Annotated in this window: 42 protein-coding genes and 2 tRNA genes; 29 read left to right on the forward strand and 15 right to left on the reverse strand. The window is 35.1% G+C overall.

Translation table 11 applies throughout. The features are described from left to right. The 8 genes from HMPREF2846_RS14355 to HMPREF2846_RS04340 all read left to right on the forward strand — a co-directional run. Window positions 1-1584, forward strand: a 1584-nt coding sequence (locus HMPREF2846_RS14355) for an NEAT domain-containing protein (protein ID WP_070625847.1), incomplete at its 5' end; no start/stop codon positions are given. Between the two features lie 77 nt (window positions 1585-1661). Then, entirely contained in the window at window positions 1662-2327 is a 666-nt protein-coding gene (gene isdC, locus HMPREF2846_RS04310) for a heme uptake protein IsdC (protein WP_070625848.1), read from the forward strand. A gap of 1 nt (window position 2328) precedes the next feature. Continuing rightward, a complete protein-coding gene (locus HMPREF2846_RS04315; protein WP_070625850.1) occupies window positions 2329-3786 on the forward strand; it encodes an NEAT domain-containing protein in 1458 nt (485 codons plus the stop codon). Next, window positions 3770-4651, forward strand: coding sequence for a heme ABC transporter substrate-binding protein IsdE (isdE, locus tag HMPREF2846_RS04320; protein WP_070625852.1), 882 nt, complete (start codon window positions 3770-3772; stop codon window positions 4649-4651). The genes HMPREF2846_RS04315 and isdE overlap by 17 nt, the downstream gene beginning before the upstream one ends. Before the next feature lie 8 nt (window positions 4652-4659). Further along, window positions 4660-5634 carry a FecCD family ABC transporter permease gene (locus HMPREF2846_RS04325; RefSeq protein WP_070625854.1) on the forward strand — a complete coding sequence of 325 codons (975 nt, stop codon included), beginning with the start codon at window positions 4660-4662 and terminating at the stop codon, window positions 5632-5634. Beyond that, window positions 5615-6385 carry an ABC transporter ATP-binding protein gene (locus HMPREF2846_RS04330; protein WP_070625856.1) on the forward strand — a complete coding sequence of 257 codons (771 nt, stop codon included), beginning with the start codon at window positions 5615-5617 and terminating at the stop codon, window positions 6383-6385. Before HMPREF2846_RS04325 ends, HMPREF2846_RS04330 begins: the two co-directional genes overlap by 20 nt. 2 nt (window positions 6386-6387) lie before the next feature. Continuing rightward, a complete protein-coding gene (gene srtB, locus HMPREF2846_RS04335) occupies window positions 6388-7098 on the forward strand; it encodes a class B sortase (RefSeq protein WP_070625858.1) in 711 nt (236 codons plus the stop codon). A gap of 15 nt (window positions 7099-7113) precedes the next feature. Further along, the gene (locus tag HMPREF2846_RS04340; RefSeq protein ID WP_070625861.1) at window positions 7114-7449 is read left to right on the forward strand and encodes an antibiotic biosynthesis monooxygenase; all 336 of its coding nucleotides are present in this window, start codon (window positions 7114-7116) and stop codon (window positions 7447-7449) included. A gap of 117 nt (window positions 7450-7566) precedes the next feature. Here HMPREF2846_RS04340 and HMPREF2846_RS04345 read toward each other — a convergent pair whose 3' ends face one another. After that, on the reverse strand, window positions 7567-7785 hold the full coding sequence (locus HMPREF2846_RS04345; RefSeq protein ID WP_002480446.1) for an IDEAL domain-containing protein: 219 nt from the start codon (window positions 7783-7785) through the stop codon (window positions 7567-7569). A 210-nt stretch (window positions 7786-7995) separates the two neighbouring features. Between HMPREF2846_RS04345 and HMPREF2846_RS04350 the strand changes: the two genes are divergently transcribed. The 3 genes from HMPREF2846_RS04350 (at window position 7996) to HMPREF2846_RS04360 (ending at window position 8885) form a co-directional block, all read left to right on the forward strand. Further along, on the forward strand, window positions 7996-8568 hold the full coding sequence (locus tag HMPREF2846_RS04350; RefSeq protein ID WP_002480447.1) for a competence protein ComK: 573 nt from the start codon (window positions 7996-7998) through the stop codon (window positions 8566-8568). 150 nt (window positions 8569-8718) lie between these two features. Continuing rightward, a tRNA-Asn gene (locus HMPREF2846_RS04355) sits at window positions 8719-8793 on the forward strand. 3 nt (window positions 8794-8796) lie between these two features. Further along, window positions 8797-8885 (forward strand) — tRNA-Ser (locus HMPREF2846_RS04360). Window positions 8886-9012: 127 nt separating this feature from the next. Here the strand turns inward: HMPREF2846_RS04360 and HMPREF2846_RS04365 are convergent. Then, window positions 9013-9999, reverse strand: a complete 987-nt coding sequence (locus HMPREF2846_RS04365; RefSeq protein WP_070625863.1) for a lipoate--protein ligase — start codon at window positions 9997-9999, stop codon at window positions 9013-9015. Window positions 10000-10202: 203 nt separating this feature from the next. Between HMPREF2846_RS04365 and HMPREF2846_RS04370 the strand changes: the two genes are divergently transcribed. Continuing rightward, window positions 10203-10388 (forward strand): YkvS family protein, encoded by a 186-nt coding sequence (locus HMPREF2846_RS04370; protein ID WP_002480449.1) that lies wholly within the window; start codon window positions 10203-10205, stop codon window positions 10386-10388. 6 nt (window positions 10389-10394) lie between these two features. Beyond that, on the forward strand, window positions 10395-10997 hold the full coding sequence (locus tag HMPREF2846_RS04375) for a CPBP family glutamic-type intramembrane protease (RefSeq protein WP_002480450.1): 603 nt from the start codon (window positions 10395-10397) through the stop codon (window positions 10995-10997). Window positions 10998-11066: 69 nt separating this feature from the next. Here HMPREF2846_RS04375 and HMPREF2846_RS04380 read toward each other — a convergent pair whose 3' ends face one another. Both HMPREF2846_RS04380 and HMPREF2846_RS04385 read right to left on the reverse strand, forming a co-directional pair. Then, the gene (locus tag HMPREF2846_RS04380) at window positions 11067-11273 is read right to left on the reverse strand and encodes a hypothetical protein (protein WP_070625865.1); all 207 of its coding nucleotides are present in this window, start codon (window positions 11271-11273) and stop codon (window positions 11067-11069) included. A 20-nt stretch (window positions 11274-11293) separates the two neighbouring features. After that, entirely contained in the window at window positions 11294-11500 is a 207-nt protein-coding gene (locus HMPREF2846_RS04385; protein ID WP_002480452.1) for a TM2 domain-containing protein, read from the reverse strand. 162 nt (window positions 11501-11662) lie between these two features. On the opposite strand from HMPREF2846_RS04385, the gene HMPREF2846_RS04390 reads away from it, so the two are divergent. Further along, window positions 11663-12226, forward strand: coding sequence for a GNAT family N-acetyltransferase (locus HMPREF2846_RS04390; RefSeq protein WP_070625867.1), 564 nt, complete (start codon window positions 11663-11665; stop codon window positions 12224-12226). A 42-nt stretch (window positions 12227-12268) separates the two neighbouring features. Here HMPREF2846_RS04390 and HMPREF2846_RS04395 read toward each other — a convergent pair whose 3' ends face one another. Then, window positions 12269-13207 carry a 1,4-dihydroxy-2-naphthoate polyprenyltransferase gene (locus tag HMPREF2846_RS04395; protein WP_002480454.1) on the reverse strand — a complete coding sequence of 313 codons (939 nt, stop codon included), beginning with the start codon at window positions 13205-13207 and terminating at the stop codon, window positions 12269-12271. A 240-nt stretch (window positions 13208-13447) separates the two neighbouring features. Between HMPREF2846_RS04395 and HMPREF2846_RS04400 the strand changes: the two genes are divergently transcribed. The 5 genes from HMPREF2846_RS04400 (at window position 13448) to HMPREF2846_RS04420 (ending at window position 18857) form a co-directional block, all read left to right on the forward strand. Continuing rightward, window positions 13448-14800, forward strand: a complete 1353-nt coding sequence (locus tag HMPREF2846_RS04400) for an isochorismate synthase (RefSeq protein WP_023015843.1) — start codon at window positions 13448-13450, stop codon at window positions 14798-14800. After that, window positions 14793-16472 carry a 2-succinyl-5-enolpyruvyl-6-hydroxy-3-cyclohexene-1-carboxylic-acid synthase gene (menD, locus tag HMPREF2846_RS04405; protein ID WP_060803877.1) on the forward strand — a complete coding sequence of 560 codons (1680 nt, stop codon included), beginning with the start codon at window positions 14793-14795 and terminating at the stop codon, window positions 16470-16472. The genes HMPREF2846_RS04400 and menD overlap by 8 nt, the downstream gene beginning before the upstream one ends. Continuing rightward, window positions 16459-17271, forward strand: coding sequence for a 2-succinyl-6-hydroxy-2,4-cyclohexadiene-1-carboxylate synthase (menH, locus tag HMPREF2846_RS04410; RefSeq protein ID WP_070625868.1), 813 nt, complete (start codon window positions 16459-16461; stop codon window positions 17269-17271). Before menD ends, menH begins: the two co-directional genes overlap by 14 nt. Then, window positions 17264-18082, forward strand: a complete 819-nt coding sequence (menB, locus tag HMPREF2846_RS04415; RefSeq protein WP_002480458.1) for a 1,4-dihydroxy-2-naphthoyl-CoA synthase — start codon at window positions 17264-17266, stop codon at window positions 18080-18082. Before menH ends, menB begins: the two co-directional genes overlap by 8 nt. Before the next feature lie 328 nt (window positions 18083-18410). Further along, a complete protein-coding gene (locus HMPREF2846_RS04420; protein WP_002480459.1) occupies window positions 18411-18857 on the forward strand; it encodes a MarR family winged helix-turn-helix transcriptional regulator in 447 nt (148 codons plus the stop codon). 163 nt (window positions 18858-19020) lie between these two features. Here the strand turns inward: HMPREF2846_RS04420 and HMPREF2846_RS04425 are convergent, their stop codons facing one another. Beyond that, window positions 19021-20184 (reverse strand): aminotransferase class I/II-fold pyridoxal phosphate-dependent enzyme, encoded by a 1164-nt coding sequence (locus HMPREF2846_RS04425; protein ID WP_070625871.1) that lies wholly within the window; start codon window positions 20182-20184, stop codon window positions 19021-19023. Between the two features lie 156 nt (window positions 20185-20340). After that, entirely contained in the window at window positions 20341-21351 is a 1011-nt protein-coding gene (locus HMPREF2846_RS04430) for an acyltransferase family protein (RefSeq protein ID WP_070625873.1), read from the reverse strand. 149 nt (window positions 21352-21500) lie between these two features. On the opposite strand from HMPREF2846_RS04430, the gene HMPREF2846_RS04435 reads away from it, so the two are divergent. After that, the gene (locus tag HMPREF2846_RS04435) at window positions 21501-21920 is read left to right on the forward strand and encodes a MarR family transcriptional regulator (protein ID WP_070625875.1); all 420 of its coding nucleotides are present in this window, start codon (window positions 21501-21503) and stop codon (window positions 21918-21920) included. 109 nt (window positions 21921-22029) lie between these two features. Here the strand turns inward: HMPREF2846_RS04435 and HMPREF2846_RS04440 are convergent, their stop codons facing one another. The 5 genes from HMPREF2846_RS04440 to HMPREF2846_RS04460 all read right to left on the reverse strand — a co-directional run bounded on the left by HMPREF2846_RS04440 (window position 22030) and on the right by HMPREF2846_RS04460 (window position 29652). Beyond that, on the reverse strand, window positions 22030-25812 hold the full coding sequence (locus HMPREF2846_RS04440; RefSeq protein WP_070625877.1) for an N-acetylmuramoyl-L-alanine amidase: 3783 nt from the start codon (window positions 25810-25812) through the stop codon (window positions 22030-22032). Window positions 25813-26256: 444 nt separating this feature from the next. Beyond that, window positions 26257-26679: a GNAT family N-acetyltransferase gene (locus HMPREF2846_RS04445; RefSeq protein ID WP_070625879.1), complete on the reverse strand. Its 423-nt coding sequence runs from the start codon at window positions 26677-26679 to the stop codon at window positions 26257-26259. A gap of 95 nt (window positions 26680-26774) precedes the next feature. Next, window positions 26775-27245, reverse strand: coding sequence for a DUF2538 family protein (locus HMPREF2846_RS04450; protein WP_002480465.1), 471 nt, complete (start codon window positions 27243-27245; stop codon window positions 26775-26777). 18 nt (window positions 27246-27263) lie between these two features. Beyond that, window positions 27264-28526: an LCP family protein gene (locus HMPREF2846_RS04455; protein WP_023015849.1), complete on the reverse strand. Its 1263-nt coding sequence runs from the start codon at window positions 28524-28526 to the stop codon at window positions 27264-27266. 208 nt (window positions 28527-28734) lie between these two features. Further along, the gene (locus HMPREF2846_RS04460) at window positions 28735-29652 is read right to left on the reverse strand and encodes a DMT family transporter (protein ID WP_070625881.1); all 918 of its coding nucleotides are present in this window, start codon (window positions 29650-29652) and stop codon (window positions 28735-28737) included. A gap of 128 nt (window positions 29653-29780) precedes the next feature. On the opposite strand from HMPREF2846_RS04460, the gene HMPREF2846_RS04465 reads away from it, so the two are divergent. The 7 genes from HMPREF2846_RS04465 (at window position 29781) to HMPREF2846_RS04495 (ending at window position 36489) form a co-directional block, all read left to right on the forward strand. Continuing rightward, window positions 29781-30254 carry an RrF2 family transcriptional regulator gene (locus tag HMPREF2846_RS04465; RefSeq protein WP_057510946.1) on the forward strand — a complete coding sequence of 158 codons (474 nt, stop codon included), beginning with the start codon at window positions 29781-29783 and terminating at the stop codon, window positions 30252-30254. A gap of 128 nt (window positions 30255-30382) precedes the next feature. Then, window positions 30383-32035: a phospho-sugar mutase gene (locus HMPREF2846_RS04470; protein WP_070625883.1), complete on the forward strand. Its 1653-nt coding sequence runs from the start codon at window positions 30383-30385 to the stop codon at window positions 32033-32035. Window positions 32036-32086: 51 nt separating this feature from the next. Further along, window positions 32087-33238 (forward strand): serine hydrolase domain-containing protein, encoded by a 1152-nt coding sequence (locus HMPREF2846_RS04475; RefSeq protein WP_070625885.1) that lies wholly within the window; start codon window positions 32087-32089, stop codon window positions 33236-33238. A 130-nt stretch (window positions 33239-33368) separates the two neighbouring features. Continuing rightward, window positions 33369-34484, forward strand: coding sequence for a serine hydrolase domain-containing protein (locus HMPREF2846_RS04480; protein WP_141751861.1), 1116 nt, complete (start codon window positions 33369-33371; stop codon window positions 34482-34484). Window positions 34485-34673: 189 nt separating this feature from the next. Then, window positions 34674-35288 (forward strand): PepSY domain-containing protein, encoded by a 615-nt coding sequence (locus HMPREF2846_RS04485; protein WP_057510943.1) that lies wholly within the window; start codon window positions 34674-34676, stop codon window positions 35286-35288. A 325-nt stretch (window positions 35289-35613) separates the two neighbouring features. Beyond that, window positions 35614-35943 carry a PTS lactose/cellobiose transporter subunit IIA gene (locus HMPREF2846_RS04490; RefSeq protein WP_002480473.1) on the forward strand — a complete coding sequence of 110 codons (330 nt, stop codon included), beginning with the start codon at window positions 35614-35616 and terminating at the stop codon, window positions 35941-35943. A gap of 15 nt (window positions 35944-35958) precedes the next feature. Further along, the gene (locus HMPREF2846_RS04495; RefSeq protein WP_070625887.1) at window positions 35959-36489 is read left to right on the forward strand and encodes a PTS transporter subunit EIIC; all 531 of its coding nucleotides are present in this window, start codon (window positions 35959-35961) and stop codon (window positions 36487-36489) included. On the opposite strand, the gene HMPREF2846_RS04500 is transcribed toward HMPREF2846_RS04495, so the two are convergent. The 3 genes from HMPREF2846_RS04500 to HMPREF2846_RS04510 form a co-directional block, all read right to left on the reverse strand. After that, a complete protein-coding gene (locus tag HMPREF2846_RS04500; RefSeq protein WP_070625889.1) occupies window positions 36464-37840 on the reverse strand; it encodes a recombinase family protein in 1377 nt (458 codons plus the stop codon). The two genes, HMPREF2846_RS04495 and HMPREF2846_RS04500, sit on opposite strands and share 26 nt — an antisense overlap. Before the next feature lie 192 nt (window positions 37841-38032). Next, window positions 38033-38749, reverse strand: coding sequence for a type II toxin-antitoxin system PemK/MazF family toxin (locus HMPREF2846_RS04505; protein WP_070625891.1), 717 nt, complete (start codon window positions 38747-38749; stop codon window positions 38033-38035). 79 nt (window positions 38750-38828) lie between these two features. Beyond that, on the reverse strand, window positions 38829-39545 hold the full coding sequence (locus HMPREF2846_RS04510; RefSeq protein ID WP_070625893.1) for an XRE family transcriptional regulator: 717 nt from the start codon (window positions 39543-39545) through the stop codon (window positions 38829-38831). A gap of 134 nt (window positions 39546-39679) precedes the next feature. Here HMPREF2846_RS04510 and HMPREF2846_RS04515 point away from each other — a divergent pair, with 134 nt between their 5' ends. Beyond that, on the forward strand, window positions 39680-39949 hold the full coding sequence (locus tag HMPREF2846_RS04515; RefSeq protein ID WP_057510385.1) for a helix-turn-helix transcriptional regulator: 270 nt from the start codon (window positions 39680-39682) through the stop codon (window positions 39947-39949). Window positions 39950-39965: 16 nt separating this feature from the next. After that, on the forward strand, window positions 39966-40546 hold a 581-nt coding region (locus tag HMPREF2846_RS04520), incomplete at its 3' end, for a ParB N-terminal domain-containing protein (RefSeq protein ID WP_141751862.1).

Genomic DNA, 40546 nt, shown 5'->3' on the forward strand with positions numbered 1-40546 from the left:
TATAAGAAAAAGAAAGAAACAGAAGCATTCGATAATGCGATTACGTTAGAAGATAAGATTTATCAACTTAAGAAGTTGATGGCGAAAGATAAAGTGCCTTCAGAAAATGATAAAGAAATGCTTGCTGACTATGAAGAACAATTAAAAGAACAGTTAGAAGCAGCGAAAAAAGAATTTAAAAATGCGCCATTGTCAGATTTCACAATTACGAACCCAAAACAACATAACTTTGAAGTGTTGCATAGTAAGAAAAATGAGCCCTCACATATGGACTTTGAAGTAGTCAAACCTATGCAAGTCTTCCAACAAAACGGTAAACACTATGTGGCGATGACAATTAAGTCAGAAAGCATGTGGGATGACTTTATGGTAGATACTAAAGAAGGTTACGAGCGTGTGAAAACGATCGCACGTGATACGAAGAAGAATGAAAGAACAGTCGTCTTCCCATATCAAGTTGGTATTGATCACTATGATGCGATTGTGAAGGTCAGCTTACCTAAAATCAACTACGAAGGTGCTTACCATGTAAGAATTAAAGACCTTGACCAAAATAAACCGCCGACTGCACAATCAAATCAACAACAATCAGATGCAGCAGCACCGAAAGTGACGCCTAAGCCACAAGTAGAAAAGCCAGCTCCAAAACCACAAGTTGAACAACAATCTGACCACACTACACCTAAAGTAGAAACTCTGAATGCTGCGCCTGTTACAAAAGAAATCGGCTTTATGGTTAAAAAAGACGGTGAAGATCAAAAATCAGTCATGGATGATTATATGGACCACCCAGCAAAAGTGGTTAAGGAAAATGGTAAAACATTTGTACAGTTTACAATTAAAAATCCAGATTGGTGGCAATCATTTGAACTCTTTGATGGTGCACAACAGCTCAAACAACATGAGGTTTCAAAAACAGCAGATCAAAAAGTTATTAACTTTGAAGTGAAACCAGGTACAAAGCTGTTAACAAGTAAGGTGCATATTGTAGTCCCAGGCATCAATTACAACAATAAATATACGACACAAATTGCTTTTGACGAAGCAGTTGCTGATTTAAAAGCACCTGAGTCAAAACCACAAGTTAAACCTATGCCTAAGCCACAAGAAAAAGCTGAAGATCAAGCAACTGATAAAGTTGTAGATAAAACAGCTGAAAAAGTACAACCAAAAGTTATCACACCTGAAAAAGATACTAAGCAAGTCGATGAATCGACTGAAAAAGCATCGGATGAGTCTAATGTAAAACCAGAAATAAAAGTAGAACCGATGTCAGTTCAAAAAACAGAACCAAAAGTATCTGAAGTTGTGACAGAAGTACAAGATGCGGCAGCAACTCAACCATCTATGAAAGCTATAGCATCTAAATCTGTACAGCCGCTTGGTTCAGTTAAAGCTAAAGCAATGAAGTCTGAAACTGTAAAATCAGTTAAAGGAAACAAATCAACACCTGATAAGGCAAAAGCATTGCCGAAAACTGGTACAGAAGAATCAGCGACAACGTTTGGTATTTTATCTGTATTTTTAGGTGGTATCGCACTGTTTTGGAATAGACACGTGAAATCAAAGAAAAATAGTCTGTAATGTATTCCTGAGAATCAAGAAAATGAGGTTGTGGGTCTCTCACAACCTCTCATCATATAGAAAGAAGGATGATTCATATGACAACAACAATCAAGAAAGTTATCGCAATGAGTGCGGTATTAATTGTGTTAACTTGGGCCATTTTTTCCATTGTAGCTTCAGCTGCTGAAAAAGATCTGAATTACGATATTTTAAAACATAAAACACAAGACGTATCCATGGCAAATGATTATTTCAATAAACCCGCTAAGTTAATTGATAAAAACGGTAAACAATATGTACAATTCACAGTCAACCACAGCCATTGGATTGTTAACTTTACATTTAACGGTCAAAAAGAAAATATTGTGCATGAAGATAAAGCAAAAGATGAACGTACTTCAGAATTTTTAATCGATAAAACATCAGGCGAAATTCCAGGCACAATTAAAGTGTATATCGATGAAGAAGTAAACGGTAAACCTTTTAAATATGACCATAACTACAACATCACATATTTATTAAAAGGTGATAAGCAAGGTGACAGTGCCGCAGCTGCATCCCATGCGGATGATTCAAAAGGTGACACTTCAAAAGGAGAAAATGCCGAAGCAACAGGAAAAGCAACATCATCAGATGCGACACCGACAAATCCACAAACAGCTGCCGGTGAATCTAAATGGCTTTATATCACTTTAATTGGTGCTTCAGCTGTATTACTTCTATTTTTTGTCGTCAATAAACGTAAAAAAGGACAACATTAAAATGAATGTACCTCACAAATGTTTAGTTGCTGTACTATGTGGCAGCTTACTTTGTTCATTTACCGTTGACGAATCAAAAGCTGAAGTCAATCATCAAACATTATCACAACAAACAATTAAAGAGATACCTTTTAAAGTCTATAAAGAAAACAGTCAGGATGTGTCAATTATGAATGATTATATGGCACATCCAGCAACTGTCAAAACTAAAAACAACAAAGTTTATTTACAGTTTAAATTGCTGCATCCAGAGTGGTGGAAAGCTTTTGAATTATATGAAGGTGATAAACAATGTGATGTACGTACAGTCAGTGAAACAAAAGAAGCACGTATTGTAGAAGTTGAAGTCACATCAGAGACGCAAACATTTACTTCAAAAGTACATATTATCGTCCCTGATATTCATTACGATCATCACTATACAACCAAAATTAATTTAGAAGCACAATTGCCAAAAGATGTGACACCTAAAGTACAACCGACACCAAAGCCAAGTCCTGAATCGAAGCCAAAAACTGACGTTCAACCAAAACCAGATACACAACCAACAGAAACACACACACCCAAAAAAGTATTTCCTAAGAAATCCAATACCCACGTATCAGAAATACAGAATTTGAATTTCAAAGTATTAAAACATCAAACAAATGAACGATCAGTGATGGATCAATATATGGTACATCCAGCTAAAGTGACCTATCACAATCAGCAAGCTACTGTTCAAATGACATTAAAAAATGCTGCGTGGTGGAAGTCTTTCGAAATCTTTAATGGTGAAACGCGTATTCCAGTAAAAGTGGTAAGTGAAGATTCACAACAAGATCAACGTGTCATTGAATTTAACATGCCAAAAGATCAGAAAATATTGACCTCAAAAGTACATATTATTGTTCCGCATTTAAATTATGATCATCACTATACAACTGAAATGGTGTTTAATGAAACAGCTCAAGAGACAGACACACCAAGCCAACAAGAAGAAAAAGGTGGCACATCTATCAAACAAGATGAGGATACAGAAATATCAACAAATGAAACGACAGAAACGGTTGAAACTAAAGAAAATACTGTAGTAGAAACTCCGTCAGAACATGCATCTGAGACACATAATCATAAACAAACACCAACCAATTCAGCATTTAATCAGGCACAATCGATGAATGACACACCATTTATTACGTCATCAAGACCTCCACAACCAAGTGCTGTTAAAACAACACAAACTGCAAAAACAATGGAAGAACCGCCATTGCCTGAAATATTTCCTAAATTCAATCGGCATGCGGATGATGGTGAACCTATTAAATTTACAAAGACACATTCAGATGTTGGAAAGTATTTAAAGAGAATGAATCAAATTTATTTAGGTGCGGTGATTATTTTGGCGAGTGCTTTGTTAGTAGTCTCTACACTTTACGTTAGAAAGGGTGAAGGTAAAGGTCATGAGAAAAAACATTAAACGATGGTGTGTGGTACTTTTAGGTTTAATTGTTCTACTGACTGGTTGCCAAGCACAAGAAGATAAAAATAACCAAACATCTTCTGAAAAATACCGCATTGTACCGACAACAGTAGCTTTGACACAAACGTTAGATGCTTTGAATTTAGACATTGCAGGTAAACCGGACTCATATAAAACACTGCCTAAAAGATATGACAATGTACCGAAAGTCGGACAACCGATGACACCAGATATGGAGAAGGTACAAGCTGTTCACCCGACACATATTTTAGGCGTTTCTACTATTGAAGATGAGACAAAACCTAAGTTCAAAATGATTAAAGCTAAAGCTATCTTTTATGACTATGACAGTCTAAAAGGCATGAAAACTTCTATTTCACAGATGGGTAAAGAATTTAATCGTGAAACAGAAGCATCAAAGCTAAATCAAAAATTAACTCATGCAGAAGAACAAATCAGACAAAAAGCAGCGCAACAAAAGCACCCTAAAGTACTTATTTTAATGGGTGTGCCAGGCAGTTATTTAGTTGCTACGAATCGCTCTTATATCGGCAATTTAGTTGAAATTGCGGGCGGTGAAAATGTGATTAAAGAAGATTCGAAACAATATCTAGCTTCTAATACAGAGTATCTGTATGACGTTGATCCAGATATTATTCTGCGTTTGCCACATGGAATGCCTGAAGAAGTTAAAAAGATGTTTGATAAAGAATTCAAAGAAAATGATATTTGGAAACATTTTAAAGCAGTCAAGACAGGTCGTGTCTATGATTTAGAAGAACAACCTTTCGGCATTACAGCTAATATCGATGCAGACCAAGCCATGCAAGATTTATATGATATCTTCTACAACAAGAAATGAGGTGCAGTATGAAATATAAATTCAGTGTCGTCTTTATGTGTACCTTAATTCTCTTTGTTGTACTGGTCTTGTTTGCGTTGCTTAACGGTAAATTAGGCATAAGTTCAGCTCAGCTTTGGCATAAAATCGCAACAGGTCATGATAATCAAATCGATACGATTATAGATTTACGTTTACCACGTATCATTGTCGCGATTTGTGCAGGTGCTGCGTTATCCGTAGCAGGTGCTTATTTACAAGCAGTGCTGAAAAACCCGCTTGCTGATGCCAGTATTATCGGTGTCAGTTCAGGTGCCTTGGTGGCTAAAGCACTTGTGATGACTTTGATGCCGACTTTATTCTTTTATATGCCAATTATCAGCTTTATAGGCGGATTATTGCCATTTACTTTATTGTTTTATTTACAACACCGTTATCAGCTGAATCCGATGCGCATGCTGCTTGTCGGTGTGTCGATGTATGCGATGTTGAATGGTATGTTGGAATATTTAACCGCTAACCCAGCTGTGCGATTATCTGCTGGTTTATCTTTAAAAGTATGGAAAGACGCAGCACAAATTTCAGTGACAACGTGTATAGGACTTATCTTAGCTATAACTGTTATCTTTCAAGCGAATATGTTGGGATTTGATGATCGACAAGCACACAACTTAGGCTTTCCTATTCAACGTTACCGTATGTGGATAGGGTTAATTGCGGTCTTTTTAGCGAGCAGTGCAGTAGCTGTAGCTGGTGCTATGGCCTTTGTTGGTTTGATTGTACCGCATATTGCACGTCGATTAGTCGGCAGTGACTATAAGAAAGTTGTGATTTGTTGTGTGTTATTCGGTGCGATAGCCGTGCTATTAGCGGATACACTTGGCAGGTTGATGTCCCGTCAATTTGAAGTGCCAGCGCATATTATTACGGTCATTATCGGCGGACCTTATCTTATCTATTTAATTTGTAAAGGAGCGTACCGAAATGAATATCAACAACGTTGAGTTTAAATATGGTCAAAGACAACTCTTTAATGACTTGAATCTGACAATTAAACGTCATGCGGTAACTTCTATTATCGGACCGAATGGATCAGGTAAGAGTACCTTACTTCAAATGCTTGCAGGTTATCTTCAACCTCAGGCTGGTTGTGTGTACATAGAAGGCAATGATTTGAATACATTAGGTAAGAAACAACTTGCGCAAATGTTATCAGCAGTCCATCAAAACAATACAGCACCTGAAGATTTCACCGTTAAAACATTACTGCGCTATGGACGATATAGTCATCATCGTTGGTTGAAGAAGGATGTAAGAGGAGAAGCGGTCATTGAACGTGTACTTGAACAATTCAATTTAACTAAGTATGCAGATCGTCCGATTGGCGCTTTGTCCGGTGGCGAAAAACAACGTGTTTTTATCGCAATGGCCTTAGTCCAAGAACCACAATATTTATTATTAGATGAACCTACCACATTTTTAGATTTACATTATCAATATCAAGTCCTTGAGATGATTCGACAGTTAAACGACATGCATCGTTTAACTATCATCATGGTGCTTCATGACATAAATCAGGCTTTAACTTATAGTGATGAACTGATTTGTGTCGCAAATGGTGAAATTGCAGCACAAGGCAAGCCGCAAGCTATCGTGACACCAGAATTATTAAAAACAATTTACCAAATCGACGCAAAGATTATTCATGATAAAGATTGCGGCATATTAATTGGTAAATGTCACGGCGGGTGTTAATGATGAATAAACTAATACGTGTCATTCAATTTGGATTAGTGCTGGTTATTATTGCGGCTATCTATCTTATCTTCCAACATCGTTTAGATAATGAAGCGGAAGAAAAACAATACGAAGTTTTACAAACGGACTATAAAAAGAAAGGGATCCGCCCACAATTTGAAGCATTAGCAGAGGTCAATTCTGACATTCATGGGTGGATTCGTTTAGAAGGTACGAGTTTGAATTATCCCGTTTTACAATCCCGAGATAATGAAGATTACTTAGAACATAACTTTAAGAAACAAAAAACGAAAAAGGGCAGTATCTTTGTAGATTATCGTAATAACTTACAAGATTTATCTCAAAATACAGTGCTTTATGGTCATAGTGTTGGCGATAAAACTATGTTTGATGATTTACATCAATATTTGAATCAAACATTTTATGATGCACATCAAACGATAGAGTTTGATACAAAGTATCATCAGTATGCATTAAAAGTATTCAGCGCATATTCGACGGATGCCCATGATAACTATATTCGTACAAGTTTCAACAATGTACATGAATACGAACAGTTTTTAAAAGAAACGAAAAATAAATCGAAAATCAAAACAGATATTTCAGTTCATCCACAAGACAAGATAATGACGTTATCTACGTGTGAAGATGCTTTTTCGCGTTCTGATAAACGTGTTGTTGTGGTTGGAAAATTAATTGAACACAGATAAAGGAGTGTATGCGCTATGTTTATGGCAGAAAACAAATTGAAATTAGATAAAGGTTCAGCAGAAGGAATTGTAGAACGTTTTTACAAACGACAAGGTATTGAAACAATTGAAGGTTTTAAAGAAATGTTTGTCACAACGACAAATAATTTAAAAGAATATGATGAAGTGAAAATTTTAACAATTTGGGAAGCAGAAGCATGTTTCAAAAATTGGTTTAGCTCAGATGTCTTCAAAGATGCCCATAAAAATGTACGTCATCAATCTCAAGATCAAGCGAGTCCAATCCAAGATAATGAAGTACTGACTTATACAATTGGCTATTACTATTTAAATGATCAAGAGGGGAAATAGAACGAAGTTTATTTCTCATTATGCTTAAAAATAAGCAAACAAAAAAAGGTCTATTCATTCGGTATTTGAAATGAATAGACCTTTTAGTATGAACAGGAACAGGAATCCCACGACGAGTTAGCCAATTAAAACATCCTCCAATTGATTGTATTCTTCAATGTAACGATTGAATGCTGCTTCATCTTTTTCGATTAAAGCTTGGTCAATCAGTTCTGTAAGTTTTTCTTTACGTACATTGCGTAGAGCTTGATCAATTACGAGTTCTACCCCCAGGTCGTTTACATTCGCTACGAACGCCTTCAGTGTTCCATTTTTTACATTGATATTGTGATTCATTTTAATCACTGCCTTTCTTTTTTTAAGTTATTTACGAGTATACATTGCATTTAATCTAAAATCAATGAATATTCTGACTTTTTAAAAATTAAAAGTGTAATATTAACTCAAAAGTTTCTATTGACTTTTCTAGGTGCTAGTATACAATAATTACATGATTAGATGTCTAACGAATTCTAATCGTAATTAATTAAATAGGAGGACGTGCTTATGGACGAACATAGCATCTTCAAAAGCGATGATATGGCCATTATACCAGTCATTGCTCAAGAGTATGGAGCACTCCATACAAAATTGCTTACCTACAATAAAGATCCGAGGATTGTAGAAAGCTCCCCGCAAAAAACTTTAGACAACTCTTGTCGCTTTTATGGTTCAACCTTTCAATCTCTTCGAACTGATACTGCTCGGATTACCAACATCAACAGTAAACCACCCATTTTACTTTCACCAGTTATTTCAATCTTTCTATTCTCTACCCATTCTGAACGCTCTGAAGACAATATTTGGATTAACATTGAATTTGTACAAGATATCAAAGCGTTGAAGAACAATACCACTAAAATCACTTTTTCTGACGGACAATCTTTAATCACAACCGCAACAGTCCGTACTATCTGGCATCAATATAAAAATGCAGCTTATTATGAACACATCATTAGAAAGCGTGTTAAGAAAATTAAATGGAATACAGAGCGTCCTATTGACTACTCTAAACCTGCTTTAGACGTGTATGAAACACTTTGTACTTATTTAGTGATTAATAACACACCACGCAGCTAGCGTAATTTTAAACATTTTATGATATTATCTCAAACTGCGGGATGTTTATAGGGAATGAGTGTAAATGTTCCGCAACTTTTTCGTTATTTTCTCTTGAATTATTTTAAGGGATTGTTATAATAGTATTTGTGCTTGAAGAAATTACATTATTCCACAGTAGCTCAGTGGTAGAGCTATCGGCTGTTAACCGATCGGTCGTAGGTTCGAGTCCTACCTGTGGAGCCATATGGAAACGTACTCAAGTTGGCCGAAGAGGCGCCCCTGCTAAGGGTGTAGGTCGCGAGAGCGGCGCGAGGGTTCGAATCCCTCCGTTTCCGTTACTGTAAGAATCCCATTAAATCAATGTCTAAGACGTTGACTTAATGGGATTCTTCTTTTTGTCAAAGTTGAATGAGAAAAGGTGAGAAACTGAGTTCTCACCTTAATCATGTAAAGCTTATTTAATTATGACATTAATCGAATTAATTCTTCTCTTGGAATATCTCCGAAATAATGATACGTATCGAATTCAGATAAAGCCGCTTCAATACTCTCGAAATTATGCAAGCTGCCGACTAATGCATGTTCTAAATCTGACACATCGCCGACACCGAAGAAGTCACCGAAAATTTTCGCATGTTCAATACGTCCGCGCTTAACATCCAATTTAATTTGAACGAAACCTTTTTCGAATTTCTCTTCACGTTCAAAGTTATATTTAGGGTTTTTACCATAGTTCCAATTCCATGAACGATATTTTTCATTACTTAATGCTTCAATGTTCTTCCAATCATCTTCAGTTAACACGTATTCTTCAACTTCATGTTCACCAAAGATATGTTTTAGGATAATTTCTTTGAAAGTTTCAATGTCAATCGGCTCTTCTAAGAATTCAGAGATGTTTGCGACACGTTTACGTACTGATTTAATACCTTTAGATTGAATCTTCGCAGGGTTCACACGTAAAGCATTCGCAACTTCGTTTAAGTCACTATCTAACATTAAAGTACCATGGCTGAACATACGCTCTTTCACTTTAACCATTGCATTTCCTGAAATTTTAGCTGCACCGATTTGGATATCGTTACGTCCAGTCATTTCAGCATCTACGCCCATTGATTGTAAGGCTTGAACAATCGGTTCTGTGAACTTCTTAAAGTTATGGAAACTGTTGCCGTCGTCATCAGTGATAAAACTGAAGTTCAAGTTTCCGAAGTCATGATAAACTGCACCGCCGCCTGAAATTCGACGCACAACATCGATATTGTGTTCATCTACATAGTGTTGATCAACTTCTTCAATCGTATTTTGGTTTTTACCAATAATGATAGAAGGGCGGTTAATATAGAATAAAAAGTAATCGCTATCGTTAGGAAGGTGTTTTAACACATACTCTTCCATTGCTAAATTTAATGTGGGGTCTGTAATACCTTTGTTACTAACAAACTTCATACATTCTCTCTCCTTCTGTACTTACTTTGCTTGATACTTTATTTATGCCCTAATTTAGGATAAAATGCCAACTATACACTTTGCCAGAAAAAAGGCACCAGTCGGACTTCAATTACAATTATAACGTGTTTACAGGATATTTGTTTATTTGAAGAGAGAATTTTAGTACAATATAGAATAGTATAATTCAAGGAGGATCTGTAATGACTATTGCAGAAGTAGGAGATATTGTAGAATTTTATGACGGTTTAAGAGGCCGTGTCGAAAAAATTAATGATAACTCTGTTATTGTTGACTTAACTATTATGAAAAATTTTGAATCATTAGATTTACCTGAAAAAACGGTAATTAATCATAAACGCTATAAGATAGTTGATCAAGAAGGTTAAAATATAATGAAAACTAATACAAAAGCATTACTATGGTTTGTGATAAGCTTTGTAGTGTTCCACATCATCTTATTTATCATGTGGGGAGAACGACAAGAATATTGGTATCTGTATACAGGCATTATGTTGTTTGCGGGTATCAGTTATGTCTTTTATCAACGTGATTTAGAATCTAAACGATTGTTGACGTCTATCGGTATCGGTATTTTAACCGCAATCGCATTAATCATTGTACAGTTGATTATGTCTTTGATGTCACAAGATTTAACGTATACATCATTGATTAAAGATTTATCACGTTCTGGCGTTTACTTTAAATGGCAGATTTTAGTGACATTACTCTTTGTGATTCCTTGTCATGAACTTTATATGCGTACGGTACTGCAAAAACAATTGTTGAATCTTAAGTTACCGGCTTGGGCAGCGATTGTGATTACTGCACTCGCATCAAGTTCACTCTTTTTCTACTTCGATCAAATCTGGTTATGCATTTTTATTTTCATCGTACAAGCTATTCTATCAATCAGCTATTATTATACGCGTCGAATTATTACAACTTCTGTTGCACAAATTGTGGCAGTGGTGTTATTACTGATTTTTCATCCTTAATTCAAAAGGACAAAAAAGAACCTGTCAGCTTATCTAAAGCTTGGACAGGTTCTTTTTGCTATATCTTAATTAATACGTTGAACGTTCTAAAAGTTCGAAATAAGAAACCTTGGAAATATCTACTACATATTCTGATGGTTCTGTAACGTGTAATGCGCCTGCATTTGAATTCTCTTCAACGGCTTCTACTGAAATTTCATTGCCGTTGTCCATATAAAGGACAAGATATTTAGCAGGATTTTCATTTAAATACGTTAGAATCGTTGCTTTATTCATATAGTTTCAACTCCATTTAACTAAAATGTGATATTACCATGTTTGTCTGCTGGTCTGAATAGCATTGTATTGATTGCGCTGATAATCGCGATCACATGTGGAATGCCTGTCCAGAAGAACGCTAAGTGTAAAAGGCCTGAGCCGTTTTTACCTGCGTAGAATCTGTGCACTCCGAAGTTGCCGAGGAACAGTGCAAGTACAATATAAACAATTTTATTTACTTTCATGCTGATTGCTCCTTTCTCCATTTAAGTGATACCTTTATTATGAATGATGAAATACAAACTTTCCAATAATACAAATGTTAAAATAATAAGTGAACAAACAATATAAATGATTGTTAAACTATATAGTGAATGATAATAACTAAACACATAAAGGAGAAAACAATGATTAGACCTGCTAAAACAACTGATAAACGTGCTATTGCAGAATTAACATATATTATCTGGCAAGATATGGAGTTGCCGATTGTAAAACGATTTGATAAATCTCATGTCATTCAATGGCTGGAACAAAGTATTACAGAAATACCTTATCGTTGTTATTACGACAATGTACAAGTTTACGATGTTGAAGGGGAAGTCGCTGGCGTTATTATTACGTATCTTGGTAAAGATGAAATGGATTTAGAAGAAAATTGGTTGAAGTTAGATTTACCAAAAGAAGCGAAAGCAATAGGAACACCTTTACCTTTAAGAGAAGCAAAATCAGATGAGCTATATATCGAAACTGTGGCTGTTTTCCCAAAATATAGAGGAAGAGGAATTGCGACACAGTTAATGGAATCTGTCATCCATCACTCTAAAACATATAAGCTGAGCTTGAGCTGTGATTTAGTAAACACAGGTGCGTTCAGACTTTACGAACGTTTAGGGTTTCATAGTGAAGGTGTGATTGATTTATATGGCCATGATTATTATCACATGGTCATTGAACCTCAAGAAGGATAAAAAAAGAGACTGGAACGAAAAGTTCCAATCTCTTTATCAACATCAAATACCGCCTAATAACGCACTGATATAGATCCCTAATGCATACAGTAAACCAAATACTGTGTTTGTTTTACCTGTTGCTGCCATAGCTGGCATCATTTCAGCAGGTGTATCGTTCTTTTTGAAACGACGAATGGCTTTGATAGGGAACGGGAATGATAACAGTACGAGTAAGTAAAAGATTGAACCGCCAGGTACAAAGAAAACAGTATAAATGACCCACGCATAAGCGATGATGTACATGAGGGCCATGAAGCGGATAGAATTGGCTTTACCTAATAAAATCGGTAATGTTTTGCGTCCGCTTGCTTTGTCTTTGACACGGTCTCGTATGTTATTGGCCATATTAATTAAGCCAATTGTGATAATAATCGGTACACTGATCCATACAGCATAACCTTGTAAGTTATCTGTTTGAATAAAGAACGCGATTAAAATAATAATCAATCCCATAAAGACGCCGGAGAACAACTCTCCAAAAGGTGTCCAAGAAATTGGGAAGGGACCGCCTGTATACAGATAACCGACTGCCATACACAAGATTCCGATTGGGATTAACCAATAAGAAGATTGTGAAGCGATAAATAAACCGATTAGCGCAGCAATCACATAAAAGGCGATGGCTAAGTTCATCACGAGTTTCGGGCTCATGCCGTTACGTACAATCGCGCCGCCGATGCCCACTGATGTATGATCATCAAGACCTTTCTTGAAATCATAATACTCGTTGAACATATTTGTGGCTGCTTGAATTAAAAGACAAGCAAGTAACATCGCTAAAAATAAACTGAACTTAAGATGGTCTTCACTACCTAATAAGAATAACTTTGCTGTCGCTGTACCGACTAATACAGGTACAACAGCTGCAGTCAAAGTGTGAGGACGCATCAACAGCCAATATTTTCGAACAGTTGAAAATTCCTGATATTGTTTTGACATGGTTTCTCCTTCTTAACACTTAAAAATACCAAATTTCAGATTGCGGATTTTAAGACACAAAGATTCTATTATAAATTATCTGCATTCTGATTAATAAATTTATTTTAAGCAATAGAAAGAGAAAGGTCAAATCATGTAAAAATAGTAAATAATAAATGTGCAAATCAAAGTACAGATAAAGATAAAAAATGATACAATGAGATAATGTGATTAAGTAGAATGATGAAAGAAGTGAGATAGATGACTGTAAGTGTCAAGGATGATCAAATTCTCGACGCAATATATGAAAGCCGTGAAAAATGGGTTTCAGTGGAGGTTAAAATCGACCAGCCGACGAACCCAATCATGCTTTTCCAAATGACAGAAGATAAAGCAGATGACCGCTTCTACTTCAGGGAGAATACAGGAGAAACGGCCTTTTTCGGATATAACGCGCTTTTAAAATTTAAAAATGACTATGAAAATAAACAAACCATTTTCCGTGAATGGGAAAATTATAAAAATGATATCGCACTTATCCATCCAGATTCAAATAAACATCACTTAAAAGTGTGTGGAGGTTTCCAATTTTCAAGTCATAAATCAGATGACGAGTGGCGTCAATTCGGCTTGAACCATTTCGTGTTGCCGAAAGTATTAATTACGATGACAGCTTCAGAAACATTCGTCACTTATACAGTATTAAGAGAAGAGTTTAATATAGAAGACCTACATGAACTTGTACAACAAGTTGCAGAAACGAAAGTAGAACCGACACAACCTATTGGGGATGTAGTTCGCAGTGAAGATATCTATAAAGAAGAATGGTTAGAACTTGTACAAGAAGCCATAGATTCTATGAATGATGAAGAAAAAATCGTTTTAGCACGCAGACGTATGATTCGCTTTGATCGACCAATTGATATCGCATATGTGTTAGAAAATGCGATGCACAACGAATCCAACAGCTATATATTCGTAATGCAATCGGAAGGGTCTGTGTTCTTTTCACAAACGCCAGAACAACTGATGGAAGTCGAAAACCAAGTGTTATCGACGAAAGCAGTTGCAGGGACAATTAAACGTACATCTGATGAAACAGAAGATCAAAAACACGTAGATGCTTTCTTGAAAGATGAGAAAAACTTGCAAGAGCATCATTTTGTGGTGCAAAGTATTCTAGATGATATTGAGCCATACGTTACAGATGTAGATTATAATAAGCATCCTAAAATCCTAAAAAATGATCATTTGTATCATTTATACACAGAGATTTCAGGGGCGTTAGAAAATAATACCTATATTGGCTTACTAGACCGTCTGCATCCAACACCTGCGTTAGGCGGTTATCCTAAAGAAAAAGCCATGGACTTTATCGAACAAAAAGAGTTCGGAACAAGAGGTCTGTATGGTGCGCCAGTAGGGTATATTGATATGGAAGATAATTGTGAATTTATCGTCGCAATCCGTTCTATGCTGATTAAAAAGAAACAAGCAACTTTATTTGCAGGTTGCGGTATTATTAAGCAGTCTGATCCACAGAGTGAATTAGAAGAAACTACACTAAAATTTACTCCGATGATGAATGCTTTAGGAGTCGAAAATCATGGATAATCATCAAACTTTATTAACCAAACAAGTGTTTACGTTAGCTTCAGAAATCTATGCATACGGCATCAGAGAAGTTGTCATTAGTCCAGGGTCTCGTTCAACACCGCTTGCTTTAGCGTTTGAAGCACACCCAGGTATTAAGACATGGATTCATCCAGATGAGCGCAGTGCTTCATTCTTTGCGCTCGGATTGATTAAGGGCAGCAATCGACCTGTTGCTATTTTATGTACGTCAGGAACAGCAGCAACCAACTATACGTCAGCAGTGGCTGAAAGTGATATCAGCAACTTGCCGTTAGTGGTATTAACAAGCGATCGCCCACACGAATTACGTGGCATTGGTGCGCCGCAAACGTTGAACCAGGTCAACATGTTCCAAAACTTTGTACGTCATCAGTTTGATATGCCATTAGCTGATGACACTACAGGTTCAACTGAAGATGTTATTCGTTTCCAAATGCAGATTGCAAGTCAATATTTTGAAGGCCCCAAACGTGGACCTGTACATTTTAACTTGCCGTTTAGAGAACCGTTGACACCAGATTTCGAGATGACAGAGTGGTTAACGACTAACGAAAAAGTCATACCTAAATATCAAAAGACAGCTACGGTTGAAGCTATTAAGCCAATCTTGAAGAAAAAACGTGGTTTCGTTATTGTCGGCGATATGCAACATCAAGATGTGAGAGAGTTGTTACCATTTGCGACGGTCCATGACTTGCCGATTTTAGCAGGTCCGCTTTCAGGTCTGCGTCAATCAGGTCATCCGAATATTATTTCAACGTATGACTTACTATTTCGTGCAGGTTTAGATCCGAAAGATATTGATTTTGTGATTCGTGTCGGCAAACCAGTATTATCTAAGAAATTAAATCAATGGTTGAAAGCTACAGATGCTTATCAAATTGCGGTACAAAACAGTGCGCAGCCAGATGCTTTCCCTACACCGGCAGATATTACATTTGAAATGACACCGAACGACTTCTTCCGTGCACTTGGCGATATTCCGACAGCTTACCGTAAACGTTGGTTATCCCAATGGCAAGATATGGATAGTCGTGCAAAAATCGAAGTGAAAAATTATATCGATCATGCGACAGACGAAGCGGCGAATGTCGGTATCTTATTAGATAAACTTACTAAAGAAGATGCTTTATTTGTCAGCAATTCTATGCCAATTAGAGATGTGGATAATCTATTTGTAAATAGTGAAGCGGAAATCTATGCCAACCGCGGTGCTAATGGTATCGATGGTGTCGTTTCTACTGCAATCGGTATGGCAGTGCATAAGAAAGTGACATTGTTAATCGGTGATTTAGCTTTCTATCATGACATGAACGGTTTGTTGATGGCTAAATTGAATGATATTCATTTAAATATTGTGTTGTTGAATAATGATGGCGGCGGTATATTCTCTTATCTGCCACAAAAAGAATCAGCAGCGAAATACTTTGAACGTTTATTCGGTACACCGACGCATCTTGAGTTCAAACATGCGGCCATGTTGTATGATTTCAACTATGCCTTAATGGATTCTGTCGAAGACTTTAAATTCACGCCATTATCACAATTAGAATCATACATTTATGAAATTCGTACAGACCGTGAAGACAATCGTCAACAACACCAAATCCTATATCAGAAATTGAGTGATATTGCGAATGTTGAATTATAATTTTTATGACAGTCAAAAAACAGAAAATCATAACTTGCTTGTTTTGTTGCATGGATTTATCAGTGATGCGACATCATTTAGTTCACACATTGACAAACTGACTGAAGCAGCAGCTGTCGTAACGATAGAACTGCCTGGACATGGTCAAGATAACAGCGACAGAACTAAGCAATGGGATTTCGATTTTATTTGCGATGCGTTAGATAATGTACTCGTACAATTTAAAGCTTATGATATCTATTTACATGGCTACTCTATGGGTGGCCGTGCAGCATTGTATTATGCGTTGCATGGTCAATTAGACCTAGCAGGTTTGGTTTTAGAAAGTGCTTCACCAGGCATTGCAGATGAAACAGCGCAAAAAGAACGTCAGCAAGTTGATGAAGCAAGAGCTAAAGTATTAGAAATTGCGGACATTGAAGTGTTTGTGAATGATTGGGAGAAATTACCATTGTTTGCGAGCCAAGCAGAGATGATGACAAAAGAACAACGCCAGAAACATCGTGCAATGCGCTTAGCACAAGATCCAAAAGGTTTGGCGAAAGCACTGCGTGACTATGGCACAGGTCATATGCCGAATTTATGGCCAGAACTTGCGCAACTTCAGCTGCCAGTCTCTCTGATTGTCGGCGAGTATGACGAAAAGTTTGTGGAACTTGCGCATAAGATGCATCAGCAACTTCCAAACAGTGAAGTTCATGTTGTGGAAGGTGCTGGCCATACGGTTCACGTGGAAGAACCAACACAATTTGATATACTAATATTAGGTTTTTTAAATAAGGAGGAGCAAAATGACTAGACAATGGGAAACAATTAAAGAATATGAAGAGATAAAATATGAGTTTTTCGATGGTATTGCTAAAATTACAATCAACCGTCCAGAAGTGCGTAATGCATTCACACCAAAAACGGTTCAAGAGATGATTGACGCATTCTCACGTGCACGTGATGATCAACGTATTTCTGTAATCATCTTAACAGGTGAAGGCGACATGGCATTCTGTTCAGGCGGCGACCAAAAAGTTCGCGGTCACGGCGGATATGTAGGCGACGACCAAATTCCTCGTTTAAACGTATTAGATTTACAACGTTTAATCCGTGTTATTCCTAAACCAGTCATCGCAATGGTGCGTGGATATGCAATCGGCGGCGGCAACGTATTACAAGTCGTATGTGACTTAACAATCGCTGCAGACAATGCAAGATTCGGTCAAACTGGGCCTAAAGTCGGTTCATTCGACGCAGGTTACGGTTCAGGTTATTTAGCTCGTATCGTAGGTCACAAGAAAGCGCGTGAAATCTGGTACTTATGCCGTCAATACGACGCACAACAAGCTTTAGATATGGGCTTAGTCAACACAGTTGTACCATTAGACCAAATTGAAGATGAAACAGTACAATGGTGTCAAGAAATCATGCAACATTCACCAACTGCTTTACGTTTCTTAAAAGCAGCAATGAATGCTGATACTGACGGTTTAGCAGGTCTTCAACAAATGGCTGGGGATGCAACTTTACTTTATTACACAACTGATGAAGCGAAAGAAGGTCGTGACGCATTTAAAGAAAAACGTCAACCTGACTTTGATCAATTCCCTAAATTCCCATAATAGATTAATCATTTAGATGAGGTTCTTATTAAGTCTCTCGTGTTCATACCTTTGGGTGTGAAGCGGGAGGCTTTTTATGTCGTTTTTTTACTTATTAGGTAAATAAAAAATGCACGTCCAGCGATTAAAATTATAAAGTGCACGTTAGGATTAATATATTTTAAAAGCAGGCATAACTCTTTATTTTATGTGTATTATTATGTGTTTTATTTTGCGGAGTGAGTTAAACAAATTATATAAAGCAAGCACAAATTTACTTAATAAATAAAACTATTTAATTGACATTCATTATGATGTTGAATATATTTTAAGGTAGAGGTGAAATTATATGAGTAATAGCACAAAGAAGAATTTAGATCACGACTTATGTTTTCTTTTTTATATCACAACAAAAGAAGTGATCAACCGTTTTAACAAGTTTCTGAAACAATACAATATCAGCTTCCCCAATTATATGGTCTTATCTTATATTGAAGATGATGAAGAAGTGTTTGTGAAAACACTTTGCAATAAATTGTTTTTAGATTCAGGGACAATCAGTCCAATTGTAAAGCGCTTAGAAAAGAAGAACTTGGTCATTAGAAAAAGACTACCTGAAGATGAACGAAAAGTGATGTTAAGTTTAACTGAAGAGGGAAAAGAATTAAAAGCACAATTCAAAAACATTTCAACACAAGTAATTAATCAATTGAATTTAGATTCTGATGAAAAAGAAGATTACTATAACATGATGCGTGGTTTCGCACAAAAGAATCTAAGTCAACCAGAAGTTTAGTCAAGTCAACAAGAAATACTGAGAATAAAGAGGGAATGTTATGCTCATAAGAGAGGATAATTTTTTTAGGGATAATATTAAGATAACCCGCACATTAAAAAGAATAAAAAAGAAAGTGAGGTAGAACTAGCGAACTAGTCTATCTCACTTTCTTAATGATGATTTATTTTACATACTGATTTAAATAATTTTCAAGACGATCCATACCTTCTTTGATGGTATCTAAGTCATAAGCATATGAAATACGAATATGACCTTTACCTGCATCTGTAAAAGCAGAACCAGGTACCATCGCAATATGACCTTTTTCTAAGGCATCGACACAGAAATTAAAGTCATCTTCAATACCGAATGGTGCAAGGCTCGGGAAAATATAGAATGCACCTTCAGGTTCGGCATCAATTTTAAAGCCCATATCAAGTAAACGTTGTTTTAAATAAGCTAAACGTTCTTTGTATGCTTTATTCATCGCTTTTGGCGCATCGATGCCATCTGTTAACGCAGCGATACAAGCGATTTGAGCGGGTACATTGGCACAAATCGTATTATAGGCATGCATGAATGTCAATTTCTTTATTAAGTACTCAGGGCCTAGTAAAAAGCCAATACGGATACCTGTAGCTGAATGAGATTTACTTAAACCGCTGATTAATAATAATTGACCACGTAAACCTTCAAATTCCGCAAGGGATGTGTGTTTACCTTTAAAGGTATTTTCAGCATAAATTTCGTCACTTAACACAAAAATTTCGTGTTGTTGTAACTCTTCAGCAATCGCTTCAGCTTCTGTTCTATTTAAAATAACTCCTGTTGGATTGGTAGGGTAGTTTAAAAGAATCGCTTTTGTTTTATCGTTTACATGTGAACGAATTGCTTCAGGCGTAATTTTAAAGTCTGTTTGTGTAGTATCTACATAAACAGGATGACCGCCTAATGTTTCAATCAATGGAATATAGCCTGCATAAATAGGACCAGGAATAATGATTTCATCTCCAGGTTCTAAGATGCTCCGTAAAGCTGTATCAATAGCTTCACTTGCACCATTCGTCACAATAATTTCTTCTTCTGTGTAATCCACATTATAACGAAGGTTGAAGTATTGACGGATGGCACTTCTTGTTTCCATTAAGCCTTTATTATGAGAATAACTCGTTTCATCATTTTCAATCGCTTTAATATACGCGTCTTTAACCACATCAGGCATAGGGAAGTCAGGTTGACCGATTGTTAAGTTGATACAATCCGGTATATTTTTAATTCGGCTTGAAAATTGTCTGATGCTTGGCGCACGTAAAAATTTAGAATTTGTATTTAAAGATAATTTCACTCTGTTAACACCTCAATTGATTACTGCACTATGTAAGTAAATGCTATCTTATCATATTGTAACACTGAAAACCGTCAAAAAGTCTGAATTGCTTTAATTTTAAGTCGATAATTGTCAAAAGAAAAGTGAGGCAATGTTGATTTGCCTCACAATGCTTTATAATTTAGATTTAAATTTTGATGGTGACTTGAGGTTGATGACTGGATTGGTCCATTTTGCTACAAAGTTTGTGGATAACAGATAGACAATGAGTGCTGTTAAACCAATCAAGTATAGGTAAGTCCACAACGTAACTGGGTCCTGGAAAGGATAAAGTTTAAAGCCTCGAATCAATCCAATCGCAATACCGTGTAACAGATAAATGTACATAGTACGTTGGCCAATATACGTAAACCAATGTAATCCTGAAGGGATTAGGTTCAAGAATGAGAACATCGTGGCACAAATAATGATATAGAGCAATAGACGTTTCAATGGACTATAGACGTCAGGACCATCTAAAGAACTATATGGTGAGCTGCCGAGCAACCAATCAGAATTAATCGGATGAATCATATATACGATATAGAATCCAACTAAAATCAATAATGAAATTGGAATTAACTTCTTATTTCTCAGTAACATCGCTTGATGTTTATTCATTAAGAACCCTAGATAGAAAATAGGGAAGAACACAATCGTTCTTGAATAACTCATATAGCCGTCGATATCAGAAGAGAATCCTGCCAATAAAGACACTATTACAGCAATCGGTAATACGTAATAAGCTTTATAGTTCTTTACAATCACTAAGACAACATGAAAGATAAAGAGCGTAATTAAGAACCATAACGCAAAGACAGGATCAAATGGATCCAAGTGCAAGTGACTGCTTTTACCTGTCAGATAATAATAGATTGAGAAGAAACTAAAGAACACAAAATAAGGTACTAATAGTTTTTTCGCAACTTTTTCTAAATGATCCGGCTTACCGATATTTTTCGCAAAGTAACCACTTATAAATAGGAAAGAGGGCATATGGAAACTGTATATTAATAAATACAGTGCACCCATGTGCTTATGTCCTTGTACATAAGGGTTTAATAAATGTCCGAATACCACTAAATAAATTAAAAAGGCACGGGCATTATCAAAATAATAATCTCTATGGGATAGTGATTTATGCATATGTAAACTCCTTTTGAGATTTTAGATAATCTTAACGTATTATACATACCAACTTAAATGCAAGATAAACAACTTTTGCAAGTTAATGTTGTGTATTTTCCGCAAAAAACTTATAATATGTATATTAAAACTAGCGGGGTATAACATCTATGTTTAAACAACTTGAACAACAAATAACAATGACACACAATGATTTGATTATCGTAAATAAACGTTTTGGGCAACGCGCTAATTTAACAACTGAACAAATTGAACTTTTACGAATTTTGAATGAGCATCATAGTTTATCACAATATGATTTAACAATGAAAATCGGAAAGGAACAATCTATTGTTTCAAGATGGATTAAAAAACTCGTCAATTTAGGTTATGTGATCAGTATTCAATCGAACCATGATTTACGTTGTAAAGTATTAAGTGTCACGCCGAAATCCGAAGAATTAATCAATCAAATTAATGACGCTCGCCGAGAATGGTTACAAAAACACTGTGAAGAGTTATCCGCTGAAGATGTGGAAACACTATATAACTTACTAGCAAAATTAAATAAAAAAACCTTTTACATTTAAAAAGAATGCGGTATACAGAACTTGTATACCGTATTTTAATGAATAAGGACCTGCAGCATTTTATTATTACGCTGCAGGTCCTTTTCAAATATCAAAATGATAATTTGGATTAAACGCGATAAATATCTGTATCGAAGTATTTACCAGTTTCACCGATTTTATCATACATTTGTTTCATTCTTGTCGCATTGTGGCTTGCCCAGTTGATGTCAGTCGCATATTGATGCGTAGCTGGTTCGCTTGGATTCCAACGCATGCGGTAAAGTGTGTTTTGACCTCTATCTAAGTAGTCGCTTGTGATGAACTTAGCTCCACCGATAATCGCTTTTTCTACAGTATCCCAACCGTAGTGTGCTGCTGTTTTGAAGCCGCCACGTACTGCATCTGTGTCAATCGCACCGATACCGAACATATTGTAGTATTTTCTAGGTTCGTTTGTCACAACTTTGTTGGCGTTGTTGACATAACCGCCATTAGCTAAAGCAGATGTACCGTTACCAGTTTCAAGTAAGGCATGTGAGATTAAATAGATTTCGTTAATGTCATATGTTTTAGCTGCTTGTGTGAAAGCTGCACCTTGTCCTTCTAAAATCCCTTTACCTTCAAGTAATTTATTTACACTGCTTGCTGAAAGGGCTTGTGCTTTGTCTAAACGTAAGAATTGATATTTTTGTGTCGCATCTTCTGTGATAGTTCTAGGGTCCATCGCAGTTCTTACTTCATCTTCTGATGCATCATCCCATTGACCAGGCACGTGTTGAACTTTAGGTGACCAAGGTAAGTTCATTTGTTTTGCGACTGCTTGATCAAATGAGTAGTCAGAAACATTTGTACGTGTCAATGTATTACGAACATCTGCAGCTTTAACCCAAGCTGTTTGTCCGTTAGCTAAGACACCATGATACCAAGTCACACCATTAACTACTTGTCTTTCGAAAACTGTAATGATGTTACCGAATTGGTCTTTTAATGAACCTAATACTTGGCCATTTGGCGTTTTGTAGTAATAACCTTTATTGCTTGTCACGATATAGTCGTGGTTGTATTTCACAGCTGGTTGTTGTTTTTGTGCTGAAGTTGTCGCAGCTTTAGCTGTTGTTTTAGGTGTTAATGTTTTTTCAGCGACCCAACCAGTTTTACCATTTACAGTACCGTATACATAGGGTGTTTTGTTGACTAAAGTACGTTTAATTGCTTTGAATGTACCATTTTGTTTTGTTAATGGATCAATTAATTGTTTTGCTGTACCCCAAGGTGTTGTGTACAGACCATTTGATTTTGTATTAACGCTGTATTGTTGAGATGTAGGTGTTACAAGACCTTTATCCGCAACTCTTACATCTTTTGCGTTAACCCAACCAAGTGGCGTAGTTAAACCGATATTTTGTAATAGGTAGTATAATGTACCGTCTTGGTTACGTTCTCTAGTGATGTTGTAAGTGTAACCTAAGAATTTCGCAGCTTTCGCACCTTTTTTATCATAAACACTTGCACGTAAACCGTAGTTATCAGATACATATTGACCTAATTTGTTTACTGTAATTGTTTTGTTTAATGGTGCTTTAGTTGTTTGTGTTGCAGCTTTTGTTGTTGTAGCTGCTTTTGCAGTAGGTTGAACTTTTTGAGCAGTTGTTTTCGCAACAGATTTTACTGTATTAACACCTTTCTTCGCTGCAGGTTTAACCGCTGTTTTAGTAGTTTTAACTGCAGTAGTTGGTTTAGTTGCTGGTTTAACAACTTTTTTAGTTGTTGTAGCTGCAGGTTTAACTGCTGTTTTAGTCGTTGTTTTCGCAACAGGTTTAGCAGTAGGTTTAACTGCTGTTTTAGTTGTAGTTTTTGCGACAGGTTTTGTCGCTGGTTTCACAGCTTTTTTAGTCGTTGTTGTTTTAGAAGGTGTTGTAGTACTTACACCTTTTACTTGTGTTGTTGGTTTGTTGACTGTTGTTTTAGGTGCAGTGTAGTTAGATAATTTAGCGATATCTACCCAACCAGATTTACCGTTTACAGTACCGTATACAAATTGAGTAGGGCTGACTTCTGTTTGTTTAGAAGCTTTAAATGCTTGTGCACCTGTACCTGAAACAGTTGCGACAGCTTGTTTATCAGTACCCCAAGGTGTGCTGTATAATTTAGTGCCTGATTGAACACCATAAGTTTTAGTATTAGTTGTAACAGGATGGCCGACTTTGTATGTGATGTCGCCAGTTTGTACCCAACCATAATTTGTACCTTTATTATAATCACTGATTAAGTAGAATGATTTGTCACCTAATAACGCTTTTTTAGTTAAGCGGTATGTTTGGTTATTTAAGTTTGAGTTTTGAACACCAGCTTTATCATAAACTGTTTTATATAAACCGTTGTTAGTGTTGTTGAGACGACCTAGTGAATCTACTGGAATTAATTTTAATTGAGATGTATTTGTGCTAGGTTTTGTTGTCGGTTTAGTTGTTGGCTGAGTAGGTTGAGTCGGTTGTGTTGTTGTATTTGATGCAGTACCCCAAGGTGCGACAACGCCTTCTTTGATTAAATATTTTTCATTGATTAAATCATAAAGCGCATCATAGTTATAGCCGCGTGATTGTAAGTAACCATGTGGATCGACATGGTCTGTACCACCTAAGAAGTTTGAAACTGCACGGTGAGTCCATACTGTACCACGACCATCATATTCAGCACTATCTGGTTTTAAACCATAATATTGTAAGTTTGTTGCTGCATAGTCAGCGATATTGTTCATTTGACGCGCAAACGAATCTTTATCATGTGTATGCACAAGTTCCATGTGAATGTAACGTTCGTTGGCTACTGGACCAGCACCCCATGCAAGGTAGTCTGTGTTCGCTGTTTCAACGATACGATTACCATCTACGAAACCATGAACAAAGGCATTTTGCCAGTTGTTTTTCATATAAGCAACTTCGTTATTCAATGTTGAATTTTCATTCGCTGTATCATGGATTACGATACCTTCAGGTTTACCATAACGATAATTATATTTAGGAATGTATGAAGAATAATCTTGCTCATACGTTGGTACTTTGTAATTTTGTTGACGAATGTAATCATTGATTGATGATTTCACTGTTGGTTTATATTTTGGTAGTGATGGTTTAGGTGCACTATAAGTTGTTTGTGCAGGTTGCGCAGAACGTGTTGCAGTTTGTGTAGTTTGTGCTGAACGCGTTGCTGTTTGCGTAGGTTGTTGTACTGAACGGAAAGTCGTTACAGGTTCAGTTGAACGTGCTGCATATGTTGTTGCTTTAGGTTGCTCAACTTTTTGAGGTGTTGTTTGATTTACTGATGTTTGTGCTTCAGGTTGAGAAGCTTTGTTTTGTTCAGATACAACTTGTTTTTGAACAGCTTGTTGTGCTTCTTGAGTTTGTTGTTTATTTGCTTGTTCTTGTTGTTGAGCAGCTTGAGCTTGTTGTTCAGCTAATTTTTGTTGTTCTGTTACCTGCACATTTTGAACCTGTGCATTTGTTTGTTCTGTATCTTGTTGTGTAACATTAGCAGGTTGATCAGTTGTATTGTTTTGAGCATCTGCAGTTGGTTGTGCATTTGCTTCATTACTTGGTTCTGCTTGATTATTTAATTGATCAAGTTTAGAATCGTAACTCAAATTCTCATCATTTTCTTTTGGCTGTACTTGTGTAGGGTCTTTGTATTGTTGTGTACCAGCAATAGTTTTAGCTGTATCCTGAGTTGCTTGTTGATTTTGAGCCGTTTGATTACCTGTCGGCTGTTGATTCTGGTTTACATTGCTTGTAGTATTTGTAGGTTCTGAAGTTTCTGAATTACTTTGCGCATATGCTTGGTGCGTTGTAATAGCAGATCCTGCGATTATTAATGCAATGATTGCTGGGGTTTTGTAATGAAACTTTTTAGACATAAAATGATACTCCTTTTAACAATATATTATTTTGAATATATTACAGTCTGTAGATAAACGTCTGGATTGGTAATTCTGAATTTCCTAGATGTTTGATTCTTAACGTCAGTGAAGTTCAAATCTGTGGGTGACGTTAGAAAATAGATGACTTGATGATGTTATTAACACATTGGTAGTTGTTGAAACGCATTATTAACATTTATCCAGGTCATATCATTTCTACACACAAAGCTACTAGCAGACTGAATGAATATGACACTATGTCAAAACTATGTAATATATCATTTTCATATATTATAATACGACTAAAGTAGGATAGAGAGGTTTTTAATCGATTTGTAATCAAACCTTAATGTGAGTGCTCAATTGTTTATAAAGTAAATAGTTACTAAATGTTACATTAATATGGCTTTTAATCTATAAAAATTGTAAATTTCATAGAAATTATAACGCTTTCGACATTGTTATATGTTCAATATTTTCCTCTAGAAATACGTCGCCCTCGGCTTTATAACCCAGTGATTCATAAAAAGCTTGTGCTTGAATTTGACCATTTAAAACTGCTTTTGAAAATCCATCGTCTTTCGCAATTGTTTCAATATATTTCATTAAATCGCGACCAATCCCTTGTTTTCTGTAATCTTTCAAAACTGCAACACGTTCCATTTTTGCAACACCATTGTAATCTCTGTAACGTGCAGTCGCAATAGGGCGTTGGTTATCATCATATCCGATAATATGTTTAGAGACATCTTCGGATTCATCCAATTCATTTTCTAAAGGTACATTTTGTTCATGCACAAAGACTTCGATTCTTACATCAAACACATCTTGCATTTCCTTTTTGCTTTTTGCGATTTTAAACATATTCATCATCCTCATATTTATTTTTTAGATACGATATAAGCGTACAAAAAAATCGTTACAGATGCATGCATTCATGCGCTGTAACGATTAATTAATTATTGGGCATATTTACGCACAATGGCTGTATATTGCCAGAATATACGCATTTGCGCAATATTCCAGTTATTCATACCCATTGTGAAACCTGATGGTTTAAAGATATTAACGTCAGTCACTTCAAGAGCTGCCGCAATTAAATATTGAATTGGAACACTGATGCTTTTCATGGTTTCAGTAATTCCATTTTGATCATAAACCCAAGAGAAGGGTAGTTCAGATTCGAATACGTCTACACGATCAAAGATTTCAGGCAGGGCAACGATATAACAAGCACCATCAATAAATGGATTTTCAACACTATCTTTATAGTAAAGCAGTAACGCTTCATAATTCTCTCTATGCGCATGGTTCACATAGAAGAATTCATTTCTGAAATGTGCCATATCTTTACTGTGGATGATTTGTTGCTCTAAAATACCGAACATTCCATTGATATTATTTAATTTCTCATAGGTTTTACGTGGCATACGTTATCGCTCCTCTTTCTAATAAAAGTCTTGACCAGAAGGCGCTTGTTGCTGCGCTGGGTTATTATTCATATTCGGATTTTGTTGATTACCTGGGTTCTGATTTTGATTAAAGCCGTTATTTGGATTTTGTTGGTTATTCCACTGTTCATTACCCGAATTATCGTATTGTTGATTATTATTTGATTGTTCATCTTGAGATTGGTCATCAGATTCTTCATCTTCAGTCGTATCTTTTTGATTGTCTCTTAGTAAACTGTCATCAATTGGTGTTAATGGTAGTAATTCACCATATTGTTTGATAACGCGTTCGTTTAAGAATTCATCTTTATCTTTGATTTTAGATAGACCTAAATCCGAACGTAGTAAGTTCGCATATTTCTTGATGCTTTTGATATCTGGATTGTAATAATAGATACCATTAAGTAATTCGTTATCTCCTTCGATTTGGGCTGTTTTAATATCTAAATCAGCTGGAAGGTAAGTCGTAAGTAATTTTTGGATATCTTTGTTTGAAAGGTTATGTTTTGAGTTTTTACCTACAATTTTAATTAAGTTATCAAGTTTGTTTACTTTATCTAATTTTTGCGCTTTTGTTGCGAGGATTTTAATTAAATCCATTTGACGTTGTCCTCGTTTTAAATCGGAATCATGATATCTTGTTCTAGCTACAGCTAATGCTTGATCGCCATTTAATTTATGATAGCCTTTTTTGACTTTAATACGACCATCATCGCCTGTATTCGGCTCATTTAAATTGTATGGCACATCATAATAAATACCGCCAAGTTCATCAACAGCTTGTACGAAAGCGTCCATATCAATACGTACATAGTAATCGACTGGTACATTTAATGTAGCTTCTACTGCATCCATTGAAGCATTCGGTCCACCAAATGCATGCGCATGTGTGATTTTATCAAAGTAACCGACTTTAGGAATATAACTGATAGTGTCTCGTGGAATACTTAACATTCTGACCTGTTTCTTATCAGGATTGAATGTTGAAAGAATCATTGCGTCTGTGCGTGACTTCTCAGTGGCTTGACCGCCTTCTCGTCTGCCTTTGTTATCATCTATTCCTAAAAAAAGTATAGAAATCGGCTCCTTTGCAGGATTGACTTTACCATCACGTAAATTCGATACTCTATTGGAATTATCGCTGAACGATGAATCGATTGCGCTTCTAGAAGTTTTATATAACATCACTGCGAAAATAATAGGAATAATGACCAGGACGAGTGAAAGAAGTATTAAAAAATACTTGAAAATTTTATTCATTAGTTTTGCTCCCGGTTTCAATTTTAAGATGTAGCAATCCTATAAATAGGCAGCTAATGCACCGCTCATGGATTGCCGATAATTTTGCTCATTATAACCATATATTTTAATACTAATATGGCTAAATTACAAACTTTGTATCCCACTTATTATTTCACAAAACAGCAGATTACTAAAGATAAATCAGAAAAACTTCTAATAAATTACATCACTCGTTTGACTGTGCTGAATGATGATTAACGATTATTAAAGCAATCACTACAAATAAACCGCCGATTACTAAGCTGAAAGTAAATTTCTCATGTAACCAAATAATAGAGAAAATTGTTGAAGAAACTGGGACTAAAAATAAGAAGCTGCTTGCGACTGTAGCTCCACCGATACGAAGACTTAAAAACCACAAGCCGAACGATCCGATAGATGCTGGGATAATAAGCCATATTAAATTAAACCAGCCAAAAAAGCTTAAGTCGAAAATATGATAATGTTCATTGGAAACAGCAGAAATAATCAACATGATAAACCCGCCGATAAATAGTTGCCAACCTGTGAGGACCCATGGCCCTTTATCGAAAGCAACCATTTTAGTGACTACTGTATTGACAGCCCAACATAAAGATCCTAAGAGTGCATAAAATGCACCGATACCTAAAGTTGATTTATCTAATCCTAAACAGATTACTACACCTGTAATACCTAGAAATAACGCTAATACTTTTAATTTTGTCAATTTATCATTTAATAGAAAATGGGCTAAAAAAGCTAACCATAAAGGGTTTGTAAATAAAATGATAGATGACATTGAAGATGACAATCCTTTAGCCATTGATAAATTTAAAAAGCCCATTGTACCAGCTGTTTGCAGTAAGCCAATAACAATGACAAGGATTGTTCCTTTAGTAATGTTTTGATTAGAAGCGGGCACGAGCGGGCGCCAACCACGTAAAACAAGGGTGATTAATAACATAAGTAGACCTGCGATTAAAAAACGCCATCCGCCAATATAAAATGGAGGTGTACCATCAACGGATATTAAATATTTTCCTGTAGGAAACGAAGAACCCATAAAAATTGTTGTGAAAATTATACTGAAAAGAAACGTATGTTTAGAACTTAGCTTTTCCATGGTATATCTCCTCACTTTCATTTAAAAAAATTAGAAAAAATTATACAATAATTGTAAGTATAAATCTCTATTAGGGATATTGTTTATCTCTAATGTATAAATTAAAACTTTAAGGATGGTGTGTCAATATGAAATTATCATCAGGATGGGAACAATCTATCTATGTTTTACTTATATTAAATGAATTACCTGACGGAAAAAGTATCAATTCACTTGCTTTAAGCGAACGATTAAATACTTCACATTCATATTTAAAGAAAATTATTAAGTTACTCGTAAATGAAGGACTTATTATTTCAACGCCAGGTAAAAATGGTGGATTTTCATTAGAAAAACCTTTAGAAGAAATTACATTTTATGATGTGTTCATGGCAGTAGAAGGCAGAGGGAAAATATTCGCGAGCCAACACTTGTTACGTAATTTTTTAGGTGAAAATGAAGGTGAAAAAGCACAAAAATGTGCGGTAACTGAATCATTAACAATTATTGAGGAAACTTTAATAAATACTTTAACTAGTATTACACTTGAAAATGTATCAAAAGATATAAAAAACCATTATGATTTAACAGAACTTCAGTCTTGGGTCAGTGAGAATATTTAGTCCAGAGATGTATGTCAATCTGAAAAACATAAGTTATAATAAAACTATTGAAGTGAAGTAATATTATCTATTATTGAGGACTATTGACTTATAGTAGATTTAAATCATAGAGAGGAGCATAAGTAAGTATGAAATTGAATTGGGAAAACAAGATAGATGAAAGTTTAGTTTCAGCGTTTTATAAAGATCAAACTGAAAATATTAAAAATGAAGGATTTGAAGATACACTCGCTTTTGGTACAGCAGGTATCAGAGGGTTAATCGGTTTAGGACCTGGCCGTTTAAATGCCTTTACAGTGCGTAAAGTTGCGGTAGGTTTAGCTAAATATTTAAGCGAACATAAACCTGAATCATTAGTCGTGATTCATTTTGATACACGTTTCTTATCAGAAGAATTCGCACATGAAATCGCAGCAGTACTAGCACAATATGAAGTGAAAGCTGTAGTAGGCAAACGTTATAATTCTACACCTGAATTATCATTTGCGGTACGTTATTTAGAAGCAGACGCTGGTGTTATGATTACAGCGAGTCATAATCCTAAAGAATATAATGGAATTAAAATTTATGGTGCAGACGGCGGTCAATTATTGCCTCAACCTTCTGAGATGTTAAGTAGTTATATTAATCAAATTGAAGATCCATTAGACATTGAAGGCGGAAATTTTGAAGAAGGACTAAACAATGGCTTCATTACATACTTATCAGAGGATGTTACAGAAGCTTATAAAGCAGAAGTAATTAAATTAGTTGATTCAATTCCAACGCAGACTGAAAAAATTGCGTTAACAAGTTTACATGGTACAAGTCTACCGATTCTATCCGAAATCTTTGAAAAATTAAATTACAGCAATTATGTCATCGAAAAAGAACAGTCACAACCTGACGGCAGCTTCCCGACAGTTGCTTATGCGAACCCAGAAGAAGAACAAGCCTTTACGTATAGTTTACGTTTAGCTGATCAAGAAGATGCCCAATTGATTTTAGCAACGGATCCTGATGCTGACCGCTTCGGCATGATCGAACGCTACAAAGATGGCACACACCGTTACTTCAACGGCAATGAAATCGGCTTAATCTTATTAAAACTGCGTCATGACCAATTAAAAGCAGAAGGTACAAACCAACCGTTATACATGGTGAAATCTATCGTCAGTAGTGCAGCCAGTGATCGCTTAGCACAAGCATTAGATTTAGAAAGTAATACAGTTTTAACAGGATTCAAATTTATTTCTGAAATTCTTCAAAACAAACAAGATACTGATGAACAATTGGTATTAGGTTATGAAGAAAGCCATGGTTATCTAGCAGCACCATTCTCAAGAGACAAAGATGCGATTCAAATGATTCCATTAGTGGTTAAATACAAAAATGAATTAGCCCAACAAGGTAAAACGTTTAAAGGTGTCTTAGATGAAGTTTATGCTTTGACAGGTATCTTCAAAGACAAAACGATTTCACCTAAATTTGAAGGTGCTTCAGGCAGACAAAAAATAAATGATTTACTTGAAAGTTTCAGAAAAGAACAACCAGATACATTACTTGGGTTAAAAGTGAAACAAATTGAAGATTATCAAACGAAGACCATTACAGACTTAGTCAATCATCAAACAGTGGAAACAACATTACCACAAAGCAACTTAATCCGCTTCATTTTAGATGAAGGCTTTATCGCGTTAAGACCTTCAGGTACAGAACCTAAAATTAAAGTGTACTTCTCATTAAATGTTGAAGATTTAGAAGCTGTTGTTACACAATTTGAACAAACGTATTTGGATTAATAAAAATGAATTAAACAAACAAGAAAGACATATCGATAAAAGAGGAAATGAATGAATAGAAGAATAAAGAACGGCATTATCTTTGTCGTTGTAGTTACGTTGTTGGTTGGTGTATTTTCGGTTTATTTAAATTGGAAACATCATCAAAGCTATAGTCAGCATCAACTACCGAAAATAAGTGGAAACGCACAGTCAAAAGAAAAAGCAAATTACTATACTGTAATGAAAGATAATGCAGTAGACCCTAAAATTGATGCATATTTAAAAGGAAAAGGTTTTAACGGTACAATTACGATTTTTCATAAGGGTCAGTTAATTATGGACAAAGCGTATGGCTATCAAAATTTTGAAGAGAATAAGAAAAATACACCGAACTCTATGTATTTGATCGGTTCTTCTCAAAAGTTCACAACAGGCTTATTATTGAAACAATTAGAAAGTGAAGGCAAAATAAATATTAATGACCGATTGGATAAATATTTGACGTGGTTTAAAACAGAGCAACCCCTTTATTTGAAGGATTTAATGCTGCATCGAAGCGGTTTAAAGAAATTTACTGGCAGCAATACAGCACACAGTAATGAAGATGTTGCGAGAGAGTTACAACGTGCAGGCATTCAACCGAGTAAATATCATAAACATCAATATAATGATGGGAACTACATTATATTGTCTGATGTTATCCAAAAAGTGACACACAAGTCATTTGATCAATACTTTGATGAAAAATTAAAAAATCCGAACCAATTATATAGAACAGCTTTCTATAATGAAACACAATATCAACCGTTTATGGCACAAGGTTACAATGCTGAAAAACAACCGATGACTTTAAAATTTATGGACCATTACTACGGTGCAGGTAATTTGTTTATGTCAACGAGAGATATGGCAAAGCTGATCGCAAACTTGCAAGAAAATAAAATCTTATCTCCAAAAGATACGGAAGGGTTATTATACGAATTACACACACCAACTTACAATGAACCTTATCGTTACGGCTTTTATAGTTATGATAATGGTAATCGTGTTAATGGTATGTTTTTCGGTCATCAAATGACCAGCTATTTTAACAAAGATTATATCGTGGTAATGGGAACGAACTATCAATATCCGAAATACGTTAATGAACACTATATGAAAGATATTTTTGTGAAACAATTACATCAGCCAGATCCAACTAAAAAAAGCGGAGTCATTTGATTTAAACCGTTTTTTAATATCAAAACAAAAACGATATCAAATCAACTAACGTATCATTTCAAGACGTGACATCAAGTGAAGAGGACAACAATGAAGAGAAAACTAATAAAGATAATGATATTTATTACTAATGGTCGCACTTATAGCCGGTGTGATAACTTATTATTTAAATTGGAAACATTTTCAACAATACGGACATCATCATAACCTTTTGAAAACTAAAGATAATCATCCATCAGTTCAAGTTGGAAGTTATAAAACTGTAATGAATGAAAAGAATGTGCGCTATACAGCCATTGATGAATATTTGAAAAAACAAAAGTTCAATAGTGATATTGCGATATATTACCAAGGTAAACTCGTGATGGATAAAGGATATGGTTATCAAGACTTTATCAATCGTAAAAAGACGAATCCTAATTCAATGTATTTGATTGGGTCAGCGCAAAAGTTTATGACAGGTATGATGCTTAAAAAGTTAGAAACAGAAGGTAAACTCAACATCAACGATGAAGTGACAAAATATCTACCTTGGTTTCAAACCAATGAACCTTTGATTCTGCGTGATTTTATGCTGCATCAAAGCGGTATACAAATGTTTCGCCCGAAAACGAATATCCATAGTATAGATGGAGCAGTTCATATGTTGCAGGAACAAGGGTTGCAGCCGGATATGTTTAGAAAGCATCAATATAATGATGCGAATTATATTGTGTTAGCGCGGGTGATTGAAGCGGTCACTAAGATGTCATATGCAGATTATTTCAATCAAAACTTTGTGCAACCATATGAATTGAACCAAACAGCCTTTTACAATAACACTGCTTATAAACCTTATATGGCTAAAGGCTATAATGAATTAAAAATACCAGAGTTTCCTGCATACATGGATCAATATTATGGGGCAGGTAATTTGTATATGGCACCTAGAGACATGGGGAAATTTGTCTTAGCATTACAAAATCAGAAGATGTTTAATGCTCATACTACAAATCAACTCTTACATGCAGTGAACACCAAAGAGTTTCCACATGCATATCGTTATGGCTTTTACAGTTTTGGTCAGAGTGCGCGTGCGAATGGTATCTTTTATGGGCAACAATTTACTTGCTACTTCAATAAGGATTATATATTAGTGATGGGCACTAACTATCAAAAACCAGTTGGTAAGAATGAAACATTAATGAAAAAGATTTTTATGGATTATCTGAAACAACCAGATCCTACTAAAAAAGCAAAACAGTAGAATAAAAAAGTGAAGTAATAGACTGTTTCATCTACAGTGATATGTAGAGCGAGACAGTCTATTTTGTTTGGAAACAATTTCTCAAATAAAGAGAAAACAATATATTTAAATGTATAATAACACAAAATATTGGGAATAATTTAAATAATTCATGGCGTAACGGGTATATAAATACAAGGAGGAATCGATATGCAGAAAAAAATGCTTTCTTTATTAGTCGCTTCCGGTTTAGTACTTGCTGCATGTGGACAAGGCGGATCAAGCGATGAAAACAAAAATGATTCAGAACAAAAAGCCAATACAGAACAAAAACAAAAAGGTGATACTTCTGGTACAAGCGAGACTGGTAAAAACAGTAACGTTATTAAACTAGGAGATATTAAAACTCAACCTGAAGATGCAGTAAAAACTGCTAAGAAAGAATATGATGGTGAATTAAAAGAAATCTCATTTGAAAAAGAACAAGGCAAATGGGCATATAAAATCGATTTACAAAAACAAGGTGAAGAAGGAGAAGTTATCATCAACAGTAAAGATGGCAAAGTCATGAATAAATCAACTGAAAAAGAAGATGATTATGACAAAGCAAAATCATTCAAATATGAAGACTTCAAACCTTATGATGAAATCATCAAAAAAGCGAAAGACAACTTCAATGGTGATATCCATGAATGGTCATTATCAAGAGATAGTGACGAAGGTAAATTCGTTTACGATGTAGACTTGCAAAAAGGCAACTCTAAACAAGAGTTCAGCTTGGATGCAAAAACAGCTAAAATTTTAAAAAATGAAAAAGATGACTAATCTTTAAATACGAAATGGACTACTTAGGTTAATGCCTAGGTAGTCTTTTTTTACGTCAAAATGAAAGGGAATTCATTCAAATCTTTAAAGCGCTGTCAATTTTATGTAGATTATGTAACTTATTTGTCATAAATAGCTTGAAACAACTATAATTTTTAAAATTTGAATTGACTAGTACGAGTTAAAAAGTTACATTATTATTGTGAACAAAAACGAACAATAACGAACATAAAAAGCTGCGATAATTTTTTATATGTTCATGTTGTATCGTTGGCGTTGATAATTGTAAATTACACATTTTAATTCAACCTAAGGGGGAAACACCATGAGCAACAAAGAAGAAAACATGATGATTGGTTTCACAATCGTTGCGATTGCAGGTGATGCACGTCGAGAAGTAATGGCAGCTTTAGCCGCTGCTAAAGAAAACGATTTTGAACAAGCACGTCAACACATTGTTGAAGCCAACAACTTTATCACAGAAGCACATAAGGAACAAACGCAAATGTTAGCGAAAGAAGCAGCAGGAGAAGCATCTGATATTAGTTTTATCATGGTTCACGGTCAAGACCATTTGATGACTACAATGGCTTTGAGAGACGCAGCAAACTACATGATTGACTTATATGAACAACTCCGTGATTTAAAACACTAATAAGCAGGTGACAGCATGAATAAAATTATTAAAATGATTGAAAAAATGAAACCTTTCTTTGAAAAGATTGCATCTAACCCGTATTTAACTGCAATCCGTGATGGTTTCGTAGCTTTAATGCCAGTCGTTTTATTCTCATCTTTATTTATCTTGGTAGCTTATGTACCAAACGTATGGGGATTCCACTGGCCTAAAAACATTGAAGACATCATCATGAAAGTTTATAACTTCACGATGGGTATGTTAGCCGTCTTCATGGCAGGTACTGTAACTAAATCACTTACCGACAACAGAAACTTGAAATTACCTAAAACGAACCAAATCAACGTAATTTCAACTTTCGTAGCTGCTGAAGCTTCGTTATTAATCTTAGCAGTTAAACCAATCAAAGATGGTATCAGCATTGAATTATTAGGTACTAAAGGATTAATCGCAGCATTCTTAGTCGCATTCATCGTGCCGAACATCTATAAATTCTGTATTGGTAAAAACATCACAATCAAAATGCTAACACCACACACTACAATAGAAATGAAACATCTTTAATCTTAACCTCGTTAGGACTGTTGACTGTCTTATTTCCTCTTATCAGTTCGATTTGGATTTTATCTATAGTCGCTGCCACCAAATCTTCTTTCTTATCTTCGCTCAAGTTCTCCCAACTTTTTTGTAGTAATTTTTGAATCTTAACTACTTGTTCAAATTCTAGTTCATGGTTTTCAACTTCTTTTTCAGAGGCTTGTTTTAACAACGTATCTGTTTCTTTCATTCTTGCTTTAAATTCGTCATCAGTCATTAGATCCATAGCCCATGCTTTTTGATATTTTTCTCGTTGACGCATGACTTTAGCGATATCTATTTCGAATTCTTCTTCGTCATCATTATTTTCAGGAGGTTCGATTGTATCGAAACTTAAATTGTTAAGATATTTAATAAACGCTTCTTGCATCATATCGTATCTGATAATGGTAGAAGGCTTTTTCTCTCTAGAACATTTATCACATTTATAATATTGTCTTAGATAGTAGCTCCCATCAGCACGCTTGATTTTGTTTACATTTAGATGTAAAAATCTGCCACAATTATTAGGACATTCTATCTTACCTCTAAAAATAGAAGCGTGATTTTGTTTATACGTATGTCTGCGGGTACTTAATATCTTTATAGCTGTATTATAATCTTCTTGAGTAATGACAGGTTCATGTGTATTCTCTTTGAAAAATTTACCGTATTTCGTGTGTCCGTGTGCAGTAGGTGAGTGTAGTATTTGAATTACCATTGTCTTATTGAACTTGACGGGAGTGTCTTTCATATTACTTAATTCTTTACCAATCTGTGTTGCTGATATATTTTCTTTAAGTCGCTTAATAATGTAATCAACGTACTTTCTATTTTCATTTGGAATCAATTTGTTATCCACTAGATCGTAATAAAAAGGAACATGACCGAGATATTTACCACTCTCTAACGCACCTTCTTTACCATATAACGTACGCTCTCTCGTTGTGGCACGTTCCCACTCTGCCATTGCGCCTACTAGAGTAACAAATAGGCGTCCCATTGCATTTGTAGTATCATAAACCTCTGTTGCACTTCTAAAAGCAACGTTGTTCTGGTCGAAGATTTCTAATAAGTCCAGTAAGTCACGTACTGAACGTGTTAAGCGGTCTAATTTATAAACAAGTACCATATCAAACTTATCAATATCTTTAAGTAACTTTTGTAAAGATGGACGTTCAAGAGAACCGCCTGATATACCAGCATCTACATAAACATCTACAACTTTCCAATCGTTTATATCACAAAACTGTTTCAATTTTCGCTCTTGTTCTCCGATAGAATAACCTTCGTTTGCTTGCTCTAACGTACTTACTCTTGTGTATATTGCTACTTTCATTAACATTCCTCCTCAAAAAAGGTAAAAATAATAAGGGTACGGTGGTGTACCCTGAATTGCATAAAAAAAGACACCTATATAAAATAGGTGCCACTTATAATTATAAGATTACACGGTTTACTATTCGTAGATGAATAGCGAATATCAATAATGTTTAGGGGTTAAACCCTTATATATTGGTATAGTAGCACCTTATTCGATTTTTGGCAAGGAAAGCAAATCTAAATTTATTTTATTTATTATAGCTAAAAGTGTTAAAGTATCAACGCTTACATTACTGATTTCCTTGGGATAAATATTCTTAATTCTAAATTTGCTAATAGGCTGAAACGAATTAACGCATGCATAAGTTTGATTGTTTAAATTTTTAAGCTTTTCAATAGCATCTTCAGTTTTTTTAACGTCTTTATCAATCTTATTAATTTTTGGAGATGATGCATTTTTCCATTTGATAAATTCAGTAAACTTTAATTGAACCTCTTCATCAGACATTTCGTATGGATTAAATTCGTTTAATTCTTTCAAAAGCTTTTCATACTCTTTCTTTTTATCATTAAGTGTATTTATAGCATTTTTTATATATTTTATTTTTATATCAATATTTATTTTGAGATACTTAGGATTGTATTTAGAGGAAAGTGGAACAACATTTATAATATCTTCTTTATTACTATCATTATGATTTAAAACAATAGCAAAGTGAGAATTTGAAAACTCATGATTTATATTTAAGCCGAAATCAACAAAAACAATATCTCCTTGTTTAAATTTAGGGTAATAACCTTTGTGCTTCTTTTCTGATTCGAATTTACGTAGCAAATAGTGTAATTGGTGATCTATATTCTTAAATTTAAAGTTGCCTGAAGTTTTTAGTTTGTGAATTCTTTGATTAAAATTAAATTTTGACACTTGGCTCCCTCAACCTCCTTTATACTATTAACTTCGTTACTTCCCATCCTCTACCTCCTTCGCCCCAGAGTGGAGGGGGTTATAAAATCACTTTCCCCACCAGCTCTACGCTTTGGTTCTCGTAAAAGTGCAAGTCAGGGTATTCTTTATTGAGTGAAACTAATGTCAATCTGTCGTCTTCCACATATACTTTCTTTACATATGCCTCACCATCAATAATGAATACTCCGATTTGGCCATTTTTAATTTCATGTGTTTTCTCTATAAATATAACTTCTTTATCATGAAACATAGGCTCCATTGAATTACCATTTACTTGCAGTGCTAGATCATGAATAGGCACATCACCTTTCACCGCTACTTTAAATTGAGGCTCATCAAAAATCTGTTCGCCAGTACCAGCGGAAACATAACCATACACAGACGCTTCGTTTACTTTGTTATCCTTGTAGTCATTGAAATCTACGACGTTATCCTTTGTACTATTTTGTAATTCCAATTGATGTTTTGCGTAGTCTAGAACGTTGTGTTGGCGTGGAGGTGTGAGTTGATTGTACACAGTTGTGATGTCGTTGTCTTCTTTATATGTAGTGTCTATGTCACTTTTAACAATTCCGAAAACGTCAGCTATTTTTTGAATTACCCCATGTGAAGGGTTTGAGCGTAAATTTAAATAATCACTTAATGTAGATGGTTTGATACCAATTAATTCAGCTAATTGCTTTTGAGTCATAGTAGATTGTTTTAAATACTTTCTTATATTATTAGCAATAATTTTGTTGCGTTCTTTGTTCATAGGTCACAACCTCCTTATTTCGCATTATACGAAATTTTCATATCAAAGTAAAGTTTTTTACGAAAAAATCGAATTTTATGTTGACAATACGAAAAAATCGTATTATATTAGAGTTACCGAAAGGCGGTGACAACATGAAAACATTAAAAGAGTTAAGAACTGATTATGGTATGACTCAAGAAGAATTAGGAGACTTATTCCAAGTATCATCACGCACAATTCAAAATATGGAAAAAGATTCTACTAATATAAAGGATAGTTTGCTTTCGAAGTATATAGACGCTTTTAATGTTAAATACGATGATATTTTTTTAGGCAACGAATACGAAAATTTCGTATTCAGGAATAATAAAAAGGAATCAATCATTTTAGCATTTAAGGAGAAGCGCAAACAAACAACTTAATAGGAGGTGAAATGAATTGAAAGAAATAGAAAACATCGAAATAAACAAACTAAAATTCGACGATGATATCAACCAACTTGTCCCAGAAATGACTGAAAAAGAATTTGATGATCTAGTGGCTAATATCGAAATGCAAGGTCAACATACGCCGATTCATATCAATTGGGATAACACAGTGTTGGACGGTCGTCATAGAGTGAAAGCTTTAAAAGAGCTAAACACTAATACAGTCAAAGCAATTAGAGAAAATCTTGAAAAGGATGAAGCTCTTAAGTTTGTAAGAGATACAGCAGTTGAACGCAGAAATTTAACAGCTAATCAAAGATTGAACATTGTGTTAAACGCAAAAGATTTAATCGGAGATATTCAAGAAAGAGCTAGAGAAAAAAGAAGGAAAGCATTGGAAAAAGCTAATAAAAATAATCCAAACCACAATAACAATGGTTTTGGTTCAGCTGAACTAAAACCATCAAAAACAGAGAGTCACAAAATGGATAAACCAGTCATCACAGAACAGTCTAAAACCAACCAATTTGACACACCAGTTCACGAGAACAAAGAACTAGCAGAACTTGCTGGTGTCAGTAAATCAACTGT

Origin of the sequence: Staphylococcus sp. HMSC056G08 (genome assembly GCF_001812305.1) — a bacterium.
In the GTDB taxonomy this organism is placed as follows: domain Bacteria; phylum Bacillota; class Bacilli; order Staphylococcales; family Staphylococcaceae; genus Staphylococcus; species Staphylococcus simulans.

Excerpts from the sequence above, each read along its gene's own strand:
- isdC (WP_070625848.1), top strand. The coding sequence starts at position 1,662 with ATGACAACAACAATCAAGAAAGTTATCGCAATGAGTGCGGTATTAATT.
- HMPREF2846_RS04315 (WP_070625850.1), top strand. The coding sequence starts at position 2,329 with ATGAATGTACCTCACAAATGTTTAGTTGCTGTACTATGTGGCAGCTTA.
- isdE (WP_070625852.1), top strand. The coding sequence starts at position 3,770 with ATGAGAAAAAACATTAAACGATGGTGTGTGGTACTTTTAGGTTTAATT.
- HMPREF2846_RS04325 (WP_070625854.1), top strand. The coding sequence starts at position 4,660 with ATGAAATATAAATTCAGTGTCGTCTTTATGTGTACCTTAATTCTCTTT.
- HMPREF2846_RS04330 (WP_070625856.1), top strand. The coding sequence starts at position 5,615 with ATGAATATCAACAACGTTGAGTTTAAATATGGTCAAAGACAACTCTTT.
- srtB (WP_070625858.1), top strand. The coding sequence starts at position 6,388 with ATGAATAAACTAATACGTGTCATTCAATTTGGATTAGTGCTGGTTATT.
- HMPREF2846_RS04340 (WP_070625861.1), top strand. The coding sequence starts at position 7,114 with ATGTTTATGGCAGAAAACAAATTGAAATTAGATAAAGGTTCAGCAGAA.
- HMPREF2846_RS04345 (WP_002480446.1), bottom strand. The coding sequence starts at position 7,785 with ATGAATCACAATATCAATGTAAAAAATGGAACACTGAAGGCGTTCGTA.
- HMPREF2846_RS04350 (WP_002480447.1), top strand. The coding sequence starts at position 7,996 with ATGGACGAACATAGCATCTTCAAAAGCGATGATATGGCCATTATACCA.
- HMPREF2846_RS04365 (WP_070625863.1), bottom strand. The coding sequence starts at position 9,999 with ATGAAGTTTGTTAGTAACAAAGGTATTACAGACCCCACATTAAATTTA.
- HMPREF2846_RS04370 (WP_002480449.1), top strand. The coding sequence starts at position 10,203 with ATGACTATTGCAGAAGTAGGAGATATTGTAGAATTTTATGACGGTTTA.
- HMPREF2846_RS04375 (WP_002480450.1), top strand. The coding sequence starts at position 10,395 with ATGAAAACTAATACAAAAGCATTACTATGGTTTGTGATAAGCTTTGTA.
- HMPREF2846_RS04380 (WP_070625865.1), bottom strand. The coding sequence starts at position 11,273 with ATGAATAAAGCAACGATTCTAACGTATTTAAATGAAAATCCTGCTAAA.
- HMPREF2846_RS04385 (WP_002480452.1), bottom strand. The coding sequence starts at position 11,500 with ATGAAAGTAAATAAAATTGTTTATATTGTACTTGCACTGTTCCTCGGC.
- HMPREF2846_RS04390 (WP_070625867.1), top strand. The coding sequence starts at position 11,663 with ATGATTAGACCTGCTAAAACAACTGATAAACGTGCTATTGCAGAATTA.
- HMPREF2846_RS04395 (WP_002480454.1), bottom strand. The coding sequence starts at position 13,207 with ATGTCAAAACAATATCAGGAATTTTCAACTGTTCGAAAATATTGGCTG.
- HMPREF2846_RS04400 (WP_023015843.1), top strand. The coding sequence starts at position 13,448 with ATGACTGTAAGTGTCAAGGATGATCAAATTCTCGACGCAATATATGAA.
- menD (WP_060803877.1), top strand. The coding sequence starts at position 14,793 with ATGGATAATCATCAAACTTTATTAACCAAACAAGTGTTTACGTTAGCT.
- menH (WP_070625868.1), top strand. The coding sequence starts at position 16,459 with ATGTTGAATTATAATTTTTATGACAGTCAAAAAACAGAAAATCATAAC.
- menB (WP_002480458.1), top strand. The coding sequence starts at position 17,264 with ATGACTAGACAATGGGAAACAATTAAAGAATATGAAGAGATAAAATAT.
- HMPREF2846_RS04420 (WP_002480459.1), top strand. The coding sequence starts at position 18,411 with ATGAGTAATAGCACAAAGAAGAATTTAGATCACGACTTATGTTTTCTT.
- HMPREF2846_RS04430 (WP_070625873.1), bottom strand. The coding sequence starts at position 21,351 with ATGCATAAATCACTATCCCATAGAGATTATTATTTTGATAATGCCCGT.
- HMPREF2846_RS04435 (WP_070625875.1), top strand. The coding sequence starts at position 21,501 with ATGTTTAAACAACTTGAACAACAAATAACAATGACACACAATGATTTG.
- HMPREF2846_RS04440 (WP_070625877.1), bottom strand. The coding sequence starts at position 25,812 with ATGTCTAAAAAGTTTCATTACAAAACCCCAGCAATCATTGCATTAATA.
- HMPREF2846_RS04445 (WP_070625879.1), bottom strand. The coding sequence starts at position 26,679 with ATGTTTAAAATCGCAAAAAGCAAAAAGGAAATGCAAGATGTGTTTGAT.
- HMPREF2846_RS04450 (WP_002480465.1), bottom strand. The coding sequence starts at position 27,245 with ATGCCACGTAAAACCTATGAGAAATTAAATAATATCAATGGAATGTTC.
- HMPREF2846_RS04455 (WP_023015849.1), bottom strand. The coding sequence starts at position 28,526 with ATGAATAAAATTTTCAAGTATTTTTTAATACTTCTTTCACTCGTCCTG.
- HMPREF2846_RS04460 (WP_070625881.1), bottom strand. The coding sequence starts at position 29,652 with ATGGAAAAGCTAAGTTCTAAACATACGTTTCTTTTCAGTATAATTTTC.
- HMPREF2846_RS04465 (WP_057510946.1), top strand. The coding sequence starts at position 29,781 with ATGAAATTATCATCAGGATGGGAACAATCTATCTATGTTTTACTTATA.
- HMPREF2846_RS04470 (WP_070625883.1), top strand. The coding sequence starts at position 30,383 with ATGAAATTGAATTGGGAAAACAAGATAGATGAAAGTTTAGTTTCAGCG.
- HMPREF2846_RS04475 (WP_070625885.1), top strand. The coding sequence starts at position 32,087 with ATGAATAGAAGAATAAAGAACGGCATTATCTTTGTCGTTGTAGTTACG.
- HMPREF2846_RS04480 (WP_141751861.1), top strand. The coding sequence starts at position 33,369 with ATGGTCGCACTTATAGCCGGTGTGATAACTTATTATTTAAATTGGAAA.
- HMPREF2846_RS04485 (WP_057510943.1), top strand. The coding sequence starts at position 34,674 with ATGCAGAAAAAAATGCTTTCTTTATTAGTCGCTTCCGGTTTAGTACTT.
- HMPREF2846_RS04490 (WP_002480473.1), top strand. The coding sequence starts at position 35,614 with ATGAGCAACAAAGAAGAAAACATGATGATTGGTTTCACAATCGTTGCG.
- HMPREF2846_RS04495 (WP_070625887.1), top strand. The coding sequence starts at position 35,959 with ATGAATAAAATTATTAAAATGATTGAAAAAATGAAACCTTTCTTTGAA.
- HMPREF2846_RS04500 (WP_070625889.1), bottom strand. The coding sequence starts at position 37,840 with ATGAAAGTAGCAATATACACAAGAGTAAGTACGTTAGAGCAAGCAAAC.
- HMPREF2846_RS04510 (WP_070625893.1), bottom strand. The coding sequence starts at position 39,545 with ATGAACAAAGAACGCAACAAAATTATTGCTAATAATATAAGAAAGTAT.
- HMPREF2846_RS04515 (WP_057510385.1), top strand. The coding sequence starts at position 39,680 with ATGAAAACATTAAAAGAGTTAAGAACTGATTATGGTATGACTCAAGAA.